General features: G+C 53.0%; 48 protein-coding genes, 8 tRNA genes and 1 other RNA gene (1 of these 57 only partly in view). 17 read left to right on the top strand and 40 right to left on the bottom strand.

Going from position 1 to position 54,476, the window contains the following annotated elements; genetic code table 11:
* From ftsA to M1136_08445, 20 genes are all read right to left on the bottom strand, one after another.
* Nucleotides 1-1,019: the 5' portion of a cell division protein FtsA gene (ftsA, locus tag M1136_08350; GenBank protein ID MCL5075643.1), read on the bottom strand. Its footprint begins 256 nt before the window's first position; 1,019 of the gene's 1,275 nt are visible here — the first part of the coding sequence; its start codon is at nucleotides 1,017-1,019; the stop codon falls past the left edge of the window.
* Between the two features lie 264 nt (nucleotides 1,020-1,283).
* On the bottom strand, nucleotides 1,284-1,637 hold the full coding sequence (locus M1136_08355) for a DUF1290 domain-containing protein (protein MCL5075644.1): 354 nt from the start codon (nucleotides 1,635-1,637) through the stop codon (nucleotides 1,284-1,286).
* A gap of 47 nt (nucleotides 1,638-1,684) precedes the next feature.
* Nucleotides 1,685-2,494, bottom strand: coding sequence for an FtsQ-type POTRA domain-containing protein (locus M1136_08360; protein ID MCL5075645.1), 810 nt, complete (start codon nucleotides 2,492-2,494; stop codon nucleotides 1,685-1,687).
* A 27-nt stretch (nucleotides 2,495-2,521) separates the two neighbouring features.
* Nucleotides 2,522-3,613, bottom strand: coding sequence for a D-alanine--D-alanine ligase (locus M1136_08365; GenBank protein ID MCL5075646.1), 1,092 nt, complete (start codon nucleotides 3,611-3,613; stop codon nucleotides 2,522-2,524).
* 27 nt (nucleotides 3,614-3,640) lie between these two features.
* A complete protein-coding gene (murB, locus tag M1136_08370; GenBank protein MCL5075647.1) occupies nucleotides 3,641-4,570 on the bottom strand; it encodes a UDP-N-acetylmuramate dehydrogenase in 930 nt (309 codons plus the stop codon).
* Between the two features lie 2 nt (nucleotides 4,571-4,572).
* The gene (gene murC / locus M1136_08375) at nucleotides 4,573-5,949 is read right to left on the bottom strand and encodes a UDP-N-acetylmuramate--L-alanine ligase (GenBank protein ID MCL5075648.1); all 1,377 of its coding nucleotides are present in this window, start codon (nucleotides 5,947-5,949) and stop codon (nucleotides 4,573-4,575) included.
* Nucleotides 5,942-7,108, bottom strand: coding sequence for a UDP-N-acetylglucosamine--N-acetylmuramyl-(pentapeptide) pyrophosphoryl-undecaprenol N-acetylglucosamine transferase (locus M1136_08380; GenBank protein ID MCL5075649.1), 1,167 nt, complete (start codon nucleotides 7,106-7,108; stop codon nucleotides 5,942-5,944). The genes murC and M1136_08380 overlap by 8 nt, the downstream gene beginning before the upstream one ends.
* 1 nt (nucleotide 7,109) lies before the next feature.
* Nucleotides 7,110-8,285, bottom strand: coding sequence for a putative lipid II flippase FtsW (gene ftsW / locus M1136_08385; protein ID MCL5075650.1), 1,176 nt, complete (start codon nucleotides 8,283-8,285; stop codon nucleotides 7,110-7,112).
* 24 nt (nucleotides 8,286-8,309) lie between these two features.
* Complete coding sequence (gene murD, locus M1136_08390; GenBank protein MCL5075651.1) at nucleotides 8,310-9,704, bottom strand: UDP-N-acetylmuramoyl-L-alanine--D-glutamate ligase; 1,395 nt, start codon at nucleotides 9,702-9,704, stop codon at nucleotides 8,310-8,312.
* 93 nt (nucleotides 9,705-9,797) lie between these two features.
* Complete coding sequence (mraY, locus tag M1136_08395; protein ID MCL5075652.1) at nucleotides 9,798-10,757, bottom strand: phospho-N-acetylmuramoyl-pentapeptide-transferase; 960 nt, start codon at nucleotides 10,755-10,757, stop codon at nucleotides 9,798-9,800.
* Complete coding sequence (locus M1136_08400; protein ID MCL5075653.1) at nucleotides 10,754-12,160, bottom strand: UDP-N-acetylmuramoyl-tripeptide--D-alanyl-D-alanine ligase; 1,407 nt, start codon at nucleotides 12,158-12,160, stop codon at nucleotides 10,754-10,756. Before M1136_08400 ends, mraY begins: the two co-directional genes overlap by 4 nt.
* Before the next feature lie 69 nt (nucleotides 12,161-12,229).
* Nucleotides 12,230-13,954: a penicillin-binding protein 2 gene (locus M1136_08405; GenBank protein MCL5075654.1), complete on the bottom strand. Its 1,725-nt coding sequence runs from the start codon at nucleotides 13,952-13,954 to the stop codon at nucleotides 12,230-12,232.
* Between the two features lie 4 nt (nucleotides 13,955-13,958).
* Nucleotides 13,959-14,288 carry a hypothetical protein gene (locus M1136_08410; GenBank protein ID MCL5075655.1) on the bottom strand — a complete coding sequence of 110 codons (330 nt, stop codon included), beginning with the start codon at nucleotides 14,286-14,288 and terminating at the stop codon, nucleotides 13,959-13,961.
* Nucleotides 14,289-14,322: 34 nt separating this feature from the next.
* The gene (rsmH, locus tag M1136_08415) at nucleotides 14,323-15,273 is read right to left on the bottom strand and encodes a 16S rRNA (cytosine(1402)-N(4))-methyltransferase RsmH (protein ID MCL5075656.1); all 951 of its coding nucleotides are present in this window, start codon (nucleotides 15,271-15,273) and stop codon (nucleotides 14,323-14,325) included.
* Between the two features lie 35 nt (nucleotides 15,274-15,308).
* Complete coding sequence (mraZ, locus tag M1136_08420) at nucleotides 15,309-15,740, bottom strand: division/cell wall cluster transcriptional repressor MraZ (protein ID MCL5075657.1); 432 nt, start codon at nucleotides 15,738-15,740, stop codon at nucleotides 15,309-15,311.
* A 407-nt stretch (nucleotides 15,741-16,147) separates the two neighbouring features.
* Nucleotides 16,148-16,948: an ABC transporter permease gene (locus M1136_08425; GenBank protein ID MCL5075658.1), complete on the bottom strand. Its 801-nt coding sequence runs from the start codon at nucleotides 16,946-16,948 to the stop codon at nucleotides 16,148-16,150.
* Nucleotides 16,935-17,831 carry an ABC transporter ATP-binding protein gene (locus M1136_08430; GenBank protein MCL5075659.1) on the bottom strand — a complete coding sequence of 299 codons (897 nt, stop codon included), beginning with the start codon at nucleotides 17,829-17,831 and terminating at the stop codon, nucleotides 16,935-16,937. The genes M1136_08425 and M1136_08430 overlap by 14 nt, the downstream gene beginning before the upstream one ends.
* A 276-nt stretch (nucleotides 17,832-18,107) precedes the next feature.
* An RNA gene (gene rnpB / locus M1136_08435) (RNase P RNA component class A) lies at nucleotides 18,108-18,490 on the bottom strand.
* 25 nt (nucleotides 18,491-18,515) lie between these two features.
* Nucleotides 18,516-18,923, bottom strand: coding sequence for a ribonuclease HI family protein (locus M1136_08440; protein ID MCL5075660.1), 408 nt, complete (start codon nucleotides 18,921-18,923; stop codon nucleotides 18,516-18,518).
* Nucleotides 18,920-19,627, bottom strand: coding sequence for a C4-type zinc ribbon domain-containing protein (locus M1136_08445; GenBank protein ID MCL5075661.1), 708 nt, complete (start codon nucleotides 19,625-19,627; stop codon nucleotides 18,920-18,922). Before M1136_08445 ends, M1136_08440 begins: the two co-directional genes overlap by 4 nt.
* Before the next feature lie 292 nt (nucleotides 19,628-19,919).
* On the opposite strand from M1136_08445, the gene rplI reads away from it, so the two are divergent.
* Genes rplI through M1136_08465 form a run of 4 tightly spaced genes read left to right on the top strand, consistent with a single transcriptional unit; the run spans nucleotide 19,920 to nucleotide 23,208 of the window.
* Nucleotides 19,920-20,375 (top strand): 50S ribosomal protein L9, encoded by a 456-nt coding sequence (gene rplI / locus M1136_08450; protein MCL5075662.1) that lies wholly within the window; start codon nucleotides 19,920-19,922, stop codon nucleotides 20,373-20,375.
* A gap of 25 nt (nucleotides 20,376-20,400) precedes the next feature.
* Nucleotides 20,401-21,744, top strand: a complete 1,344-nt coding sequence (dnaB, locus tag M1136_08455) for a replicative DNA helicase (protein MCL5075663.1) — start codon at nucleotides 20,401-20,403, stop codon at nucleotides 21,742-21,744.
* 41 nt (nucleotides 21,745-21,785) lie between these two features.
* Complete coding sequence (locus M1136_08460) at nucleotides 21,786-22,505, top strand: DnaD domain protein (GenBank protein ID MCL5075664.1); 720 nt, start codon at nucleotides 21,786-21,788, stop codon at nucleotides 22,503-22,505.
* Nucleotides 22,426-23,208 carry an ATP-binding protein gene (locus M1136_08465; protein ID MCL5075665.1) on the top strand — a complete coding sequence of 261 codons (783 nt, stop codon included), beginning with the start codon at nucleotides 22,426-22,428 and terminating at the stop codon, nucleotides 23,206-23,208. The genes M1136_08460 and M1136_08465 overlap by 80 nt, the downstream gene beginning before the upstream one ends.
* Nucleotides 23,209-23,220: 12 nt before the next feature.
* On the opposite strand, the gene M1136_08470 is transcribed toward M1136_08465, so the two are convergent.
* Complete coding sequence (locus M1136_08470; GenBank protein ID MCL5075666.1) at nucleotides 23,221-24,012, bottom strand: biotin--[acetyl-CoA-carboxylase] ligase; 792 nt, start codon at nucleotides 24,010-24,012, stop codon at nucleotides 23,221-23,223.
* Between the two features lie 143 nt (nucleotides 24,013-24,155).
* Nucleotides 24,156-24,231 (bottom strand) — tRNA-Ser (locus M1136_08475).
* A 223-nt stretch (nucleotides 24,232-24,454) separates the two neighbouring features.
* Here M1136_08475 and M1136_08480 point away from each other — a divergent pair.
* Nucleotides 24,455-26,872: a tetratricopeptide repeat protein gene (locus tag M1136_08480; GenBank protein ID MCL5075667.1), complete on the top strand. Its 2,418-nt coding sequence runs from the start codon at nucleotides 24,455-24,457 to the stop codon at nucleotides 26,870-26,872.
* A 227-nt stretch (nucleotides 26,873-27,099) separates the two neighbouring features.
* On the opposite strand, the gene M1136_08485 is transcribed toward M1136_08480, so the two are convergent.
* Nucleotides 27,100-27,176 (bottom strand) — tRNA-Arg (locus tag M1136_08485).
* A 181-nt stretch (nucleotides 27,177-27,357) separates the two neighbouring features.
* Here M1136_08485 and M1136_08490 point away from each other — a divergent pair.
* Complete coding sequence (locus M1136_08490; GenBank protein ID MCL5075668.1) at nucleotides 27,358-27,717, top strand: hypothetical protein; 360 nt, start codon at nucleotides 27,358-27,360, stop codon at nucleotides 27,715-27,717.
* A 58-nt stretch (nucleotides 27,718-27,775) separates the two neighbouring features.
* Here the strand turns inward: M1136_08490 and M1136_08495 are convergent, their stop codons facing one another.
* The 7 genes from M1136_08495 to M1136_08525 form a co-directional block, all read right to left on the bottom strand.
* Entirely contained in the window at nucleotides 27,776-28,231 is a 456-nt protein-coding gene (locus M1136_08495; protein ID MCL5075669.1) for an endonuclease, read from the bottom strand.
* A 135-nt stretch (nucleotides 28,232-28,366) separates the two neighbouring features.
* Nucleotides 28,367-28,443, bottom strand: a tRNA-Glu gene (locus M1136_08500).
* Nucleotides 28,444-28,635: 192 nt separating this feature from the next.
* Nucleotides 28,636-28,723, bottom strand: a tRNA-Tyr gene (locus M1136_08505).
* Between the two features lie 76 nt (nucleotides 28,724-28,799).
* A tRNA-Gly gene (locus M1136_08510) sits at nucleotides 28,800-28,876 on the bottom strand.
* A 3-nt stretch (nucleotides 28,877-28,879) separates the two neighbouring features.
* A tRNA-Leu gene (locus M1136_08515) sits at nucleotides 28,880-28,965 on the bottom strand.
* A gap of 7 nt (nucleotides 28,966-28,972) precedes the next feature.
* A tRNA-Val gene (locus M1136_08520) sits at nucleotides 28,973-29,046 on the bottom strand.
* A gap of 131 nt (nucleotides 29,047-29,177) precedes the next feature.
* Nucleotides 29,178-29,252: transfer RNA gene (locus tag M1136_08525), tRNA-Met, on the bottom strand.
* Between the two features lie 166 nt (nucleotides 29,253-29,418).
* On the opposite strand from M1136_08525, the gene M1136_08530 reads away from it, so the two are divergent.
* The gene (locus tag M1136_08530) at nucleotides 29,419-31,836 is read left to right on the top strand and encodes an AAA family ATPase (protein MCL5075670.1); all 2,418 of its coding nucleotides are present in this window, start codon (nucleotides 29,419-29,421) and stop codon (nucleotides 31,834-31,836) included.
* 4 nt (nucleotides 31,837-31,840) lie between these two features.
* Nucleotides 31,841-32,110: a hypothetical protein gene (locus tag M1136_08535; protein ID MCL5075671.1), complete on the top strand. Its 270-nt coding sequence runs from the start codon at nucleotides 31,841-31,843 to the stop codon at nucleotides 32,108-32,110.
* A 48-nt stretch (nucleotides 32,111-32,158) separates the two neighbouring features.
* On the opposite strand, the gene M1136_08540 is transcribed toward M1136_08535, so the two are convergent.
* The 9 genes from M1136_08540 to M1136_08580 form a co-directional block, all read right to left on the bottom strand.
* Nucleotides 32,159-33,163 carry a dihydrodipicolinate reductase gene (locus M1136_08540; protein ID MCL5075672.1) on the bottom strand — a complete coding sequence of 335 codons (1,005 nt, stop codon included), beginning with the start codon at nucleotides 33,161-33,163 and terminating at the stop codon, nucleotides 32,159-32,161.
* A 51-nt stretch (nucleotides 33,164-33,214) separates the two neighbouring features.
* A complete protein-coding gene (locus M1136_08545; protein MCL5075673.1) occupies nucleotides 33,215-34,588 on the bottom strand; it encodes an aspartate aminotransferase family protein in 1,374 nt (457 codons plus the stop codon).
* Nucleotides 34,589-35,506: a carbohydrate ABC transporter permease gene (locus M1136_08550; protein ID MCL5075674.1), complete on the bottom strand. Its 918-nt coding sequence runs from the start codon at nucleotides 35,504-35,506 to the stop codon at nucleotides 34,589-34,591.
* 498 nt (nucleotides 35,507-36,004) lie between these two features.
* The gene (locus M1136_08555) at nucleotides 36,005-37,324 is read right to left on the bottom strand and encodes a sugar ABC transporter substrate-binding protein (GenBank protein ID MCL5075675.1); all 1,320 of its coding nucleotides are present in this window, start codon (nucleotides 37,322-37,324) and stop codon (nucleotides 36,005-36,007) included.
* Nucleotides 37,325-37,505: 181 nt separating this feature from the next.
* Nucleotides 37,506-38,432, bottom strand: coding sequence for a sugar ABC transporter permease (locus M1136_08560; protein MCL5075676.1), 927 nt, complete (start codon nucleotides 38,430-38,432; stop codon nucleotides 37,506-37,508).
* A gap of 59 nt (nucleotides 38,433-38,491) precedes the next feature.
* Complete coding sequence (locus tag M1136_08565) at nucleotides 38,492-39,262, bottom strand: nucleoside phosphorylase (protein ID MCL5075677.1); 771 nt, start codon at nucleotides 39,260-39,262, stop codon at nucleotides 38,492-38,494.
* 8 nt (nucleotides 39,263-39,270) lie between these two features.
* Nucleotides 39,271-40,635, bottom strand: a complete 1,365-nt coding sequence (locus tag M1136_08570; GenBank protein ID MCL5075678.1) for an amidohydrolase — start codon at nucleotides 40,633-40,635, stop codon at nucleotides 39,271-39,273.
* A 3-nt stretch (nucleotides 40,636-40,638) separates the two neighbouring features.
* The gene (locus M1136_08575; GenBank protein ID MCL5075679.1) at nucleotides 40,639-41,976 is read right to left on the bottom strand and encodes an amidohydrolase; all 1,338 of its coding nucleotides are present in this window, start codon (nucleotides 41,974-41,976) and stop codon (nucleotides 40,639-40,641) included.
* Nucleotides 41,963-43,408, bottom strand: a complete 1,446-nt coding sequence (locus tag M1136_08580) for an aspartate aminotransferase family protein (protein ID MCL5075680.1) — start codon at nucleotides 43,406-43,408, stop codon at nucleotides 41,963-41,965. The genes M1136_08575 and M1136_08580 overlap by 14 nt, the downstream gene beginning before the upstream one ends.
* A 242-nt stretch (nucleotides 43,409-43,650) precedes the next feature.
* Between M1136_08580 and M1136_08585 the strand changes: the two genes are divergently transcribed.
* The 9 genes from M1136_08585 (at nucleotide 43,651) to M1136_08625 (ending at nucleotide 52,494) form a co-directional block, all read left to right on the top strand.
* Nucleotides 43,651-45,342, top strand: coding sequence for a PucR family transcriptional regulator ligand-binding domain-containing protein (locus M1136_08585; protein ID MCL5075681.1), 1,692 nt, complete (start codon nucleotides 43,651-43,653; stop codon nucleotides 45,340-45,342).
* Between the two features lie 112 nt (nucleotides 45,343-45,454).
* Nucleotides 45,455-46,216 (top strand): 3-oxoacyl-ACP reductase FabG, encoded by a 762-nt coding sequence (locus M1136_08590; GenBank protein ID MCL5075682.1) that lies wholly within the window; start codon nucleotides 45,455-45,457, stop codon nucleotides 46,214-46,216.
* Between the two features lie 29 nt (nucleotides 46,217-46,245).
* On the top strand, nucleotides 46,246-47,622 hold the full coding sequence (locus M1136_08595; protein MCL5075683.1) for an aminotransferase class III-fold pyridoxal phosphate-dependent enzyme: 1,377 nt from the start codon (nucleotides 46,246-46,248) through the stop codon (nucleotides 47,620-47,622).
* 26 nt (nucleotides 47,623-47,648) lie between these two features.
* Complete coding sequence (locus M1136_08600; protein ID MCL5075684.1) at nucleotides 47,649-48,803, top strand: iron-containing alcohol dehydrogenase; 1,155 nt, start codon at nucleotides 47,649-47,651, stop codon at nucleotides 48,801-48,803.
* Nucleotides 48,804-48,902: 99 nt separating this feature from the next.
* Nucleotides 48,903-49,634 carry a DNA repair protein RadC gene (radC, locus tag M1136_08605; GenBank protein ID MCL5075685.1) on the top strand — a complete coding sequence of 244 codons (732 nt, stop codon included), beginning with the start codon at nucleotides 48,903-48,905 and terminating at the stop codon, nucleotides 49,632-49,634.
* A 56-nt stretch (nucleotides 49,635-49,690) separates the two neighbouring features.
* Entirely contained in the window at nucleotides 49,691-51,229 is a 1,539-nt protein-coding gene (locus M1136_08610) for an FGGY family carbohydrate kinase (protein MCL5075686.1), read from the top strand.
* Between the two features lie 100 nt (nucleotides 51,230-51,329).
* On the top strand, nucleotides 51,330-51,578 hold the full coding sequence (locus M1136_08615) for a YtxH domain-containing protein (protein MCL5075687.1): 249 nt from the start codon (nucleotides 51,330-51,332) through the stop codon (nucleotides 51,576-51,578).
* Nucleotides 51,579-51,661: 83 nt separating this feature from the next.
* Nucleotides 51,662-52,201 carry an NTPase gene (locus M1136_08620; protein ID MCL5075688.1) on the top strand — a complete coding sequence of 180 codons (540 nt, stop codon included), beginning with the start codon at nucleotides 51,662-51,664 and terminating at the stop codon, nucleotides 52,199-52,201.
* A gap of 41 nt (nucleotides 52,202-52,242) precedes the next feature.
* Nucleotides 52,243-52,494 carry a thiamine-binding protein gene (locus M1136_08625; protein ID MCL5075689.1) on the top strand — a complete coding sequence of 84 codons (252 nt, stop codon included), beginning with the start codon at nucleotides 52,243-52,245 and terminating at the stop codon, nucleotides 52,492-52,494.
* Between the two features lie 5 nt (nucleotides 52,495-52,499).
* Here M1136_08625 and aspS read toward each other — a convergent pair whose 3' ends face one another.
* Nucleotides 52,500-54,263: an aspartate--tRNA ligase gene (aspS, locus tag M1136_08630; GenBank protein ID MCL5075690.1), complete on the bottom strand. Its 1,764-nt coding sequence runs from the start codon at nucleotides 54,261-54,263 to the stop codon at nucleotides 52,500-52,502.
* Between the last annotated feature and the right edge of the window lie 213 nt (nucleotides 54,264-54,476).

Below are 54,476 nucleotides of genomic sequence, written 5' to 3' on the forward strand. Positions count from 1 at the left end.
GCCAGCTCAGCAATTCCTGGAAGCTCGCTTGTCCCACCGGTCAGTACAAGCCCAGCAGGTAAAAGACCATCATAGCCGGAGCGCTTTATCTCTGCTTCAATGAGAGCGAAGATCTCCTGGAGACGCGCTTCGATAACTTCACAAAGGGCAGAACGGGGTACCTCTTCCTTTTGCGCACGGCCAAAGGTTGTAATTTCAATCCTATCATTTTCGTTAATATTAGTGCTAAGTGCATGCCCCCATTTGATTTTCAGATCATCGGCCATCGCCAAAGGGGTACGCAGTCCAACAGCGATGTCGTTGCTAATATGATTGCCTCCGACGGGTATGATAGCTGTGTGCCAGGCACTACCATCGATAAATATGGCTAACTCCGTCGTACCCCCACCGATATCAGCCATCACAACCCCCATCTCTCGTTCTTCGTCGGTTAAAACGGCCTCGCTGGAGGCCAGTGGCTCAAGGACAATCTCATCTATGTCGATCCCTAACTTGTGGACGCACTTAGTCAGATTCTGAATTGCTGTTACTGCGCCAGTCACAATATGGGTCTCTACATCGAGCCGATAGCCGATCATGCCAATCGGATTTTTGACTCCTTCCTGACCATCAACTATGAAATGCCGCGGAATAGTGTGGATGATCTCTCGATTACTGGGAACATTGATCACCCTTGCCGCCTCGATGGCCCTCTGCACGTCTTCCTGGGTAATGGATCGATCTGGGTGGGAGACGGCCACAACGCCACGGTTGTTCAAGGAGGCTATGTGTCCACCGGCGATCCCAACGTAGGCACTGACAATCTTATACCCAGACACTCGTTCCGCTTTCTCGACGGACATCCCAATAGACTCTACCGTCTCATCAATATTGACGACGACGCCTTTGCGGAGCCCCCGTGAGGGACAGATCCCAACGCCGATAACATGGATGCTGCCATCCGCGCCAACTTCGCCGATAAGGGTAGATACTTTAGTTGTACCAGCGTCGATTCCTACTATGGTCTTGCCCTTGGACACCGATATTTCCCCTTTTTACCGTATGTCGGTGACTCCGGTACCGACTCTATAAGACAAGGTTTTTCGGGCTCTGCTAAGATGCGCTCTATCTTAGGCCAAAAGATTGACGCTCTGGATGGTTCTCAAACTTATCCCTGGAGAATCATTCTGCGCATGCCAGTCACCACACTGGTGGCGCTCATTATACCATACCACTTCAACTCAACATCAGTTTCAACGAAGACGCTGTCGAACATCCTTAAAAACCAATCCAAAGCATGCTGTTTAACCTGCCTCTTGCCCAGAGCGACCACGGGTAAGCAACCTCCGTCGGATAACGGCCAGATTATTGAATAGCCTCGTACCGAAGGCGACAATTGCAGCAAAATACAGCTCTACCCCCAGGCGATCTCCAATGTAAGTGAGCAAAGCAGCTAGCAGAGTATTGGCCAGAAGGCCTGAGATGAAAACCCTGTTATCATATTGTCCTTCCAATCCAGCACGGGTGGCTCCTAAGGTTGAATCCAGCGCTGCCAGGATAGCGGTAGCTGTATAACGCGCGTAGTTCAGGGGAATTGATAGTGAGAAGACAAGCCCGATTATGATACCCATGAGCAGACCAATAAGCGGTAACCACATCTCTCCTCGCCTTCCTTATTAAAGTGATAGGATGAGTAGCGCTTCGATTAACGGAAATATGCCTGCCCTTTGAAGCGCAGATCGATGAACTGCATCTTCAAGTTGTCTTGTTTGGCTTTGTCCAGAATGGACTTTAGCAGCAACATTTTACTTTCAAGGTCCCCTTGCCTCCCAAAGCAAACCCTGATACCTGGCTCAATAGGAGCGATAATCCCCTGGGTGTGGGAATATTCAAAATATTTGGCCGTGACTCCGGATACAGTGGGCAATCTGTTGAACAGAATCTCAGCTGTGGCCAGGGCCTCACGATCCACCTGGTCTCCGATCTTTACCGGTTCGCCATCGACATCGACGATGCCGATGGGCAGACCGAGGGTAGCGGTAGTTCCAACAACGATGCCCTCCCTGGATACCACATATAAGTTTTGTCCAACTTTCCAGATATAGGCCGGTTGCCACTCTGTCACTTCGATGGTAACCTGATTGGGCAGGGCGCTGTGTATATTTACGCTCTTAAGCGTTCGCAGATTTCCTAGCAGTGCCTGCCCTATGGTCTTTTGGCTGATAAGAAAGATATTCTTGTCCCGGACGGCTGCTGCTTCGGCTACCTGTTCTACGGAGAGCATCTTGTTACCGATGATCTTCGCCTCCTGCACCTGGAAGCGAGGCGAGGTCAATAGAAAGTGACCCAGCCAAACAAGGAGAGCAAGTAAGAGAAAATAGAGCGATCTCTGGCGCAGCCAAACCAGCAACCTCTTTGTATAGTTTCTTCGCCGAAAACCAGCATCGCCTGGCAACAGCAGCCTTGTCTTTGGACGATTAAACCGGCTGTGCCTTTTAATCACCTGTTTCCGCACTGACAGAACCTCAATGAGAGTGGCCGCTCAGGTCATAAGCTGGCGTTTCTCAGTGTGTCGCTCGATGGCCAGTTCGATCAAGCGATCAATCAATTCCCTATAGTTGATACCGCTCGTCTCCCATAGCTTTGGATACATACTCACGGCCGTGAAGCCAGGGATCGTGTTTACCTCGTTAACATAGATTTTTGAGCCATCTTTGGTGATAAGGAAGTCGACCCGTGCCATACCAGTGCAATCAAGGGTCTTGAAAGCCTCGATAGCCAGGTATTGTACCTCCCGAATGATCCCTTCTGGCAAATCCGCTGGGATTATTAGTTGCGTACGCTCGTTAACGTACTTAGACTCGTAGTCGTAGAACTCACGTGCCGGTACAATTTCACCTGGTATCGAGGCGATAGGGTCATCATTTCCAAGCACGCTGCATTCTATCTCGCGACAATCAACGACGGCCTGCTCAATCAATATCTTGCGGTCGTAAGAGGCAGCCAAATCTATGGCTGGAACCAGCTCCTCCCGCTGATGAACCTTCGTTACTCCCACACTCGAGCCGAGATTCGTCGGTTTAACAAAACAGGGGTAACCGAGCGTTTTCTCGATACACTCGACAATCTTTGTTGGATTCTGTTGCCATTCCTTTCGTCTAACTACAATGAACTGGGCCACAGGAAGACCACGCTCTTTAAAAAGAGCCTTGGTGATGGCCTTATCCATAGCTACAGCGGAGGCTAAGACGCCAGCCCCAACATAGGGAACATCAGCCATCTCTAAGAACCCCTGGACAGTACCATCCTCACCATATGGGCCATGTAAAATAGGAAAAATCACATCTATCCTCTGATCAGTAGGGCCCGACTTCGCTGTCTCGAAAATGATCATTCCCCTTTGGGTTGGATCGGCCCGCAGGGCAGTATCTTCACCACTCGCTGTCACGCCGGCCAGGAGTGCTTTCAGCGGGTCACCGGAGATCAGCCAACGGCCTTCCTTGGTGATCCCAATAGGCACTACATCATATTTATTAGGATCAATAGCCTTTATTACAGAGGCAGCAGATAGCAGCGAGATCTCATGCTCGCTGGAGCGCCCTCCAAAAATGACACCTATCCTAAGCTTAGCCACCCTCAGACCCACCCCTTTCAAGCAGTCTTACCACTCTCCGACCAGCTCCACTTCCAGCTCAAGGATCACACCAAAGTGTTTATAGACTTGCTCACTGCATATATCGATCAAGGACATGACCTCTTGAGCTGTCGCCTTACCTAAGTTAACGATAAAATTTGCATGCTTGAGAGAAATCTGGGCATCGCCATAACGCTTACCCTTTAATCCTGCCCGCTCAATGAGGCGTGCGGCCGCTTGCCCGGGAGGATTCTTAAAGATGGAACCGGCGCTCGGCTCCATTGGTTGCATCAGCAATCTGGCCAGACGTTGTTGCCGAATCTTTTCGCACAGCATACGAGCATCTCCCGAATGCAGGATGAACTCAGCCGAAAGGATCACCTCCTGCTTAAATGGATCGATCCGAAAGCGGCTACTACGGTACTTGAGATGCAGATCCTCCACTGGCACTTGTGCTATGCAACCATCCGGTTCAAGCAAAGATACACGACGGAGTGCGTCTCCGACGCAACCATCGTAAGCGCCAGCATTATTCACAATGGCTCCACCCATCGTCCCAGGTATACCGGCTCCAAATTCCAGACCAGCTAGGCCTGCCCTAGCCGTCTGTTGGGTAACTGCTGCTAACGATGCGCCAGATTCAACCTGTAATACCACTCCTTCGCCATCATCGTTTATCTTCCGCTTGAAATGTCTGGCTCTATTACGAATTACCAGGCCACTGATACCTTTATCAGAGACGAGTAGATTGCTGCCACTACCTATGACCAGGTAAGGTAAACCTAGGTGTCGGGCAGCGGTAACGAGATGACCCAGCTCTGCGGCGCTTTCGGCTACAGTGTAGAACTCAGCCGGCCCGCCAATCCCAAAACTAGTATGCCGTCGCATCGGTTCGTTTATAGTTAGCCGATCTCGACAGATCAATCGTAATTTCTCAAGCACGGTACTTTGGCCCATCACTATCCTTCCCATTGGCGACGTAGATCGGTGAGGACTCGCTCTGCCACTTGGTAGATATCTCCGGCACCCATGGTCAAGATCACATCTCCGGCCTGTGCCTCGTGAGAGACGTAGCTCGCTGCCTCTTCCAGATCACCTATGTACCTCGCACCTCGGTGATTCATCGCTGCCACCAGATCAGGCGCGCCAATGCCCAGAGTATCTGCTTCGCGGCCTGGTGGCAGGTAAATATCGGTGACAATAACTACATCAGCCAACCCAAAGGAGGCAGCGAATTGATCCAAGAAGCACTTTGTACGATGGTAAGTGTGCGGCTGAAAAACGACCCACAGCCGACTGGAGTGATTCTCCCGAATTGCTTTCAGGGTGGCCACGATCTCGGAGGGGTGGTGAGCGTAGTCATCATAAATGGTAATTCCACCGACAGTGCCCTTCAATTCCAGGCGCCGCCGTGTACCTTTGAAGATAACCAGCGCCTTCTTTATCAGGGAGAGATCTACCTTAAGTAAAGAGGAAACAGTGATGGCTGCGAGAGCATTACTTACGTTATGCCGCCCGGGAAGGCGCAGGTCGATCTCTCCAATATTCTGGCCCCCTTTACATAGTACAAAGCTGTTGCCTCCAAGGGCATTTTGATGCACATCAGTCGCTCGCCAGCAAGCGTCCTCACTAAATCCATAGCTTACCACTTCAGCGTGGCACGACCCGGCAATGGTCTGCAAGATGGGATCATCCCAACAAAGAACACCATAGCCATCGGTAGGCACGAGAGCTAAGAAACGGCTAAAGGCGCTCTGCACAGCATTGTAATGGCCGTAAAAATCGAGATGATCCGCCTCCACGTTAGTTACGATAGCGATCCAGGGCGACAGCTGCCAGAAAGAGCCATCGAACTCGTCAGCCTCGGCTACTAGATAGGCACCGTGCCCCAGTTTGGCATTAAGGCCGATGATCTCACCGCCAACCAGGATCGTGGGGTCGAGCCCACCCTGTTCCAAGATTAAAGATATCATTGCACTAGTCGTCGTTTTACCATGGGTGCCGGCCACAGCGATGGTCTGTTGTCGCCTGGTCAGTTCACCAAGCGCCTCAGCCCGTTTAAGGATAGGGATGCCACGCCGCCGTGCTGCCTGCATCTCAGGATTCTTCTGCGGGATGGCTGATGAGACGATGACTAAGTTGGCTTCGCCGATGTTCTTGTCCGAGTGGCCATAGGCAATCCTGGCCCCAAGGGCGGCTAGCCTGGCTGTTATAGCAGAGGGATATAGATCAGAACCAGAGATGACATGTCCAGCCTGGAGCAAGACTTCGGCGATGGTGCTCATACCGGCCCCACCAATCCCCACGAAGTGTATCTGTCTCTTAACTTCAAACATGAGACCTCACCAATTCCTGCCCGGCTAAGTGACATAGCGTCTCGGCAATCCTGCGGGCTGCATCAGGGATGGCTAGATGACTGGCCCTATCGGCCAAGCTACAGCGCAGCGACTCGTCCTCCAATAATTGTTTTATAGCTGTGGGTAATGCTCCATCAGCCAATTCATAATCCTCTATTTTCAGAGCTGCACCACGGCTCACTAAGTAATCGGCATTTGCCTCCTGGTGGCCACCAGCGTATGGATAGGGTATCAAGATGCTGGCCAAGCCAAAAAGGGGGAAATATCCCAGACTAGATGCACCTGCCCTGGATACTACCAGATCAGCCGCAGTCAAGGCCGTCTCCAGCTCTTCATACAAATAGGGGTAGAGTCTATAACGCTTACGATCCTCCACTGATAGTCCGTTGCGCCTCTTCTCTAGCCAACCCCAATCCTGCTGGCCACTAATATGAATGATATAGCCGATAGCTAAAAGATCTGGTAAGGCGGCCGCGACGGCCTTGTTGATGCTTTGAGCCCCACGGCTTCCCCCCATAATGAGCATAACCCTCTCCGTTTCAGGAAGACTGAGCTGTTTCCTCGCTTCTAATTTACTGGCCGAGGGTGATCTCCTCTTGAGCGGATAACCGGTGACGATCACCTTATCTGTCGGCAAAAGTGAGCGTGAATCGTTCACAGTGACCGCGATCCTGGTGGCCAACCTGGCCAGGAACTTCACGGCCAAGCCAGGTTTAATATCGGGTAGATAGACAAGGATAGGCACACGCGCCAGCCAACCTGCCACTGCAACTGGCACACAAACATAACCACCGGTGGCCAGGATGACATCTGGCTGGAAGCTACGTATAATTCGTAATGATTGCCACAGGCCAACACCTGTTCTAATCAGATTCAAGAAGATGGCCAGGGGCGACCGTCCTCGTACCGCACCGGCCGTGATGCCCCGGAAGGGAAGGTTGAGGCGCGCTACGATATCCGCTTCCATCCCGGCCCTATTACCCAGATAGAGCAGTTTCACGCCCGCCCGCTCTTCAGCAGCCTGAACACCAGGTAATTCAACGTGCATCTCCGGCTCTGCTCCAAGCAACTCACTGATGACAGCCAGGGCCGGGTAAACGTGACCCCCCGTACCACCCCCAGTGATGATCAGACGCATTCTACTCCTCCACCGAGAGTGGTTCAGCGCCCCTATGGCGACTCTTCTGTGGCCGAAATACCGGTCTATGCTTTGAAATATTCAGTAGCAGGCCAACAGCGGCCATTGAGACAACAAGGGATGACCCACCAAAGCTTACAAAGGGCAGGGTGATGCCGGTAAATGGAATCGTTGATGTAACTACAGCGATATTAAGCAGGGCCTGAAATGTCAGCCAGCAGGTGATGCCTGAGGCGAGCAGTTTCCCGAAGGCGTCAGGAGCCTGCAATATTATCTTGTAGCCACGGTAAGCCAGCAGAACGAACAGCGCCAGAACGGTTAAGGTTCCAATCAGTCCTAACTCCTCGCCAATGATGGCGAAAATAGAATCAGTATGAGCACTGGGTAAATAATAAAACTTCTGGCGACTGGCTCCCAATCCGAGACCAAGAAGCCCCCCAGATCCCAGGGCGATATTCGTTTGAATAATATGCCAGCCAACACCGAGGGGATCACTCTGAGGATCTAGAAAGGCGACGATCCTCCTGAATCGATAGCCTGCCAAAGCGATAAGCGGAACTAAAGCAGCTGCTCCAAGGGCAAGTCCAGCTGCAAAGTAACGAAGGTCCGCACCCGCAATAAAAAACATGGCCAAACCGATGATGACGATAAGGAAAGAGGTGCCCAGATCCGGCTGTAACAATACCAATCCAGCCACCGTGCCAAGGGTCACGGCAAAGGGTAGCGAACTATAGGAAAAGTCAGCCATACGATCCCGGCGGCGCGATAGCCAGTCGGCAAAATACATGATGAGGATCAATTTGGCTAATTCGCTTGGTTGTACGGATAACGGTCCCAGCTTTAACCAACGTTGAGCACCGTAGGCCGCATGCCCTAACCGAGTAAGCAGAATAACAATCAGTAAAACGAGTATAATTCCAGTGAGAGGCACCGTGAAACGCCTCCACCAATGATAATCAATCTGCATCATAGCTAATAGCCCTACACTGCCGATGCCAGCCCATAGAAGCTGTCGGGTAAGAAACCAAGTGTCGCTATTGTAGAGGGGGCTATTGTGAGCGATCACGAAGCTGGCACTGTAAACCATATTTACGCTAATAACCAGCAACGCCGCGACGACACCTAAGAGGATATAATCCGGCTTACCAGTCCTTTGATCTTCTCGTCGTGCAATCATTGCTGCTATACCCATCTCTGGCAACTAGACTACCTTACTCTTCTCAAAGGCAAGGGCATTTACGATCTCTTTAAATCGGTGGCCACGCTCCTCGAAATCACGGAACATATCGTAACTGGTGCCTGCTGGTGAGAGCAGGACTATATCACCAGGCTCAGCCAAAGCTTTGGCCGTTTCAACGGCCTCTCGTAGGCTCGTGCAGATACGGATGCAGAACGAATTATTGTTCGCTGCTCTCGATACGGCCGTTGCCAGATCAGAAGCCAATTCCCCCAACAGGACCAGGGCCTTCACTTTCTTAACTATCAAATGGGCCAAGTCATCGAGGGGGAGATGTTTGCCCCTTCCCCCGCCAATCAAAATGATAGGCTGATTGAAGGCGTGAAGGGCAGCAATGGTTCGCTCCGGCGCGGTAGCGATGGAGTCATTGTAGTATTGCACTCCATCTATCTCCCAAACCAACTCCAAGCGATGCTCGACTCCATTGAAGCTGGTGACCGCTTTTCTGATGTTTTCCACACTAGCCCCTGCTGCCCAACCAATGGCCACCGCAGCCAACACATTTTCTACGTTATGCTCTCCAAGCAAGCGAATTTCACCCTTGTGACAAACAGTCTCCTCTTGTGCGTCATCTCGCACTATAATCCGGTTGCCATTCAGAACGGCTCCGTAGTCTACACCATAACGTCGACTGAAAAGCCAAACCTCTCCTTTACATTCAGGAACCAAATCGCTCGTTACGGGATCATCCAGGTTCAAAATGGCCTTATCATCACCCTTTTGGAAATTAATGATATTTTTTTTCGCTGCAATATAGTCCTCCATGCTGGGATGACGATCCAGATGATTGGGTGTAATATTCAGTATGGTTGCAACGTGGGGACTGACCGTCATCGCCTCGAGTTGAAAGCTGCTCAACTCCAGCACAACATATGCCTGCTGATCAATCTGTGAGGCCATTTCGATCAGTGGTTTCCCAATATTGCCACCGACAAAGGTCGTTTTTCCCTCGGTCTTTAATATCTCACCCACCAAAGCCGTCGTCGTAGTCTTGCCACTGCTGCCGGTTATACCGATGATGGGAGCTGGGCACAATTCAAAGAATAATTCGATCTCGCTGCTAATAGGAATGCCCCGTGCCCTAGCCACAGCCAGGCAAGGGAGCGTACGTGGTGCTCCAGGAGTGACAAAGATGAGGTCCGCAGCCAGGACATCTTCTTCTCGGTGCCCACCTAGAGAAAGTTTGACCGGTAGCTCTTCCAACATAGCGATCTCATCCTTTAGCTGCCCCTTTTCTTTCAAATCACTGATAGTGACGATCGCACCTCGCTGGATTAAAAACTTAGCCAGCGACACGTGAGTACGTCTTCCCAGTCCGATCAGGGTGATTCGCTTGCCGTTGAAGTCAGTCACCCTCATCTCATACCATCCTCATCGCTTGCTTCTTAATGGTGTCTCCCATTCTAACAAAAGCTCAAGATCGAAACACAGCTAAAAGGTACTATCCGAGTTTTATCTGATAAGGGCCAGACCGACCCCGATAGCCGCGGCGACAGCTCCCAGTAACCAGAAACGTTGAACAATCTGTGCTTCCCCCCAGCCACTTAATTCAAGATGATGATGAATAGGGCTCATCCTCAAAATACGCTTACCGCCAGTAGCCCTAAAATAAGCCACTTGCACGATCACTGAGACCAATTCGATGACAAAAAGGATTCCTATCACCGGCAGCAATAAGACCCAACCGGTCAACAGACTGACCATGGCCAACCCAGCCCCTAGAGCAAGGGAACCAGCATCACCCATAAATACCTGCGCCGGGTAGACATTAAACCAGAGGAATCCTAAAGTAGCCCCTATGACCGAGGCACAGAGGGCAGCCAGGGCAACTTGCCCTTGAAGTAGAGCAATGATCAAGTAGGCACTGTAAGCGATGGCCACCGTGCCACCAGCTAGCCCATCAAGCCCATCGATCTCATTGACACCACTGGCTGTGCCAAAGATGGCCAGCGCAGCCAGGGGAACATACCACCAGCCGAGCGTAAGCGTACCTAAACCAGGTAGGGATACACCCTGTTTCCCGAAAATGATATAAAGGACCACACTGACGACCAGGGCAATGACCATGTGCCAAAGGAACTTGTAGCGTACCGGTAAACCGAGCCCCTCGTAGCTGCGGAGGTTAGCGTAATCATCAATTGATCCTATAAGGCCGAAGGTTACCATAACTAATACGCTTAAGGCTACTTCCCAGTGGCGGATAAAGGTCATACTCAGGGCAGCAGAAGTGAGGATGATCAACCAACCACCCATAGTAGGGGTTCCTGCCTTAGTTATATGTGTGCTTGGGCCATCAAGGCGAATCTGTTTGCCAGCCTTGCGAGCACGCAGCAGCGCGATAAGGTGCGGACCCCAAGCGATAGCCAGAAGGAAAGAGGCCGGCAACATGACCAAAAGGAGGAGCGGTGTCATGGCGGCCCCCCATACTGCAGGTTGAGATGGTCATCTTTCCGCTTGAACTTCGTCACTATCTCCTCCATGCGCATGCCCCGTGAGCCTTTGACGAGTACATGGTCACCTGCCCTTAAATCTAAAGACACATCTTGGTTCGATCGGTAAAACTGGACCGTGGCCAGTCCTTGAGACTTCGCCTCCTCACCTATCCAACGGGCTCGGTCCCCCACGACGATCAGCATATCAGCGACCTGAGCAGCTCGTCGCCCAACTAGACGATGCCCCTCTTCCTCATAATCGCCAAGCTCCAACATATCCCCGAGGATGGCGATTTTGCGCCCCCCCGTCTCAGCCAGGAGACCCAAAGCGGCCAGCGTAGAAGCTGGACTAGCATTGTACGTATCATCGATGATCACTGAGCCATTTGTACCAGGGATGACCGTTAGACGAAGCGACACTGGCGTACTGGCAAGCGCTTGTAAAATTTCCGGCCAGGTTAAACCTTCGATACGAGCTACGGCGATAGCTGCTAAACAGGTGTAGACGTTATGCCTTCCTATTAATGAAGTAGTAATCGCTATCCTCTCTGAGCCAAACGCCAGCCTAAAGTCAATACCATCTAAACCTCGACTGTTTAAGCTGGTGGCCCTAAAGTCACAATCATCATTTAAGCCAAAAAGGAACGGCTTGGCTGATGTGTACCGGGCCATCTGACGAACTAAGGGATCGTCTCCATTCAAGATAGCGTAGCCGTCGGCTGGTAAGGCCGCTACCAGCTCAGCCTTAGCCTGAGCAACATGTTCAATTCTTCTCAGACGCTCCAAATGGGTAGGGCCCACGTTAGTGATGACCCCTATTCGTGGTCGTGCTAAGCGGCATAATAAGTCGATCTCTCCTACGGCGTACATGCCCATCTCCAACACTGCCTTCTTGTGTTCTGGACCAAGGCGCAATAGCGTGATCGGCAAGCCGATTTCATTGTTAAAGTTTTTCTCCGTTTTCAGGACAGTGAACCTTTGTTCAAGAACAGCCGCGATCATCTCTTTAGTTGTGGTCTTCCCCACACTACCGGTAACGGCTATGACCTCAACATCGTGCTTACTACGCCAATAGCCAGATAGACGCTGCAAGGCAGCTAGAGTATCATCTACGATAATGTAAGCAAATGTTCTGTCTGGATAGTCCGCTATCTGCCCCCTTATATCAATGAAGCGCTCGCTCAGGACCCCGGCCGCACCACGGTGATAGGCATCGATGATAAACTCATGTCCATCGCGTTCAGCGCGTAGAGCCACAAAGAGAGCACCAGGCGAAGCCAGGCGCGAATCATGGATGATGTCAGTGAAAGAGATGTTACTTCGCCACCCATAGGGGAGTGAGTACGAACCTACCCCTTCCAGAACATCTGATAGCTGAAGCACCGTACTATATCACCCTCTGTAAACCACATTATACATTCTATACACTATCAATAATATCTCGCCTCAGGTTCAGCGCTCAGCAGTCTGAGTTTGGGTAGGAGGTATCTTCATATATACAAAGAGCTGCTGACTTATAGACCGAAAAACAGGTGCGGCGACAGTTTCACCCCAAGGTGTATCCTTAGGTGCCACGACCTTTACGACGATGACGAAACGGGGATCATCGGCTGGCCCGAATCCTATAAAGGAGGCGATAGTCTCGTCTGGGTTATAGCCTCTGGCTCCGGGAACCTGGGCTGTGCCAGTTTTACCCCCTGTACGATAGCCAGGGACACGAGCGAGCCGTACCTGTCCTCCTTCGGTGACCTCGACGACTGAAACCAACATTTCCCTGAGGGCCTGCGCGGTTTCTGGGGAGATAACCTGTCTGACGACCGTGGGGTAATATTGACGGTGGCCACCAGGCCCGTTCACCTCCTTGACCACATAGGGCTTCATCAAGATGCCGCCGTTGACGACAGCACTCAGGGCGGTGGCCATTTGGAGGGGGGTAACAGATATACCTTGTCCGAAGGCGTTGGCGGCTAAGTCAAATGGGTGCCAATCCGGTTGAGTAGGAAATCTGACGATGCCCGGAGACTCTCCATCAAGCTCGATGCCAGTCGGCTGGCCTAACCCAAAAGCCTTTACATAATGATAGAATTTCTCCGCCCCTAACCGTGTGGCCACGTAGGCGGCCCCGATATTAGAGGAGCGTTGCAATACTTGGGTCATCGTTTCTGGACCCGGGGGACGATATGCTGCGTTACGCACGATACCCCCACCGTAGGCGAAGAAGCCCTGATTCATATAGGTGAAGTCAGGGGTAACGGCCTTAGCATCAAGAGCCGCAGCCATAGTGACGACCTTAAAGATAGAGCCAGGTTCGTAGACATCACTTATGGCCGGGTTTTTGTACAGTGGCACTTTAGAGGGTTGGTAAAGAGCGGGGTCATTCAGATCGACGGTTGGCTGATTGGCGACCGCCAGAATCGCTCCCGTTGTCGGATCCATAACCAAAATAGTTCCTCCGGCCGCCTGATGCTTTCGCACAGCTGCCTCTAATTCCCGCTCAGCCAGGTATTGAATATAGCGATCTATAGTCAAGGTGACATCCGCGCCATCGATGGGGGGCACATATTGGCCCATGCTCAGGTAGATTTCATCACCGCTGGTGTCCCTCTCAGCCAGGGATGAGCCTGGCTGACCGGCCAGATCCTTATTGAATCTGGCCTCGATACCTGACAGTCCTTGCCCATCAGCCCCGATGACTCCTATCAATTGAGCACACAGGCTTCCCTGGGGATAGACCCGCTTCTCCTCCATCTGCAAGATTAGCCCCCATACCCCTAATTTGTGCACCTTCTCAGCAACTTCGAAGGGTAGAAAGCGTTTAATCAGGACTGGGGATACCTGTTTAACAGCTAGCTTAGCTTTAATATTATCTGGCGTATCACCCAGGATTGGGGCGAGAAGACCGGCTACCATATCTGGATGGCTGATTTGTCCTGTATCAGCATATAACGATTCGAAGGAGACACTCTCAGCCAAAGCGCTGCTGCCGGAATCATAGATCGTACCGCGATGGGCGGGAATAGCCTTAGAGCGCCAGTGCTCTTTTGCCGCCAGGGAGCGATAGTAGTCATGCTGCACCAATTGAATGTAGAATAACCTGAAGACCAGAACGATGATGCAGCCGATGATGATGGCCATGAGGGTATAGAGACGCCAATGGCGATCCTCTAGCTCGGACAACTTACTACCTCATTGGTCTCAGCGGCACAAACAAAATCTCCTTGGGTGGCTGCATATGCAGTCTCAAACGGGCAGCTTGCTCAATGTGCTTAATCGATTGGAGCTCAGCAATTTGGAGGCGAAGCTGCTCGTTTTGGGCCAGCCACTGTTCCCTCTCTACTTCAAGCCGTTTAATATCGTAGCCGGTAGTGGCTATCCCGCTCGTTTGGGTAAGATAAAGCAGACCAATGAGTCCCCCCAGGACGAGGACGAGAACAAATAAAGATGGGCTAAGGAGACGGCCACGAGCGGATCTTCTAGCCATTGGTATGGAACGCAGGACAGTGGTAGTCATCGTTTACCTCCTCCCCTCCACAGGAAGGGAATCCTTACCACCCAACCGACTCGTGGCGAAGAGCGCGGGCGACACGCATCCTTGCGCTCCTGCTTCGTCTATTCCTGGCCACTTCGGCTGGCGACGGTCTGACCGGCTTTTTGGTCGATAGTTCCAAGCTAGGCTTCCATCCACAAACGCAGATAGGCGAACTGGGCGGGCAGACGCAGCCCTTTGCTTTATTCGCCAAAAACTGTTTAACGATCCTATCCTCCAAAGAGTGGAAGGAGATGATGACCAGTCTGCCCTCGGGGGACAAAAGATTAACTGCCTCCTCTAGGGCCACTCTTAGGTTATCCAACTCATGATTGACAGCGATGCGCAGTGCCTGAAACGTCTTCGTTGCTGGATGGATTCGCCCCTGTCTGCCTGGTAAGACGGTCTTAATGATATTGGCTAACTGCCGTGTCGTTCGTATTGGCTCTCGCTGCCGAGATTTGACAACGGCTTTGACAATCACCCTTGCTCTATGTTCCTCGCCAAAGCGGTAGAGCAGATCAGTCAGCTCATCCTCACCGAGCCGATTGACTATTTCAGCCGCTGTCACCCCTTGATTCTGGTCGAACCGCATATCTAAGGGAGCATCGACCTGAAAACTAAATCCACGTGCTGGATCACCGAGTTGAAACGATGAAACTCCTAGATCGAAGAGTATGCCATTGGCTGGCTTAAAACCGTACTTCTCCGCCACATCCTTCAAGCGGATGAAATCCTCCCTGACCAGGGTAACTCTTGATCCAAAAGAGTCTAACCGTTCCCTGGCAAGGACGATGGCCATCGGATCGATATCTAAGCCTAAAAGAGTGCCATCAGGGCTGGATAGCTCTAGAATGCCGGCCGCATGCCCGCCTGATCCTACTGTGCAATCGATGTAACGCCCACCGGCTCGAGGCTCCAGCGCTTGAAGCACCTCGTCATAGAGCACCGGGATGTGAACAAAAGCCATCGTCCCTTCTCAGATCCAAGGATCAACCTGGCCTGCTAGATTCCCAAGCTGGCCAGGTGCTCGGCGATGAACCCGCCCTCTTCCTCCACTTTGATTCTCATCGTTCGCCAATTCTCCTTGTCCCATATTTCCAGGCGGGTATTGACACCGAGGATGACCACCGTATTTGTTATCCCGGCGTATTCACGTAGGTAAGCGGGAAGCATGATCCGTCCTTGGCCATCGATCTGGAGGTCAGCTGCCCCCGAGAACATCATCCGGGCAAAGACGCGTGCCTCTGGATTGGTCAGGGGTAGACTTCCAATCTTCTCAGCCAGGGTCTCCCAATCCGACGCTGTATAGACGAACAAGCAGCGATCCAGACCGCGGGTGAGTACCAGACCACCAGCAAATTTGGCCCGAAACTTTGCCGGTATGGACAAGCGGCCTTTATCATCGACTGTGTGCTCGAACTCACCCATAAACATAGGCGAAGTCTTTGAAATGGGAGTCCGCCTCCTGTCAAGAAGATATCAAAGGGCGTTGAATATCTCCCCCAAACCCCCATAGGGGGTTCAAGGTAGTCCTTCCTGCGGAAGGACGGGCTTTTTGTATTCTGGGGCACATCCAAAAGACCCCTGCCAAAGGGGCTGCGCCCCGTTGTTCGATGGTCTCTATCACTGGGAGCAGGTGAGTCCGTGGAGCATTAAGGGATGAAGGGCGATGTAACCCACTTCATCCCATCTTAGCCCACTATATAACATTCTACACCAGGATAGCGCATTGTCAAGCACTTTTTTGGGGGAATTTTAAGGTGATTTTTGGGGAAACTGAAAAGGGGGCGATCCTTGTAGACAAAAGAGGTTCGCTTCGATATCTCAGCCAGCGCTGAACGTCAGATGGCGATGTCTCTACGATCGAAGGCCCACACTGAGACTAGAACGAGGAGGGTCGTCAGACCCAAAAGTAGTCCGAGGTGAGCCCAATTAAGCCCAACGGTCAAGATGCTGTAGCCATTATAGTAATAAAAGATTGACGCCCATCTGAATCGCTCGAGGAACTCAACCAAAACAGCCAGCGAGTTCAGAAAGTAGAACACTACAGTGAGCCCAGTGGCCATCAAAGCGGCGGACTTGCGGCTCGGGAGCAAACATGAGCCGAGGAGCGAGTAACCAGCGATGGTCAGGATGAGTGGTATAGCCCCCACAGTAGCGGCCAGGACTCGGTCGTAGCCAATATTTACTCTCACTATAGCCAATGAAATTACAAAGCCGACGATGATGAGCAAGGCGATAAGCGCCACCGCCACAACAAGGGCAGCGAACTTCTCCAACACCGTTCTCCAGCGAGGGATGGGGTTGGACAATAGCAAGTCCAGCGTGCCACGGTCCTCCTCACCGGCTATGAAGCTAGTGCCCTCAATAATAACGAATACTGCTCCCAGGAGTGGCAAAAGGAGATTGAAAAACTCTACACTTAAGAACCCTTCGATGCTGGTTAGATTGGGAAGCTCCCCGATAAAGGCCTTGGCTAGTGCTGGATAGCTTTGCACCAGGGCATCGAGCTCAGGAAAGCGACTAATGGAGGGGAAAAGCGTAACACACCAAGCCGCGAAGAGGGCTAACCCACATCCGTAGCTAAGGATAGATCCTCGTTCATCGCGCAAGGTCTTAATGAAAAGGCTAGTTAACTTCATTGTCCTCCTTGTAATAGGCCAGAAAGATGTCCTCCAGGGTGGCTTCGTGGTAGTACATGTTCACTACAGGGAAACGGGCAGCTGCCTTTATGACACCATCAATATTACCGTGCACGAAGAAACGCAGGTGTTTGTCTTCCTGGACCACATTCGTTACCTCAGGGAGAGCGAACTCCTGAGGCGGCACAGGATGGGCAAAGACAAGCTCCATCCGGCGCGGGGCTTTACGCTTCAGCTCCGCTACGCTTCCCATCACTACCAAGCGTCCCTCGCGAATCACAGCTACCCGGTCGCATATCCGCTCCACCTCTGGAAGGATATGGGAGGAGAAGAAGACGGTACGACCTTCGGCGCGCGTCTCTTCGAGGAGATTATAAAACTCCTGCTGGACCAATGGATCAAGACCTAGGGTTGGCTCATCCAAAATGAGCAGAGGGGGACGATGCATCAAGGCTTGAATGAGCCCCACCTTCTGCTTGGTACCGTGGGAGTAGTGTTTTATGGGCCGAGAGAGGTCCACATCCAGTCTTTGAGCCAGCTGCTGACGATAAGACTGGTCCCTCGTACCACGGAGGGAACCCAAGAATTCCAAAAGCTGCTCTCCGGTTAGATTCTGATAAAGGTTCAACTCGCCAGGCAAATTACCTACCCGACGCTTTATCTCTGTAGACTGCTTCCGGCTATCGAGTCCAAATATTTTGGCCTGACCCCTGGTGGGACGGATGAAATCGAGGAGCAAGCGGATGGTCGTGGTTTTACCAGCACCATTAGGACCAAGAAAGCCGAATATCTCTCCCTCTTTCACCTCTAACGTGAGGTCCTCTATTCCCCGTACATGGTTGTAATACTTGGTTAGGCCATTAGTTTGAATTATCGTGTCCATTTCATCCCTACGTCAGATGCTATTTATAATATATCAGCTTGCCTGAGGGGCGTCTAACACCTATTTTGATGAGACTGGAGGTTTGGATGGAAGCGTTGCTCTGGATCTTGCAGCTAGGGGGCATTTTATCCATCTGGATCACTGCTGTAGGTTCGCTGTTGGCATTGGTCTTCTTCGTAGGCTGGTTTCTCTGGCGTATGCTGGGGATCAAGCGCTTGTAAAGGCACATGAACAAATGGGTGCTCTCTATCTCGGAGAGCACCCATCTTATCTACTCGTCCGAGTGTACCTGTAAGCCGAGTTCTGTTCCCCAGCCCAATGGCTGGGGTGATGGTCATCTCTCTAGAACGTTGGTTACCCAACGCCTCCAGCGACCAACCCGAGGGCAAGGCGGGCCACCTTATCGCCCTCCTATTTGGTCTTGCTCCGGGTGGGGTTTACCAAGCCGATCCAGTCGCCTGGACCGCTGGTAGTCTCTTACACTACCATTTCACCCTTACCACTACCAGCTGACTCAAGGAGTCATCATCGTAGTGGCGGTTTGCTTTCTGTGGCACTTTCCGTAGGGTCGCCCCTTCTGGGTGTTACCCAGCACCCTGCCCTGTGGAGCTCGGACTTTCCTCAGGCTACGATATGCCCGCGACCATCCGGCACACTCGAACTAATATAATATTAGCCCAAAGGCTATCTTCTTGTCAAATTGCTGGATTGCTTAGCCAGAGAATCAGCCCGGGCATTTCGCTGGCGAGGTACGTGTGTGATGGTAACCACTTCAAAATGCTTCAAGAGCCCCTTAGCCTGTTTGTAAAACGAAAGAAGCACCGGATCACGCACCTTGTAAACGCCCTGCATCTGATTCACTACCAGCTGCGAATCCAGAAACAAATGAATCTCCCGCGCCTTCATCTTAAGGGCAGACTCAAGGGCCGCAATAAGGGCTCGATATTCAGCCTGATTATTAGTTGCCCGACCGATAGGGCGAGCTAAGCGCTTGAGCACATGCCCACGCTCATCTTGTATGACGACACCGATGCCCGCCGGACCGGGGTTGCTGCTGGCTGATCCATCGGCATAAATGAGAAGATTCTTCACCGTCCGGCCCACAGAATGCGACCGCACATGCTACAGAAGACGAGCTCCCTGCTGGTACGGGCCAACTGTACTTCGTTCATGGGAAGATGGATGCGACAACCTTGACAGGTGTTCTGTTCCACCTTGGCTACGGCCTTGCCTCGCTTGAGAACTTTCAGGCGTTCGTAGATTTCCAGACTGTGTCTGCTCACACCTGCAGCAAGGGAATCTCTCTCCGCCCGTAGCCCGGTCAACGCAGCGACCAGGGAGGACTGTTGTTCAGTCAACTGTTTCTGCTCCGATTCCCATTCTTGTTTAACATGAGCCAAACGCTCTTGTTTCTCCCTCAGCCGTTCTCGCGTCTCGTCAATGGACAACATAATCTCTAAGAGGCGGTCTTCGGCCTTTTGTAGGGACCCTTTCAGATGCTCCACCTCTTTTTGTAATCCGGCGAGCTCTTTAGGATTCTTGATTCTATCGCCGTAGAGATTCCTTTCCAGACCATTGATCTTGTCTTTCAGGTCTTCGACATCCCACTCACGTTCACGCAGCGTTATCTCCTCGGCATGAAATCGCTTTTGCTGCCCCTCCACAGCCTGGCGGGCTTCTCGCAGTGTGGCTGATTCGCCCAGTCGACTCTCCACGTCACGAAGCCGAGCTGACTTTTCCTCAATCTCCAGATCGACGGTCTGTAAGCGAAATAGTACCTGGGCTTCATTCGTCACTGGTGGTAAGGCTCCTATCCCTCATGGCACTTGAAATAGTATTGCCACCCCAATATTATCACGGAGAGGAGACAGGGTGCAAGAATCACCCGCCCAAGCTAAGAGAGTAACGAATATCGGGGAATGGTTAGCAGGAGCAGGGCATCTTGGCCGGAAGCGGCGAAGATGTTATACTAACTCCAGAAGGTTACTGACTCCTAAAATATCATTGCCGCCATATCATTGATTCTCATTGTCTGGTAACTCCAGCAGTAAATATATTCTAGGCTGATCAAAGAGGAAGGGATAAGGAATGAAGGTACTTCTAGTTCAAGATGTAGATAAGCTTGGCAAAGCGGGTGAAATAAAGGAAGTGCGTGACGGCTATGGCCGTAACTTTCTCCTGCCACGTCGCCTGGCTGTATTAGCCACAGAAGCGGAGCGGAAAAAAGTGGCCAGTCAACTGGATATAGAGGCCAAGCGTCAGGTTAAAGCAGCGAGACGATCTGAAGAATTAGCAGAAAGATTGTCCGAGATAACACTAGTTTTCAAGGTGAAGGTGGGCGAGCAACACCGCCTCTATGGCTCCGTCACCAGCGCTGATATCGCCGAGGCACTTGGCCGACAGATAGGGCAACCGATTAACAAGCGCAAAATAGTGCTAGAAGAGCCTATTCGACATCTAGGTGAATACGAGGTACCAGTACGCTTATCCAAGCAGTCGACTCCCAGGGTGCGCTTAAGCGTCGAGTCTGAAGACAAAGGATAGAATCGATAAGCACAGGAGGCAATCAATGAGCATAGTTGAGAAAAGCGTACCCCATAACATCGAGGCGGAGGAGGCGGTACTTGGATCGCTATTGATCGATAGCGATGCCATCGCCAAGGTTGCTCCGTTTCTTCGTCCAGAAGATTTCTATCGCGAAAGAAATGCTGTCATCTATGCTCTCCAGCTGGAGCTTTACGATCGACACGAGCCGGCCGACTTCGTCACCCTGTGCGATGAGTTGGAACGGCGAGGCAAATTAGAAGAGGTAGGCGGTGCATCCTACCTCACTTCGTTGATTAATGCCGTGCCGACAGCTGTGCACTGCGAACATTATGGGCGCATCGTTGAACGCTGTGCCATCATGCGGCGTCTAATCAGCGCTGCGGGCCAAATTGCGGGCATCGGTTATGAGGAGCCCAGCGATGCTGATTCAGCCCTCGACCGTGCCGAACAGATTCTCTTTGGCATCTCCCAGCGACGTTTGTCGCAAGAATTTGTTCCTCTCCACGTTGCTCTGAAAGAGTATTTCGACCAGATCGATTTCCTTCACCAACACAAGGGTGAGATCGTTGGGGTGCCCACTGGGTTTCATGATCTTGATCTACTGCTAGGCGGCTTACATGGCTCGGATCTCATCATCTTGGCCGGGCGGCCGTCCGTAGGGAAGACAGGGCTAGCCCTATCCATTGCCCGCAACGCAGCCGTCAAATACCATATCCCAGTGGCCGTCTTCAGCCTGGAGATGTCTATGGAGCAGCTGGTGCAGCGTCTCCTGTGCAGTGAGGCAAATGTGGACTCCCAACGGCTTCGTACTGGCTATATCGATGAGTTCGAATGGCATCGTATCAGTCAGGCCTTCGGTGTACTTTCGGAGGCACCTATTTTCATCGATGACACGGCCAGCATCAGCAGCCTGGAATTACGCACAAAGGCCAGGCGTTTGCGCGCTGAACACAATGTGCAACTGATCATCGTCGATTACCTTCAACTCATGCAGGGTCGCGGTTTAGAGAATCGTGTTCAGGAGGTGTCTGAAATATCTCGCAGTCTTAAGGGATTGGCCCGCGAACTTGATATGCCGATCATAGCCCTCTCCCAACTGTCCCGCGCTATTGAGTCTCGTCAGGATCACCGACCCCTTCTTAGCGATCTACGTGAGAGCGGGGCTATTGAGCAAGATGCTGATCTGGTCATCTTTGTTCACCGTGAGGAGATCTACAACCCCAATACGGACAAGAAGAACATCGCCGAGATCATCGTGTCCAAGCATCGTAATGGGCCGATCGGACAGGTACATCTTCGTTTCTTCCCATCACAGACCAGATTCGCCGATTTAGAGGTCTATCGTCATCCCGAAACCGAGGACTAAGAAGGTGACCATATAGTCGTCGTACTTATCGGAGAAACGCGGTGAAAGGGTTTGCTGGCTTTCCGGCTGGGGCGATGAAATTCACACCCCTGCCGAACCTTTTTTTCACGGCCTTATTGCCCCAAATCAATAATCTCAGCGAATTGAAAGTAACTCTCCATATATTCTGGGCACTTTATCAAAAGAAGGGTTTTCCGCGCTGTGTCACCCTGAGTGAACTGGTCAGAGATAACACTCTCCTCAGTGGGCTCCGCCTTGACGGCCGTCCCCCGGAAGAGGTCCTGCGAGATGGCTTGGAACTGGCCGTATTACGCGGCACCCTGTTGCATCTAGCGTCTGAGATAGGTGGTGTAGCGGAAGACCTGTATTTTCTGAATACGGCGCACGGTCGAGAGGTGATAAAGAAGCTCAGGAGTGGGGAGATCGACCTCGGCCAAATCGTTCTTGAGGAGGGGATCGGTTCTCCTTCCATAAGGGAGGAAAGACCCAATATATTCGTCCTCTATGAGCAAAACATCGGTTTACTCACACCATTGATTGCTGAAGAGCTCATGGAGGCAGAGAAGCAATATGCCCAATCTTGGATTGAGGATGCCTTCAAACAAGCTGTTGAATATAATAAGCGCAACTGGAGATACGTCCGTCGTATTTTAGAACGCTGGGCGCAAGAGGGGAGGGATGATGAAACAGGTGGGCGACGCTCTAAAAGGAATATCACTACCGAAGGGTACGGGCGCCACAAGTACAGGCAGAAAGGATAAGGCCGTAAGTACAGGCGAATGTCCCATCTGTGGGGGTGCTGGCTACCTGCGCGCCGATGTGCCACTTGGCGATCCCTTCTTTGGTCGCCTGGTGATGTGCGACTGCAAGATGAGTGAGTTGGAAGAGCAGCATCTACAAGAACTCCAGGCTCTTTCCAAACTGGAGCCATTCAAACATAAGACTTTCACCAACTTCGATTCGACCATTAAAGGGGTGGAGACAGCCTGTCGTGAGGCCAGGAGATACGCTCGTGAGCCACGAGGTTGGCTTCTATTAATGGGTGGTTATGGCTGCGGCAAGACTCATTTGGCTGCGGCGATAGCCAACGAGGCCATTAACCATCGCTTTGGAGTCCTTTTCACCGTCGTCCCTGACCTGCTGGACCATCTTCGCTCCACCTTCTCCCCCAATAGTGATAAACAGTATGATGAGCTATTTGAAGGGATACGCACTACCCCGTTGCTTATCCTGGATGATCTGGGGACAGAGAGTGGGACTCCCTGGGCTAGAGAGAAACTCTACCAAATCTTTAACCACCGCTATAACCACGAGCTGCCGACAGTTATCACTACCAACCGGGATCTGCGGGATATCGATGAGCGGATCACCTCTCGGATGTCTGATAGGGCTTTCTGTAAGATCATCTATATAGAGGCGAACGATTACCGGCTGAAGGAAAAGGGCAGCCGGCGGTATCGTTAGGGATTTCAGTTGTTAGGAAGATTCTTGCAGAGAGACATCTCCAACCATAATACGCATCAACTGCTCGTTTACTCTTAACAGCAGAGTACCATCAATAGCTACATCCTCAACATAACCGAACAGCGTCCCTTCCCCTTGCCTGACCGTAACCCATTTATGGAGCATCATCAGACGGGAGCACCATTCATCATATAGATCCTTCCAGCGTCCCTCCCTGAGAGCCAGATAGCGTCCTTCTATTTGAAAGAGCAGATCCTGGAGTAAAGCAACTCTTGACACCGGCCGTCCCAGGGCTTGAGCCAGGCTGATGGCCGTCGTGGCAATCTCCGGGTAGGCTCTCACCTCAAAGTTTACGTTGAGGCCAAGTCCGACGATGACTGCAGCTACCTTATCGTCCTCTAATTCGACCTCAGAGAGGATACCGCCCACCTTCTTTCCCTGGATCAGAAGGTCATTTGGCCACTTGAGGGAACAGGCAAGGCCGCTGACCATCTCTATGGCTGCGGCGGCACCAGACGAACAGAGCGCCGTGACCAGGAACAGCTCGGAGGGTAGAAGGGAGGGACATAGGAGAAGAGAAACCAACAAGCAGGTGCCAGCGGGAGCCAACCAGGGGCGTCCCAACCTTCCCCGCCCGCTTGTCTGCTCCTCGGCGATGACGACGAGTCCTTCCGGGGTTCCCTTTCTGGCGGCTTGTTTGGCAATATCATTGGTAGAGCCCACCGTTTGGGCGTAGATGATCTCCCGACCCAGCAGACTGGTGCGCAACCCGGCCCGTATGGCCTCGGCAGTCATCTTTTCCATGCCTATCCTCTTTATTAACTCCTACCAGCATTCGGTGAGCCACCAGGAGCCTGCAAACGTTTTAGAATTCAGGTAAAACATTATGCCCCACCCTACTGGTGGGGCTTCCGAAGTGGGTAACACCAGATAGTGTACACAGTAGCTGGTACCCCTGGGGCGACTCGAACGCCCGACACGCGGTTTAGGAAACCACCAAAGTGGCATTTGACCTATTCGGGCTCACAAGTACCACTTCCGCGGCTTTTGAGCTGCCCTTTGGCAGTCAAGCAACTTGACATTAACAGAAGTCGGCTTCTAATTCAAGAGAAATTCACTGCTGGATACATGTTGTCGGCAAGGGGATGGAAGCGGTAGAATAATGCCTAGTGAGATGCAGGATCGAGGCCGATCTCACCGGAGAGAAGAGCTTTCGATTGAGGCAAGGAGCACGTCGGGATCTAACGTGACAAAGAAGAGCAAGCGAAGAAAGGAAAGGCGTAAGAAGTCAGCAACGGGGCATCCTCGCGTGCCCCCTGTGCGCTCCCGCGAAGAGATAGACAGGCTGCGGGATCTGTGGAGTCAGGGCAAAGAGGCCCAGGCCCTCGAAGGGGGCAAGAGATTGCTCAAAACCAGCCCCAAAGATCCTCAAATCCACGTCGCCCTGGGCGAGTTCTACGCTAAATTCGGCCAACAAACCAAAGCCTTCAAGCATCTGGAGACAGCTGCACAGCTCCTACCCTTGAGCCCTGAAGTAGCTCTCCTGCAGGCTACCATTTACGAGGAGATGGGATTACACGCCCACGCCTTGCGCGCGGCACGATGCTATCTGTCTTTGAGACCCAGCGGTGAAGAGGCAGAGCAGGTAAGGCAAGTACTTTGGTTTATCGAGCCCTTAATAGCTAAGTGGGCAACAAGGTTCGATGTCTCTGTCAAGCGAATGAAACAAGGCAGCCTCCTCATGGAGGAGGGCCGGCTAGCTATCGCCAGCAACGATTTTGCCTACGGGCTTCGCTCTTCCCAAGCAGCCAGCCGCTTATTGCCAAAATGGGCCGTGCCTCGAAACAACGTTGCCCTGGCCCAGTTCTACTTGGGCAAGACCAAAGAGGCGATCACTACAGAAGAGGAAGTCCTCACCGACCTGGATCCGGACAATATCCACGCTCTTGCGAACCTCATACACTTTCACGTGGTGCTAGGCCAGATGGAGCAGGCGCAGGCGTACGGCGATAGGCTGAAAATTCTCACGCCAGCTTTCTTCGATGACCATTTGAAGATGGCAGAGGCTTTTGCTTCGCTCAAACGAGACCAGGCCGTATACAATGTTTTGAGTGAGGCCAAGCCTACGGATGCCGGAGCAGAAATCGAAAGGGAGTGGCTCCTGGGGGTTGCGGCGGCGAACCTCAGAAAGATAGGGCAAGCACAGTCTCATTTGGCACGGGCAGACGTGGGAAGCGATGTGTTTCGCAGCAAAGTGGCAGGCCTCATCCGTCACGGCCTCCCTGGTCCCGGTAGGCGCTACCCCTATTACAGCGCCACCCGGTACCTACCGCAGCACATTTCCCAACGCGGAATAAGCCAATTAGGTGACCATGAGAAGGGAAGCGAACAAAGCCTGCGCGATCTCGCGAAGAGACACCCGGCGCTTATCGACATCGCGGCGGAGTGCCTTTGGCTTCTGGACGACGAAGCGGCGAAGAGCGCTATAAACGATCTCAGGGATATCGGCGACGCGAAGGCCATAGATATTCTGCGATGCTTCGCTACCGGGCGGGTCGGCAGCGATGAGGCGCGGATGTATGCCGCGCTGGCCCTGTTTACCCTTGAGGCCGACCCATCCGGGGAACCCATAACGATAATTAAGGATGGCCGGCCCACCCCTATGCGCCTCCATCGGTTTACTATAATTACGTCGAAAGCGCCGTCTTACACTCCAGAAATCGAGCGGATCCTTGAGCAGGCGATCATTGCCCAGCGGGAAGGCCACAAAGACAGGGCCGAGCATCTTTACAAGGAGATTCTGGCCAACAACCCGAACGTCAAGGAGGCCTTGGGCAATCTTGGTGTCTTGTACCTTTCTCAAGGGGATAGGCAGCGGGGCGAGGAATACCTTAGGAAGGCCCTTAAGATCGATCCGCTGTACGTCACTGCCCGCACCAACTTGGCCTCCATCCGTTTATCGGAGGACAGGATGAAGGAAGCGAAAGATTTGCTCCAACCGTTGTCCGAAGTAACCGAATTCCATGTAGAGGAGATGATCCGCTACCTCGGTGTAATGGCCCGCCTGGCCTTAGCCGAGGAGCATGTTGATGAGGCTAAGGGATATCTTAAGATTATGCTAGAGCTTGACCCCGACAATGAATGGGCGCGAAATGCCTTCACAAAGGCAGGGTTAGCCGACAGGTTTCTTCAAGCCAGGAGGCGATATAAGGAAAGGAAACAAAAGCAGCAGATCTCTCCCAATGAGCCTCTCCTCTCCCTGTTGTCGAGGTACTCAAAGGATGCCCTCACCGGCATAGCTCGCGAGATATTCCTTAGGGCGATCAGCGGCCTAAAGAAGGATACTCTGATCTCCACCATCCGTGACCTTCTTCGCGATGCTGACGCCTTGGAAAAGGTTCTTCAAACCCTCAACGACGAAGATCAGGCCGCACTAGGCTTCGTGCTCCAGGCTGGAGGTGTAGTGCCTCTGGCAGAGTTTGCCAAGAGGTACGGAGACGACGCTGACGAATCGCCCTACTGGAACTGGCATGTTCCCAAAACCAGCCTCGGACGCCTCAAGGTTCGTGGCCTCCTGTTCGAGGGAACGTACAAGGGGCACGTGGTGCTAGTGATGCCGGATGAACTAAGGCTCGTTTGTCAGACGCTTATGAACTCCGCTTGATTGTTTTTCAAGGACAGCATAGCCTTCCTCGAAGAGTCAGGTGGTGAACCCCAACAGGACCATCACATAATGTTTGATGCTCTGGCTGAATTTAACCTCGGTTTGCTGTACGTTTGGCCTATGTTCGACCTCTTGGAGCAGCGGTTTCGGTCTCCCAAAAAGACCGCCGCTCCCCGATATCGCACAATATGTAGCATCTTGAAGCGGCCTGACCACTAAATATAGCATGGTACCCCTGGGGCGACTCGAACGCCCGACACGCGGTTTAGGAAACCGCTGCTCTATCCGCCTGAGCTACAGGGGCATATAGAATTCTCCTGGTTGCAGAATCAGTACAGGTGAACATATCCTTTTAACCTGTTGTGTTATAATTATATTTTAGGATGGGAGGTTCGTCAATCAGAATCGCCATCCCAAGTGTAGCTCACTATTTCTGCTAATCGTCACCTCGCTGGAAGAACTTAAGAGGCTGAAAGGGATAGCTCATGAAGGGTTTCTTAAGATGGTTGGCCTTGCTCCTTGCACCACTGTTTGCCGCCAGGCTCATTGACCTCATCTTGAGGACGCCTTGGGGGAAGAATCTGGCAGAGCAGACCGACAGTCGCTTTCTCACTACAGGAAAGGGTAGAGGGCTGATCGGGAAGTACACCAAGAAATTCATTAAGGTTTTAGCCCGCACGGTGGAGCGACGACGTCAGCGGGCCACAAAAGTGGGGATGGAACCCCTGGCCCAGGGCACTGGCTGGGTTGGCCTGTTAGCCGATGTGGCCGAGCTCATGTTGGCTACTGGTACTATGATCAAGGTGGTGACCGACTTCCTAAAAGAGAAGCGGCGCACTACTTAATTGGTTTCATAGCCCGTAAAGCAAGAACACGTAGTAGCGGAGGTCATCCGGGCTGAAATCACTCAGGAAATTCCGTCTCGATGAGCTCATAGCTTATGTTACCTCGAGAGATCGCTTCTTTAAGAAGACGTTCCTCTTTCGTTAGCCTTGGCCTTTTTGATGTTTTGACTTCTACAAAAACTACCTTAAGAGGGTGTTCAAGGCTGCCATCTCTTAACGCACTATACCCATCAAAAACGACCAGGTCTATAGGGGAACCAATGAAACGAGCATCAGATGGGTTATACTTGAAGATGGGCAGCAGCGGTGCAAACTGTTCGCCAACTTTGCCCCTTATAACAGCGCGGCTGTCTTCAACCGCTTGTTGCCGTATCCGGTCCATCCATTCTGCTTGCATAGCCTGGAATCTGGCCTCGTATTCTTTTTGTAGCGAGGACTTGAGCAAGGAGCTTGTGGCTAGAAATCCTATGACCAAGCCTACAAGAAGGGCAATAATAACCCAAATTATATCCATTATGCGTCCTCCCCCTTGTCCAAAGTTGCTCTCTTGGCTGGGCTCGAAGAATGATAATGCTCCCCCATGGAAGCTCGGGTTAGTGTGCTACAAAAACGAAGGGGCACGGCCTTGATACCGTGCCCTGAGGTCATTTGGTAGCGCATACCGGATTCGAACCGGTGATCTCCTCCTTGAGAGGGAGGTGTCCTAAGCCGCTAGACGAATGCGCCATGCCCTTCGCGCTGGCTGCACTATACCGCCTCTCCACTCTATTTCCCCAGTTGATGGCCGGTGGTTATGTAGGGGACCCACACCCAGCGATCGACGACAGGTCAGCATAGCCCCTAAGCGGGGGGAGACTATCATCCGTGATGCCCTGGTACTTGAGAGGCTCCAACTCTTACGACAAAATGGAGCGCTCTTGGTGGAGGGGGCAGGATTCGAACCTGCGTAGCCATCTCAGGCGACAGATTTACAGTCTGTTGGTATTAGCCACTCACCCACCCCTCCAATCAAGCCCAGGCTGAAGACACACCGCCCTTTGAGCCAAAAAGGGAGGCAACCGATCGAGGTCCCAGCCCAGGCTTGGAGCGGGAGAAGGGACTCGAACCCTCGACAACCTACTTGGAAGGCAGGCACTCTAACCATCTGAGTTACTCCCGCTTTTGGTGCCGAAGGAGAGATTTGAACTCTCACGGGCGTTTGCCCACTACGCCCTGAACGTAGCGCGTCTGCCTTTCCGCCACTTCGGCCCAACGGTGGGCGAGATAGGGCTCGAACCTACGACCTCACGGATGTGAACCGTGCGCTCCAACCAACTGAGCTACTCGCCCAAATATTCCTGTATTGAGGGCCTAGGAGAGAGACAATGAACCAGCACCGCTACGACCCAGCTAAAACAGGAGAATTCCTCTCTGGCCCTCCTTAATTCAAGTAGTAGGGACACGTTGCGCCGTGACCTTGCTGGTGGCAGCGGGTGGATTTGAACCGCCGACCAAGGGCTTATGAGTCCCCTGCTCTACCACTGAGCTACGCTGCCATATCTCTACAGCGAGATTATAACAAATGCCCCTTACCATGTCAAGGTTTCCAAAGCAGGCGACCGAGCAAGTCTCTTAGCAAGGGCTTCCATCCTCGTCTCGGCTCACTCGCCAAACAGCCAGCCATACGTTATAATAAATGAAACAAACGCTAAGGAGGCAGGTGTGGAAGAGGTTCCCATCGAGAAGCTGAGGAGGGTTTGCGATCCCCAATGCTTGGGGTTCCAAACAACCGCGGAGCTGGAATCTGCCCAGGACATCATCGGTCAAGAGAGGGCTGTGCGTTCTCTCCAGTTCGGACTAGGGATTCAGGAACAAGGCTTCAACATCTACGTCTCTGGTATCCCTGGCACAGGGAGAACTACGGCGGTCAGGTCCTTCCTGGAGAGATTGGCCAGGGATAAGGCGGTACCCCCTGATTGGTGTTACGTTAATAATTTCCGCGAGCCCTATCGCCCTAAGGCCCTCAGGCTCCCCTCGGGTTGGGGGAAACAACTGCAAAGAGATGTGCGCCGCTTGATAGAGGGGGCACGTATCACGATACCCAAAGCCTTCGAGGGAGAAGAATACGCCGCCAAGCGGGAGGAAATCGTGACCGCTTTCCAGCGACAGCGGGGGGAGCTTTTCACCAGGCTGGATGATGAGGCTCGTCAGGAGGGATTCGTTATCCAGAGCACCCCCATGGGGCTCCTTATCATTCCTGTCGTAAACGGTAAGCCCCTTAGCGACCAGGAATTCATGTCGTTAAGTGCAGAAGCCAAGGAAACGATAGCCAAAAAGCGAGAACGACTGGAAACGGAACTAAAGGCGGCGGTGAGGCAGGTGCGAGGTTGGGAGAAAGATTCTCAGGAGCAACTAAGGAAGCTAGACCAACAGGTCGTCCTTAATGCAGTAGGCCATCTGATCGCCGACCTGATTGAAAAGTATAAAGAGTTCCCAGAGGTTGTAACCTATCTACACGAGGTGCAGGAAGACATCGTCGAAAACTTCGCCCAGTTCAGACCAGAAGCAGAGCCCCAACCCTCCTCTCCCCTCCCCACCCCCTGGTTGAGAGAGCTGGCCTTCCGAAAATACGAGGTGAATGTCGTGGTGGATAACGCTGAGGCTCAGGGAGCACCTGTAGTTATCGCCTTGAATCCGACCTACACCAACCTCTTCGGACGGATAGAAAAGGAGGCTCAATTGGGGGCCCTGGTGACCGACTTCACTTTAATTAAGGGTGGTTCCCTGCACAAAGCCAATGGCGGCTATCTCGTCCTTCCTGTGGAGGATGTGTTGCGCAACATCTTCTCTTGGGATGCCTTAAAAAGAGCCCTCAGAAATAACGAGATCGTCGTCGAGGAGGTGGGGGAGCGCCTGGGCTTCGTCGTCACGAAGAGCCTGATACCAGAACCTATCCCCCTGGAGGCCAAGGTGATCCTCATCGGTAGTCCGTTGCTCTATCATCTCCTCTATACCTGGGACGAAGATTTCAATGAACTCTTCAAAGTCAGGGCTGATTTCGATAGCCGGATGGATTGGACAGAAAAGAATGTTAGAGATTATGCCACTTTCATCTGCACCTTGTGCCATAAAGAGAACCTGAAGCAAATGGAGAACTCGGCTGTGGCTAAGGTTGTGGAGTACGCCGCCCGCCTCGCCGAGGATCAGAAAAAACTCTCCACTAAGTTCGCCGAGACGGCCGACATCATACGCGAGGCCACTTTCTGGGCCACCCAAGATGGCTCCCCTTATGTGACCAGCGCTCACGTACAGCGGGCCATCGAGGAGAAGGTTTACCGTGCTAGCCTCATTCAAGAGCGAATTCAGGAGATGATCGAACGCGGTACGATCATGATCGACATCGCCGGGGAAGCGGTAGGACAGGTAAACGGATTGTCAGTTATCGATATGGGAGATTTCTCCTTTGGACGGCCGGTCAGGATCAGTACCAGTATTGGCTTGGGAAGGGAAGGAATCATCGATATTGAGCGAGAGGCAAAGCTCGGTGGACGTATCCATACTAAAGGTATGCTGATCCTGAGCGGCTACTTAGCCAATAAATATGCCCAGAACAAACCCTTAACCCTCGCCGCACGCGTTGTTTTCGAGCAGAGCTACGAAGAGGTGGAGGGAGATAGCGCCTCCAGCGCCGAGCTGTATGCTCTACTATCCCACCTGTCTGGGCTGCCCATTAAACAGGGATTAGCTATCACCGGTTCCGTCAACCAAAAAGGGGAGATTCAAGCTATCGGTGGTGTCAACCAGAAGATCGAAGGCTTCTTCGATGTCTGCCGAGCCAAAGGACTGTCCGGCGAACAAGGAGCCCTTATCCCCCAGAGCAATGTAAAGAACTTGATGCTCCGGGAGGATGTGGTGGAAGCGGCCAAAAAAGGCCAATTCCACATCTATCCTGTGCAGACCATCGACCAGGGGGTCTCCATCCTGACTGGAGTTGAGGCGGGACAGATGCAGGAGGATGGGAAATTCCCGGAGGGCACTGTCAATGCCCGGGTGGACCACCGCCTGCGCGAGATGGCCGAGGGCTTACGAGGCTACCTCAGGGAAGAAAAACCTGAGGCCAAGACGGCCCAGGAAGGATAGAATAATGACGAATTTAAAATTACAACGTCCTATCGAGTGGAAACGGACAACGACCCAATACGTGGCCATCCTTCAGACAGCTGAGCGTTTTGAGCCCGGTTCTATTCGGGAGATCGCCCGAGACGGGCCGGAAACGATCCTTGGTGGAATACTCCGTGGTACCAACAAGATGGACTGGTATGCCTTAGCCTACAGCCGTAGCGAGTTGGATTTCACTGAGGCCAAAGAGCTGGCCAAGCGCGCTTTAGAGAGACGTCGTGAGCAGACACCGTAGGAATAACCGTCGGTCAGGCCACCTATGTGCATCGTTTGCAGAGATCCCCTAGGCTGACCTCCTTGGCCAGGCATGGATAGGGGGTATATCCAACATGGTGAGGAGTCCGGCCGGGGCAGCGATGACTTGGGGTACAGCGTTCAATACCACGGCCGCCGTAGCTAAGTCACCATGTACACCACCCTTGATAGTCATATCCACGTCAGGTGCGCCCATGATAAAGATAGAGTCCTGAGGGCTTGTGGCCCCAAGGTACATCTGGAGCTCAAGTCTGATCCGCTCTTCCCCTTTAGTCAGTCCCTGTCCAATCTGTTTCACACCCAGCGCATGTCCCGGCGGCACCTCTATATACTGGCTGCGTACCACCTTTTCAGCGATTACCGGCTCTACAGTTTCCTTCACCTCATCCAGCGGCCAACCGAGGGCATCAGCTACCATCATCATCGACTCCCTGAGCCCAACGTGGCGTACTGCTCTTTCAGCCACCCTCCGCTGAAACTGGGCCACGCTCAGCCCTGCGCCGATCTTCTTCTGGAGGGGCAGGCGGCGCAGAGAGGCATCAACGATGCGCCTCACCCATATGCGCCGTACCTCGCGGCAGACGCCGCTCAGAAAAATAGGTAGAGCATCCATTAAGAAGCCCGGATTGATGCCGGTGCCCAGGATGGATACGCCGTTCTGCTTGGCCATCTGGCCAAGCTCCTCGGCTATGTCCGGATGTTGAGCCTTAGGATAGGCCATCTCTTCACAGGTGGAAATAACATTCATCCCTGCCTGTAACACTTGACGTAACTGAGGCAATGTTTGGTGCAGATAAGAGCCGGTTGAGTGGAAGACGATATCAGCCTTACTGGCCTTAAGCACAGCTTCCGCATCACCGGACACCTTGATGCCCAGGCGCCAATCCAGACCGGCCACATCACCAAGGTCACGTCCTGCCTTTTGGGGATCGATGTCGATAGCCCCAGTGAATTCGATACCCCGTTGCAAAGCAAGCTCGATGATAGCACTGCCAATAGGTCCCACACCGTATTGGATAGCTGTAGTAGCCATAAAGTGCTCCTCTTGTAGATATTTTTCGGGGGAAATTCAGGGGATCGCCGTCTATCCGCCCAGCAGCCCCTCTGCGGAGAGAGCATCTACGGTCATTTCAAGGGCCCTTACTGTCCTCTCTACGTCTTCCTGAGTGTGTGCCGCAGATAGCATTCCTCCACTGCCGAGCAAATCCACCCCTCCATCAAGTAATGACCGGCGCAAGGCGTGACTAAGAGGGGATGGAAGACCACGCAGGGCACTGGGGGAATGGCTGCACAGGCTTCGATCACATTTTCCCCGTTTGGGACACTGTCCAAGGAAGATGTGAAATACTGAGCTTTCGCCGTAAACACAACCCGGCGCCCCTCGCCGATCGATGATAGCGTTCATCTCCATCCGAAGCTGGGCCGCTAATCGGTCGGCCACCCGCTGTGGTTCGCCAGTAGAAGCAATCTGTAAAATGGCGATGCCAGCAGCCGCGGAGAGAGGATTGGCATTGAAGGTGCCATGATGGGGTGGACGGGCAAGGTTGTCCTGACCACCTCTCTCCATATCCAGCAAAGACATAATATCGACTCGCCCAGCCACGGCACCACCCGGTAGACCCCCGGCCAGGATCTTAGCCAAACAGGTGAGGTCAGGACGCAGGTTGTACAGCGCTTGAATGCCACCAGGCGACCAGCGAAAACCGGTAATTACCTCATCGAAGATGAGAACATTGCCAAATTTTTGGGTCAAAGTGGGCAGCCCCAGGAGAAAGTCTGTCTGGAGGGGTATCGTGCCCCAGCCTGCACCAGAGGGCTCGAGGATAACCGCCGCTATGTCCTTGTCTTCAGATAGGATACGCTCCAACCCGGCCAGATCGTTGGCTGGAGCAACGACGAGCAGATCAACAACACCATCAGGTATGCCCGCAATTGAGCGTCTATCGAAGGGAGGGCGTATGGCCGGCGCCAGATAGTCGTGCCAGCCGTGAAAATGTCCTTCGAACTTCAGCACCCTGGTTCTTTTTGTCCAGGCTCGTGCCAGGCGGATGGCCAGCATGGTGGCCTCGGTGCCTGAGGCCGTGAATCTGACACGCTCAGCGGAAGGGAAGAGCCGCTGTACGAGCTGCCCCCATTCTATCTCCAGCTCGTGGCATGCCCCCCAATGAGTTCCCTTGGCTGCTTGTTGAGTGATGGCTTCAACGATGGCCGGATGGCCGTGGCCGAGCAGGAGAGCACCATGTCCCATCGCATAGTCAACGTACTCTTTCCCATCCACATCGTATTTGCGCGAACCCATCGCTCTGTTGACATAAATCGGGAAAGGGCGGAGAAAACGATTGTCATGGGTAACGCCGCTGGGGAAGACCTTAAGGGCGGCAGCATATAACTGCCCAGAGTTGGGGTGAGTTAGGCTGTAGTGCTCAACCGCCGTTTCTGGGATGGGAGATGTATCCATCTAATACTTAAGTCCTCCTTCGGTTAAGCCTCTGATAATGTAGCGTTGGAAGATGGCCACCAGGATTAATATTGGTATCGTTCCGATTACCGCGGCGGCGAACATGCGCTCATATGCCGTCCATTCCTCACCGATGAAGTGGGCCATCCTCACGGGGAAGGTCTTAGTGGCTGTACTGGTCATCACCGAGGCGAAGAGGAACTCGTTCCAGGCCCCGATGAAGGCAAAGATACCAGTGCTGATGAATCCAGGAGCCGATAAGGGCAAAACGACATGTATGATAGCCCCCAGACGCGAACAGCCATCAACCCGGGCTGCATCCTCGATTTCGGCAGGGATGGACACGAAGAAGGCTCGCAGTAGCCAGATAACGTAGGGTAGATTGAAGGTTAAATAAGCAATGATCAGACCCTGGTAGGTATAGATCAGACCCAAATTGCGCATGGTTACATACATAGGGATCAAAATAGCCATACCCGGTAGCATCTGCGTAGCCAGGATGAGCACAAAAAGAGTGTTCTTGCGGGGCAACTGCAGGCGAGCGAAGGCGTAAGCAGCCAAGGAACCGAGGCACAAAGCGGCTAGGGTTGTGAAGGTGGCCACTATAGCGCTGTTCCGTAGCGAGGCGAGTAAAGTGGGATCGGCCAGTATCTCCTGGTAGTTTTTCAAATAAAGCATCGTCGGAAACCAGGTGGGTGGCCTGGAGAAAAGTTGGGCTCTGGTCTCGAAGCTGGAAAACAAGGTCCAGACGAAGGGGGCCACGACGTAGACGGCTAATAGCCACGCCCCGATCGTAAAGGCTACCTGTGCTAAAAATTTAGAGATAGCCTTTCTGCGCAGCGTCCATCTAGCCGGCAATTTAACTGTGATGGCCTCATCAGTCTGGGCCAATAAGTTCCTGCGTCGTGGTTCGTTCAATGTTTCCCTTTCGAAGATGGTTAAGGTCTTTCTTTATAGAGTGTCAAACATCTCCCCCCAAACCCCCCACGGGGGGTTCAAGGTAGCCCTTCCTGCGGAAAGACCAAAGGGGCTGCGCCTCCTTGGAACCCCTGGGGAAGATGCCCTCACCCCCTGACCCCCTCTCTCGTCCCCCCAGGGGGGACGAGAGAGGGGGAATAAAGAACTAGGGCGGGGCCCTAGAACCCTCCAAGGAGGAAATACCCTCCTTGACCACCCCTTATTCCTTGCGGGAGAGGGGGAATAAAGATTTAGGGGTACCCCAAACTCCAGCAGAAGGGCTTTGCCCCTCTGCCCCCCATCCAGCGGGAGAAAGGGAGATATGGGCTGTGTCCCCCCATGCCATCCCAGCAGTAGGGCTGTGCCCCCTTGGAACCCCCGCTGTTCGATAGTCTCTTCTCCAGGAGGGGCTGCTGTGATTCCCGCTGAAAAGCGGGATCACAGCAGCCATAATCCCGGTTATTTCTTGCCCAAGATCTTCAAGGTGGCCTTCTCCGCGTCGGCCAGCGCCTCCTTGGGCGACTTTTGCAGGCGCAGGGCAGCCACTATTTCGTTAGCCACGGCCGTGTTGATCTCACTTTGCTGCGGTACAGTGACGGCCATGCCCATCGGATACTTCATCTGCTCCGCAGCCATCAACGCGGCCGGATACTTGGCCTGCACCTCAGGATCCTTCAGCAGGTCTGGAATGGTCGGAATGCGCCCGATGCCGATGGCCATCTTCTTCTGTTGCTCGCGGCTACAGACGAACTTGGCCCATTCCCAACCCCACTCCTTCTTCGTCGAGGCGGCCGGGATGCCCACACCACCCTGCTCGCTGAAGCCAGCGCTGCGCAACTTGCTGCCAGGGGCGAGGGCCACATCCACCTTCCCAATCACCTTAGACTTGGCCGGATCAGCGGCCATCGTGAGCGTGGGCGGTGTGCTGATCATCATGGCCACACGGCCCTGGATGAAGATGTCCGTCATCGGGCCGGTGGTAGCCATCTCGAACGAGCTGGGGTCAACACTTCCATCCTTGATCATATCTACCATAAACTCCAGAGCCTTCAGTCCCTCTGGAGAATTAAAGGTGGGGGCATCATCCTTCATAAATTCCCCACCCTCAGCCCGCAGGCGTACAGTGAACATGTTGACGGAGAGGAACCCCCCATAAGTAGCGATCCAGCCATATTGCGGTGGCTTGGTCAACTTCTTGGCCATAGCCCTCACATCGTCCCAGGTCGTCGGCGGCTCCTTGAAGCCGGCCGCAGCCAGGAGCTCCTTATTGTAGTAGAACTGCCAGAGCCAAATGTAGCGGGGAACACCATAGATCTTACCCTTATAGCTCAGGTAATCGAAGGCTTTGGGGTAGTTTTCCGCCTTCATCTCCTTAGTGACCCACTTATCCAGCGGCTCCAACCAGCCCTTCGGGGCGAACTCCCCCACCCAGTCATCCCGCACGTGCACGGCATCATACTCGGCACCACCAGCCATAAACGAGGCCAGGAACTTATCATGCAGCTGGGGGAAGGGGACCGACTCATACTTCACCTTGATGCCTGTTTTCTTGGTGAACTCCTTAGCCTGGTTCACCCAGAAATCGTAAACATCATAGGGCCAGGTGATCTCTTTTACGAGGGGCGTTGGTGTCGCCGCGGGCGGACCTGGGGCACAGGCTGAGAGAAGGGCAGCTACACTGGGGATGGAGAGCCCTAAGGCCGTAGCTCGCACGATGAATTCCCGGCGACTGATCTTCCCTTGCGTGAACAACTTGGTCAGCCTATCAACTTCTTGCATCGCCTCTACTCCTCTCTTTCAGTTGGTTGAGCAAATCAACCATTTCAAAAACTACTCCCCTACAACACGCCGCGTCATCGTCTCTCCAATTGTTTGCCTAAATCTTTATCTCACCTCCTCTAATAGATGGCATTCAGAAATGCTCCTCAACCTCTGGTCCCCCCTCCTGCTTTGCAGTCGGCTATTCCTCAAAACCGCGTAACACGATGAAATATAGCCAGGTCAACGTCAGGATCACCATCGTGATGAGATAAGCCACAGCCGAGCCATAACCGAAGTTGAAAAACTGGAATGTCTGTTGATAAGCATAAACGTTCAGGACCATAGTAGCATCTAGTGGACCACCTTTGGTAAGCACCCAGATGAGATCAAAGGTCTTAAGGGCCCACATCGTCTCTATAACCATAAGGACGAGGATAACTGGCTTCAGCCAGGGTAAGGTTATGTGGCGAAAGCAGGCCCAGCCCCCGGCCCCATCAACCATGGCCGCATCCTCTAGCTCACGGGGAACAGTCTGTAGCGCGGCCAAAAGCATTAAGGCTGCAAAGGGGACGGCCTTCCAAACGTCAGCGAAAATTATCACGGCCATGGCCTCTCTAGGCTCAGCCAGCCAGACGTGATAGCGGTCGATCAAACGTAGGTTAGATAGGATGGCATTCAGGACGCCGAAGTTACCGTGGTAGATCCAGCCCCACACCAGGGCATTGACGACGTAAGAGAGGGCCCAGGGGATGAGAAAGAGAACCTTGAATATCCGTATCCCAAAAAGGGCTCGGTTCAGAACCAGGGCCAGCACCATAGCGATCAGCATTATGCTGGTAACGCGAAAGACGCTATAGATAAAGGTCTGGGAAAGAGTTTGCTGTAGTCGAGCATCCTCCAGGAAAGCCAGGTAGTTGCGTAAGCCTATGAATTCGTATCCTACCCGGCCACCCACTACGATTACATTCTGAAAGCTCAGGAAGAGGGCGTATCCTACCGACCAGCCGATCAATACCAGGAGCACCAGCAGGCTGGGAGCTAGGAACAATAAGGCTAGTCCCCTCTCTTTCAATAGAGACTCGAGGCTCCTCTCCCGCAACAGATCGGGAAGTGCTACGACCCTCATTCCTTCTCACCTCATGCTCGTGGAAACAATGCTCAAACCCTGTACAATGCTTGACTAGTTTATGACCCCTCTTCAGCTAAAATCTTCACCGCCTCAATGGCAATTTGTATCTCCCGCTCCTCAGCCTGGCGGAAGAGTGGCTCCGTTGCTGGTGTCTTTCTCTCCCGCCGGATGACATTCCCGTCGATGGCTACGATCGCACCCGCTCGCCAACGCCGTAGCGTAGCCACGACGAAAACGGCTGAACACTCCATCTCACCAGCCAGAACACCAGCCTGATGCAGTAGTTCCAGGTGACCCTCAGGCTTCTTGGCATAGAAGGCATCTCCAGATGAGCCCAAGCCTATGTGCACGGGATACCCCAACCTCCTGGCAGCGCGCACCAAGGCGTCCGTGACGGTGCGATCGGCCATAGCTGGGAATTCGGGCGGCAGGTATTGGCGAGAGGTGCCCTCGCCGCGGTAGGCGGCCGTGACAACCACTATATCGCCCGGGTTAACATTCTCCTGCATCCCTCCGGCGGAGCCTACCCTGATGAAGGTGTCAGCCCCTATCTTGCCTAATTCCTCAACAGCGATGGCCGCCGAGGGGGACCCAATGCCGGTAGAGCATACGGACATCTGCACCCCGTCAACTTCCCCAGTATAAACTACATACTCTCGATTCTCGGCCACCTTGCGCGCGTTTTGGAAATGTTCAGCGATCCGCCTGGCCCTGGTGAGGTCGCCAGGCACAAAGACATACCTGGCCACATCGCCTTTCCGACAGAGAATATGCGGCTGGACCTCCTCAAATTCAGAGCCCTCTAGGGGAACAGCGCCTTGCATCATCCTCTCCTTTAAGTGAATTGACTAACTATAGTATATAGCTGCGGTGCCCTTTCTACTACTTGTCGCCGAATCTCTTCCTCATCGACAGTCAGCATGCGTTGTTTTTCCATCACTAACTGGCCATTAACAATAACCGTTTCCACGTGCTTGCCCCGCAGGCACTTGACGATGGTGAAGATCGGATCATACATCGGCTGCGCGTCCAAATCGGCTGTATCCAGGATGATCACATCAGCCTTTTTGCCCGGCTCCAGGCTACCGATCTCCTTATCTAAGCCAACAGCGTGGGCGCCACCTATCGTGCTCATCGCCAGACAATCGTACGGCGAAGTGGCCTCACGGTCCAAATAGGGCGTGCCATAGTGGAGAACCTGCCCAATGTGGGAGATGTTCATCGCCTGAAAGAGATCAATACTGCCTCCCGAAGCACCGTCGGAGCCGATGCCCACCGCTATCCCCAAACGGCGCATCAAGGGCAGTTTGGTCATGCCCAACCCGGTGAAGTTGCCTGAGGGACAATGGGCCACCTTAACCCCATGTTCAGCGTAGAGCTCCACTTCCCGATCAGAGAGAAGGACCGAATGAGCAGCCAGGAGGCGAGGGCTCAAGGCACCGATCTTTTTCAAATACTCCGCCGGTCTCAGGTTATGCTTCTTGATGGCGTACTCAATCTCATAGGTTCCCTCAGCCAAGTGGGTTTGGATCATCGTATCATATCGTTCAGCCAACCTGGTAAAATCCTGGAAAAGTTCCGGGGTACAGACGATGATCTGACGGAGGGAGAAGCAACCCTTGACCAGGTCGTCACCTTTCCCAGGCCATCTTCTGACCAGGTCCACGTTTTTGGCCATAGCCTCCTCCGTGGAGAAGACCATATTACGAGGCAGCTCGGGGTCCGGCATATCCATCGTCGATTCGGCCAGGAGGCCACGAATGCCAACTTTTTCCATGGCCCGAGCCATCTTGTGTGGATGCCGTCCACCGTGCTCGGAGATGCAGGTCGTCCCCACCCTGATCATATTCGTGTAGGCCGCTATTCCGCTCAGATAAACATCATCCTCATTAAGACGAGACTCAAAGGGGATAAAATAGTTCTTCCAGATAGGAAAACGTACCTGACCGCGTCGCGCAATATCGGCAAGCATACTGCGCAGGAACTGCTGGCAGGTGTGATAATGGGCATCAATGAGACCAGGCATAACGATCTTAGCGGTCGCATCGATCTCCCTGTCGGCCTTATGCCGACTGACAATCTGGCTGCTTGGACCAACCTCAACGATGCGTGCCCCCTGGATGAAGATGGCCCCATCCTCGATAATCTGTTCACCAGCCATAGTGACGACAGTCCCATTACGGATTAGTATGGAAGGCATCTCCTACTCCTTACGACCAAGAATTTTCCTCATCTGCTTGCCGGCCGCCGCCATGATTGCCTCTTCATCTAGGTAAGTGAACTCGCGATCCTTCAGCACCAAGCGCCCATCGATGATTACATCGCTGACATCTCGAGGGGAAGCGACCATAACCAGGGTTTGCAACACGCTGCGTGTCGGATAGAAATGAGGCTGTCGCCAATTAAGAAGCACGATGTCGGCCTTCTTGCCTTTCTCCAGGCTGCCGATCTCCTCATCCCAAAGCAAGGCTCGTGCCCCATCAATAGTCACCATGCGGAAGAGGTCTGGAACGGGCAACGCCCGTGGATCAAAAATCGGCAATCCGTGGCGAGCTTGCATAGCACACTTCAGTATACGCATAGCCCCGAAAAGGTCAAGGTCAGCCGTATGCGCCCCATCGTTGCCTAACCCGATACACGTCCCTAAGGCCTTCATCAAGGGCGTCTTCGTGAAACCCTGATTAGTCAGGTTAGCTATGGGGCAGTGAATAACCTTGACCTGCCTCTCCGCTAACAGCTTCACTTCACGGTCAGCCAGTTGCACAGCGTGGGCAGCCAGCAGATTCGGGCCTAGAATCCCATGGGCATCGAGATATTCGGCCGGGCGCAGCCTGTAGTTGACCAAACAATGCTCAACCTCCCTGAGGTGCTCGGCCAGATGGATATGGATGCCCGTGTTATATTCTTTGGCTGCGGCCGCAACCAATTCCGCCAGTTCGGGAGAGGTAGTCATAGGGCTGGTCACCGAAAACCAGATACGTACACGCCCATCGGCTGAATCGTGGAACTGCCTGTAGAGGTCCTCAGTCTTACGCACGGCAATCGGCGCCGCATCCTTGAATATTTCAGGGATGAAATCGCCACAATCTCGCGTCATGCGCGTGATGGCCGCTCGCATCCCCGTTTCATGGACAGCCCGGATGACGGGCTCCATATCCCCGCTGCCAGAATCGGCGAAGGTGGTGATACCAGCCTTAATCATTTGCAGGCAGCAGAGCATGGCCGCCTGATAACGATCGTCTGCATCTAGCCGACTCTCATAGGGCACAAGGATACGTATCCAAACGATCGGGTACTCATCAACGATGCCACCACGTAAGAACTGTTGCACGGTATGAGTGTGCCCATCCACCATACCTGGCATGGCCAGCTTGTCTCGCGCTTCCAAAACGGCCTTGGGTTGATATCTCGTCTCGATATCAGACAGCTGACCAATATCCGCAATCTTATCCTTAGTGATGGCAATGGCCCCCTCATCCAAAACCGTCAGGTCTGGAAGGATGATCTGACAGCCCCTAATCAGCAGGTCACACTCTGACATGCTTCCCACCTCGATTATTGTATTCAGATTTACCCCATGAATGATGGACAATCAGACAGTCCTTCTTAAACTGGGCTAAAACGGGGCTCATCTCCTCCAACAATGAACTACGAACAGCCTCGATGGCCAGCTGTATTTGGGCCTCTGTCATAGGGGTTGAAATGTTAAGCATTCCACGTCGGGCGATGTATATGCCACGGTTCAGTAATGACAGGTGTAAGAGATGGATCAGGTCCTTATTCGCCATCGCCGCTGTTCGATAGTCACAGACCTCAAGCGGTGTAAAATGGATATTGAGCAGTGAACCGATGCCGGTTACCTGGGACTCGATCCCCAGGTCGCTGAAAACCTCTTGAATACCCTGGCGCAGCTTATGGCCAAGAGAGTTAAGCCTGGCGATGACCGGAGTGGTCAGTTTCTCCAGGGTTACAATTCCTGCGGTCATCGATATCGGATTACCGTTATAGGTGCCCGATTGATGGAGCGGTTCCGGGCTTTCAGGATCGTACATAGCCATGATGTCCTCGCGTCCACCGAAGGCTCCGATGGGGAAACCCCCACCGATCAGTTTACCGAAGACCGTAATATCCGGCTTTACGTTGTAATATTGTTGCGCGCCACCCGGCGTCAGTCTCATGGTCTGGACCTCATCAAAGATGAGTAAGAGGCCGTTCTCAGCCGTTACTTCTCTTATAAAGGTCAAGTAATCGTCTTGGGGAGGGATGACCCCGGCTGTCCCCAATACTGGCTCGATGATTATGGCCGCCAGGTCATCTTTGTTTCGCTCTATCGCCCGTGCTGCTGCCTGCTTATCATTGAAGGGCACAATTAATACCTCGCCAAGCACCCCTTCCGTTATACCCTTGCTCTCCGGGACCGGCTTAGGCTCAGTAGGAGGTCCGGCACGGCCCAAATCTGGTTGGATGCTTATATCAACGACATCATAGGCTCCGTGATACGCCCCTTCTACCTTGAGGACCTTGCTTTTCTTGGTGAAGGCTCGCGCCGCCCTGATGGCATTCATCACCGCCTCCGTACCAGAGTTACAGAAACGAATCTTCTCCACAGACGGTACGCGCTGACAGATGAGCTGGGCCAACCGCTGTTGACTTTCGCTGGGGGCCGCATATGCGCTGCCCTTCCGTAGCTGTGCGCTGACAGCCCGCACCACATCAGGATGGGCGTGGCCCAGAATCAGCGCCGTATAATTGTTCAGAAAGTCGATGAGTTTATGTCCATCAACATCCAGTAACTCATAGCCTCCGGCCTGAGCGATATAGGTTGGATAGGGTCTGAAATAGGTGACGCTGCGCGTGTCACCCCCAGGGAGATGCTGGCAGGCCCGCTGGTGCAGCTCTCTCGACCTGGGGGTGCGTTGTAAATAGGCTTCTTCGATAGCCCGTCTTGTCCAATCAAGAATTATGGGGTCCACAGCTCAAACCTCCATAGACAGCATACACAATAAAAAGATGATCTCCAAGTATCGTAATGTCTACATTTTAGGGACAGGAAATGTGCAAACTGCACATTATTCAGCCTCATACTCGCTTATTTTGAGCCTTATTTCGCCCCAAATTATTGACAATATGCCTTGGGAGAATTATACTGATGATTAAGGAGATTGAACGAAGTTCCTGCTTTTTGGTCATCGTGTCCTAACTAGGGAGTGAACTTATGTTCATTACAATCAGTGAAGCCCTGCAACTAACTTCTCTACAGCAGGCTGAGGTCGTCGCTGGCTGGTCCCGACTTGATAACAAAATAGCGTGGGTACACTGTTCAGACCTTCCTGATGTTGGGCAATGGCTGCGGGGTGGGGAGCTGGTCATCAGCACAGGATTGACTATACTCTCCAAAGATACGGCCAGGTCGCTTGTGCAAAGTGTCTCCGAGGCTGGCGGCGCTGGTTTGTTAATCGCCCGCGATCCTTGCCTCACCCCAGAGGTCATTGATGAGTTAATCGCCTCCGCCATTCGCTATTCCCTGCCTCTCTTGTTGATCCCAAAAGAGGTTCGTTTCGTTGATATCACGGAGGAGATCTCCAAGGCGATCATCCAGAGGGAATACGAGGAATCAAAACGCTCTAAGTATATTTATCGGCGCTTTGTAGAGGCTATGTTAGGTGGCAAGGGACTATCGGCCATCCTCCGCATGTTGGGGCTGGCCTTAAAGTGTCCGGTGCTGGCTCTGGACAAAGAGTTCAATCTCTTGGCCGAGTATTCTGAGAACATACCTGTAGATAGGATTTGGGCTGATGTTCTAAGGCAACAGAGGTTCTCCACCGACCTTCTTGCCAGCCTAGATGAGGCTGGACTTCTGAGCAAGATTCGTAAGAGTCGCAGTATCGCTGAGATAGGCCGCTATCCTTCTGCCGAAGACATCGCCCATACCGCCAAACCGATCCTACTCAAAGGAGAGGTTTATGGCTTTCTTCTTTTGGGACAGAGCTATGACAAGCTAAGCAACCAAGATCTAGTTCTGGTCGAAGAGGCTGCCAATGTTATTACCATAGAGTTGATTAAGGAGAGAGAAATCCACGAGATCGATAGTAGACTCAGCAACCAGCTCTTTGACGATGTTCTCAGTGGCAGCTATGTCTCAGCAGAGAGCATCAAGCGGAGAGCAAGTTTCCTCGGCTATGATTTCTCCCAACCCTATCAGATATTGACCATACAGATCGATGAGATTGAGAAGCTCCGTACCGATCATAGGGATAAAGGTGAGGCCTTCGTTAGTCATATTAAACGACGCTTCTTCGATGCGGTGAAAGAAACCCTGGCCACAGCCAGAGCAGCGGTGATGCTCACGCACCGTGATGACTACATTGTTATTTTTTATTCGCTGAGCCAAGGTGATAGCGGCTCAGCCCATACCTTGGCCGAACAGATCAGGCAAAACGCGACGCCAACCCTTGGGAATACCGGAGTATCGATCGGCCTCAGCAACCGACATACCGGTGTTGCTGAGATACAGACAGCCTATCGTGAGGCGGAGCAGACCTTACAGGTGGGTAGAATGGTCTGGGATACCAGTACAATCATCGAATACGAGCAGTTGGGCATCTATCAACTTTTTCTGCATAGGGATGGGAGGGAAGAGATCGACCGTTATTGGGATCGCTACATCGCTAAGATTGAAGAAGTTGACCGCAAACATAACAGCGATCTAATTCGAACGCTGGAAGAGCTCTTTCGCAGGAATGGCAACCGCAGCCGGACAGCCAGGGCGCTTTACATCCATAGGAATACCCTAGACCAGCGCCTAGCCAAGATAGAGAAGATATGCGGGCTAGATCTAGAGAACGCCGATGATAGGCTGAAGTTGCAACTGGGGCTCTGGCTTAAGCCATTGCGCACCCTACGCTAAAAAGCTATGAATCTACGCAAATCGACCATGTCCTACTTGCATAGGACACCACGCAAGTGGGTGTGGACGATGGGAGAGCTATTCAATGCTCTAGTAAGGGGTTAGTATGGTTATGAATCTAAGTGGCAAAGTGGCCATAGTAACAGGGGTATCCTCCTCAAGGGGAATAGGCCGCGCTGCTGCCCTGGCCCTGGCCACTGCCGGGGCCGATATGGTAGTCATCGCTGGACATAATATCGAGGGAGCCAGAGAGGTGGCCAGGGAGATTGAAACCTTGGGACGCCGCTCCCTGGCCCTTCGGGTTGATGTTACTGATGGGAGGCAGATTGTCCATGCTGTGGAAGAGACACTGGCTCACTTCGGGCGCATTGATATCCTCGTCAATAATGCCGGGGCGACCCAAAAGGTCGGCCTTCTGGAAATGACTGAGGACGATTGGGGACACATAATCGCCGTTAATCTCAAAGGCACCTTCCTTTTCACAAAAGCTGTGTTACCCGTGATGATCAAACAGCGAAGCGGTCGAATCATCAGCATCTCCTCCATATCGGCCAAAAGGGGAGGAGGATACTATGGCGGTGCCCACTACTGTGCGGCCAAGGCTGGGGTACTTGGTTTCGCCAAGGCTGTGGCCAGGGAGATGGCCCCCTATGGCATAACGAGCAACGTCATCTGCCCCGGCACTATAGATACCGACTTCATGGGGGGACCGCTGTTGCCGGAGAGAAAAGAGGCTATCCTGCGCGATTTACCCTTGGGACGACTCGGCCGACCAGAGGATATTGCTAACGCCATCCTTTTCCTCGCTTCAGATGAGGCCGAATGGATCACTGGCGAGGTTATGGATGTCAATGGGGGAGCTCACATTGACTGAGATACAAAAACTACTTTAGGGAGGTCCTTATGGGTGGTAAGCTCTTCCGCGCTGAGGTCGACGCCGCCTATCGAACCTTTGTCCACGGTGAAGGCATCTACGTGTTCGACGCTGAGGGAAAACGGTATTTGGATGCAGCTGCCGGTGTTGGGGTAGTATCACTGGGCTATGGGGTGAACGCAATATCCAAAGCTATTTACGAGCAATCCACCATGATTCCCTTCGTCCACGGCCTGCGTTTTAACAATACCGCCCTGCTCGAGCTAGCCGAGAAGGTGGCTGAGATCGCACCACCCAGCCTTTGCTGGTCCTTCTTTGTCTGTGGCGGATCTGAGGCAGTGGAGACGGCCATCAAGCTGAGCAGACAATACTATTTAGAGATCGGTAAACCGACGAAATACAAGGTTGTTGGTCGATGGCAGGGCTTTCATGGCAACACTATTTTGGCTCTATCTATAGGAGGGCACATGGGACGACGAAGTCGCCATACACCATTGCTGGCTGATCATCCGCACATCCCTCCGGCCTATTGTTATCGCTGCCCCTTCGATAAAAACTATCCAGGCTGTCAGATAGATTGCGCCTGGGCCCTCGAGGAAACGATTCAGAAAGAGGGAGCAGACAAAATCGCCGCCTTCATCGCCGAACCGATCGTCGGCGCTGCGGCTGGAGCAACGGTGCCCCCTGCGGAGTATTTTCCTATCATCAGGCGCATCTGTGATAAATATGACGTGCTCTTAATCGTTGACGAAGTGATCACCGGATTTGGTCGGACGGGCCGCAACTTTGGTTTCGAACATTGGGCCTTCTCGCCAGACATCATCATTGCTGGCAAGGGCATCAGTGGAGGCTATGCTCCCCTGGGAGCCGTAATCTTCGCCGACAAGATTGCTGAGGCCTTCAAAGCAGGATCAGGTCGGTTCGAACATAATTTTACATACGCCGGCAACCCGATCTCTTGCCGGGCCGGGGTGGCCGTACTGAACATTATCCAACGGGAGAACATAGTCCACGCTGCAAAGGAAAGCGGAGAATATCTTTTCTCCCTGCTTGAGAGAGTGAAGGATATGCCTTACGTGGGTGATGTGCGAGGCCGTGGGTTGCTGGCTGGCATAGAGCTGGTGTTTGATAAAGAGACCAAAGAGCCATTCCCACCGGAAGCGAAGGCCTATCGCCTTATCGATCAGCTTGCCCTGGAGCAGGGGTTGATCATCTACGCCGGGGATGGAACCATTGATGGCCTGCGTGGTGATCACTTTCTCCTGATGCCACCACTTGTCATAACCAAGCAAGAGATTGAGGAGATGATTGCCCTTCTAACAGAGACCTTGAAGCGCTTCGCAGCTGTGATGAGTAGCCGTACTGCTCCTATCTCAACGGTATTACACAGGTCATGCCCACAGTAGATTTAATTCTGTAAGGGAGATAATCGATGAGGAGACTATCATTCTTTAGAACACCCACGAGCGTTATTTACGGTATTGGCGCAGCCCAAAAGGCTGGCGAAGCTGTCCGTAATTTTGGTGTTGGCAAAGTGCTATTGGTGACAGATAAAGGGGTCAGCGAAGCAGGCCTAACAAATGGGGTCAAGTCCTCCTTAAGGACAGCCGGGATGAAATTCGCTATCTTTGATAAGGTCGAACCGAACCCCTCTATTGAAACAGTGGAGGCTGGACTGCTTGCTCTGAGGGAGTCGGCCGCTGAGATCATCGTTGGCGTGGGGGGTGGCAGCGTCATTGATACCAGTAAGGCTATCGCCATTCTAGCTACGAACGGTGGTAGGATAAGCGACTACGAGGGGGTCGACAAGGTTCCTCAGCCGGCACTGCCCGTGATCGGCCTCCCCACCACCGCTGGCACGGGGAGCGAGGTCACGATCAACGTGGTAGTCACTGACCGAGTCAGAAAATTTAAATTCACTATTGTCAGCCCTAATGCGGCGGCCCGCCTGGCCATCCTGGACCCTCTACTCACTGTCTCTATGTCCCCCAGGCTCACTGCGGCGGTAGGTATCGATACCCTTGCCCACGCCATTGAGTCCTACGTTTCTTTGGCATCTTATCCGGTCACAGAAAGTCTGGCCCTGGGGGCGATCAGACTCGTAGCCTGTAACCTCCCCACCGCCGTCGCCCACGGGGACGACCTTCAGGCAAGGGATAATATGCTGATGGCTTGCCTGATGGCCAGCCTCGCTTTCAGCAACACTCGTTTGGGCAACTGTCACGCGATGTCTCACCCCCTGGGAGGCTATTTTGATATTCCCCATGGCATAGCCAATGCCATCCTTCTGCCCCATGTAATGGAGTTCAACCTCACCAGTGTACCCCAAAAATTCATTGATATAGCCGTAGCTATGAGTGAAGAGGTCGCTGGCTTGCCGGTAGAAGAGGCAGCGTTCAAGGCTGTCTCGGCCGTCAAGCACCTCTGTGAGCAGATCGGCATACCAGGGACTCTCCGTGAGGTTGGCGTCCAGCCAGAAGCCATTCCGGCCATGGCCCAGGATGCGATGAAAAGCGGCAACATCCTGGTCAATCCACGTAAGACAGAACTGGGAGACATAGTTCGGCTATTTGAGAAGGCCCTTTGATACCTTTCACCCCGCAGCCGACCTGTGGTAGAATACGCCTTGCGGCAGAGAGGTAAGGGTAAGACACTTTCCTCTCTCAAATCTAGCACAAGAGGGAAGATCAGAACGAAAAAACGAAGAGTTCGTGAGGGGCAGAAAGGTCTCTATAGCCCAACGATCAAAGACCTGCCGTCGAACGAGCGTCCCAGGGAGCGGTTGCTTAACCACGGCCCCACTTCTCTATCTACCCCTGAACTGCTAGCCATCATCCTGAGCACTGGTCGGCACGGGGAGATGGTCACCGATATGGCCCGCAACCTGCTTCTGGAATTCGGTGGGCTTTGGGGGCTGGCCCGCGCTTCCATCGCTGATCTTTGTGCTCGCAAGGGGCTGAAGCAGGCTAAGGTCTCGCAGCTGAAGGCGGCGTTAGAGCTGGCTAGGCGCTTGCGTCAGGAAGAGCCAGAAGAGCGTCTTCAAATTAGATCGCCAGCCGACGTGGCCGATTTGCTCCTCCTGGAGATGGCCATCCTGGAACAGGAACAATTCCGCGTCATCCTCCTGGATACGAAGAATCGCCTCATCGCCGTCCGGCGAGTCTACGACGGTAGCCTTAACGCTTCCCTTATTCGTGTGGGAGAGGTCTTCAAGGAAGCCGTCCGCCAGAACGCCGCGGCCATCATCATCGTACATAACCATCCCAGCGGCGATCCTGCCCCATCTTCGGAAGATATCCAGGTTACGGCCCAGATCGTCGCCGCTGGTCGTCTTCTGGATATAGAAGTTCTAGATCACCTTATTATTGCCGGACAACACTGCCTCAGCTTGAAGGAAAAGGGGTTGGGTTTCGCCTAGCTATGGCCAGACAACAAGCAAATGGGAAGCAGACTTACAGAAGATAAGGGGAAGAGATGCCCGTATACCTTTTAGGTATAGACATTGGTGGAACCGGATGTAAGACGACTCTTTATACTAAAGCCGGGGAAGAGGTAGCCAGCGCCTATCGCGAGTATCAGATGGAGAGCCGCAGGGTGGGTTGGGCTGAGGAGGACCCAGATGAGTGGTGGAGGGCGACGGCCTTGACCATTCGTGATATCCTGAACAGACCAGATGTTGTCCCTCAAGATATAGCCGGCATTGGCGTAAGCTGCACCAATGCCCTGGTTGCTGTTGATGATCAGGGAACACCCCTTCGTCCGGCCATCATGCTCTGGGATCAAAGGGCAACTTCCCAGGTTGATTGGCTAACTCAGAATGTAGGGATCGAGCTGATTCTCGGTATAGCTGGCAACAATATCGGTCCGGGTACATTCTCCCTACCCTCTATTCTCTGGATCAAGGAGCATGAGCCGGAGATATTTGCTCGGACGAGTAAGTTCCTGGTGCCTACCGGATTTATCGTCCACAGGCTAACCGGACAATTCACCATCGATTTCTCACGGGCCTCAACCACCTTGCTCTTCGATATCAAGAACCTCTGCTGGTCCGAGCAGATTTGCCAGGCCACTGGGGTGCCGTTAGCTAAGCTTCCCTCACTGTATCCCTCTACAGACATCGTTGGAACAGTAACAAACGCAACGGCCCTTGATACTGGGTTGCTAGCTGGCACTCCGGTGATCGCTGGATGCATGGATACGGTGTCGGCCGCGCTGGCTATGGGGGCCATCGAGAGCAATCAATCGTTCATCATTATGGGGACAGCCGCACGACTGGCCGCTTGCCTCTCCAGGCCTACCTTTGATCACCATTTCCTGAACTGTGTCTATGCCCAACCTGGCCTGTGGTTAACCATCGCAGCAATCAACGGAGCCGGGACCTCATTACGCTGGTTCAGGGATACTTTTGGTCAGTTAGAGTGCGTCTTAGCCAGGGAGATCGGAGCTGACCCATACGATCTTCTGTGTCAAGAGGCTGCCCAGTCATCTTCCGGTGCCCACGGCGTCATCTATTTGCCTTATATCGCGGCCGAACGCTCACCCATCTGGGATCCCTATGCGAGGGGGGTCTTTCTGGGCCTGGCCCTGGCCCATAAACGCTCTGATATTATACGGGCCATACTGGAGGGCGTGGCCTACGCCGTGAAGCACAACCTGGAGATATTTGAAAGTGAGCTCGGGATAAGAGTACCCTTGCTCCGTATCGGTGGGGGAGGGGCACGCAGTGCCATATGGCGGGGCATCATTGGTGATGTAACGAACCGTCAAACCGTCTATTGTGCGGTCAAAGATCCTGAGACTCTAGGCGCAGCCGTGTTAGCTGGCGTAGGGGCTGGCCTCTACGAGAATCTTGAAGACGGCGTGAGACAGAGCGTACGGACAGCTGAAGAGACGTGGCCTAGCCAAGCAGCTCAGGCTATCTACGCAGAGGGTTTTGAGTTATATAAGGATATTTATAAGGCCCTTAAGCCGTATTTTAAGCTTCTAAGCGAGGCACAAGCCTCAAGGGGATAGTTTTTACCCTGGAATAGGGGCATCCCCCATTCGGTAGAAGAAGCCTTACCGATGGCCGGGTGCCCTTGACTATGATAGTTGTAGAAGGGAGGAGCTAAGTATGTTCAGTCAAGCCAGGACTACGATGGTCTTCTTAATTGGGGTTCTCATCGGATTGTTGACTGCGCCCAGCTCGGGACGGAGAATACGGCAAAATCTTATCCAGAAGGGGGCCATCTTGTTAGGGATGCCCCCCAGACCAGAGGAGCTCAGGGAGGCCATAAAAGATATAGAGCAAGAAATAAAGGTGCTGGAATTTGAAAAGGAGAGGCTAGAACGACTGCTTGAGAGGCCAATCGAAGAGCTCTAATCACTACAATGGGCCTCCGGGATGCTTTCAGGTCATCGTTAAGTTAAGACTTGCTCAACGATGACCTCTTTTAGGTAAGGGCAATGAAGAGCGCTTTTCTGATCACTGGAAAGCCTGGCGTCGGAAAAACCTCGGTCATAAAAAGGATGGTAAATGCCTTGGGATGGACAGCCGGTGGCTTCTACACCGAGGAGATACGGGTGAAGGGGAAACGAGAGGGATTTCACATCATCACTCTGAACGGAGAGACAGCTATCCTAGCTAGCATTCATATTCATAGCCCTTTTCGCGTCAGCCAGTACGGCGTTGACATGGCCAGCCTGGAGAATGTGGCTGTAGCCGCTCTCCGTCGGGCCAGGCGGGAAAATGAGGTGATAGTCATCGATGAAATTGGCAAGATGGAGCTATTCTCACCCAGCTTCAGGGAAGCTGTATTGGAGGCGCTAGAGAGTGGTAAACCGACATTAGGCACTATCACCCTTAGCCCACATCCCTGGGCCGATCGGATCAAGCAGCATCCTCGGGTGCAGTTGATTCACCTGACCGAAACGAATCGGCAGGAGGTAACCGAACAGTTAAAGCACTGGCTGCAAGAGTTTTTCGCTTCGAAGGATATATGTTGAGGACAGTAAGGCCATGTTCTGCTGATCCAGGGTGACGAGGAATGAGTGGGAAGACGACCAGTTGCCAGTTCTCGCTGTACCCATTAAGGAAAGAACATATCGGTGAGATCTTAGAAGAGGCTATCCAAGAGATAAGTAATCTGCCATTAACTTATCAAATGGGGGCAATGAGCACACACATAGCTGGGGATGAGGAACAAATCTTTCAGGCGCTGAAGCTAGCCTTCCATAGAGCTGCTGCTTATGGGGATACAGTGCTCGTAGCCATCGTGTCCAATGCCTGTGAGGGTTAGAACAGTTAAGGTTCGCTCGGGCGAAGGTGTAGCTCTCGTAACCTCTCCGGCGATATCGGTGACGGAGCACCGGTCATCAGCTCGACTGCGCTTTGCGTTTTGGGAAAAGCGATTACCTCCCGAATGTTCTCCTCGCCAGCCAATAACATAACGAGACGGTCGATCCCTGGGGCGATGCCTCCGTGGGGTGGGGTGCCATATTCAAAAGCCTCCAATAAATGACCAAACATGGCCTGAGAATCCGCATCAGACATACCAATCAGGCGGAAGATTTTCTCTTGAATAGCGCGGCGATGGATACGGATGCTCCCCCCACCTAACTCAACCCCATTGCAAACAATGTCGTATTGTTTGGCCCTTACCGCCGCGGGGTCGGCATCTAAGAGGGGCAAATCCTCGTCCATCGGGCTGGTGAACTGATGATGCTTAGCCTGGTAGTGTCCCTCCGTTTCATTCCATTCCAGCAACGGCGTCTCAATGATCCAGGCAAAGGCGAGGACATCGTCATCCATAAGATGGAGGCGACAGCCTATCTTCAAACGAAGGTTGCCTAGCGCCTCGGCCACGATTGAGGCGTGATCGGCGATGAAGAGTAAAAGGTCCCCTGTTTCGCCTTCCATGCGCTCAACGATTCTCTCTAACTGAGCCGCGCTGCAGTGCCGCGTGAGGGGAGATTTGATCCCGTCAGCGGTGATGGCCAGGGTGATCAGCCCCTTAGCCCCATAGGCGCTGGCCAGCCGCGCCAGCTCATCCATCTCCCGACGCGTCAAGTCTGCACCACGGGGGAAACGGATCCCCTTGACCTGTCCTCCTGCGGCGATGGCTGAAGCAAAGATAGAGAAATCTGTCTGGACTACGATATCAGATATATCCGTCAAATGGAGCCCAAAACGCAAGTCTGGTTTATCAGTACCATACCTTTCCATCGCCTCCTGGAAGGGTAGTCGGGGAAAAGGAACGCTCTGAAGGCGTTTATCGGTCAAGGCCGTCACTAATTCAATCAATAGGCTCTCTGTAAGCTGGAGGATGTGCTCCTGATCCGCGAATGACATCTCTATATCCAGTTGAGTGAACTCTGGTTGACGGTCGGCCCGCAAGTCTTCGTCGCGAAAGCAATGGGCGATCTGGTAGTACCGCTCGAATCCAGCCACCATCAGCAATTGCTTATACTGTTGAGGCGATTGAGGAAGGGCATAGAAATCGCCAGGATGGAGGCGACTTGGCACAAGATACTCCCGTGCTCCTCCAGGGGTCTCCTTCACTAAGATGGGCGTCTCGATCTCAATGAAACCACGCTCATCCAACCAATGGCGAATGAAGCGCACGACCTGATGGCGCAGGTGCATATTCTGCTGTAAGCGAGCGCGCCGCAAGTCCAGATAACGATATTTGAGACGCAGCGCCTCGTCCACCTCAACATTCCCGTTAATGTAAAATGGGGGTGTTTTGGCCAGGTTAAGGACTTCTGCCTCCTCAACGAGCACCTCGATCTCCCCTGTGGCCAGTTCTGGATTTTCTGTGCCCTCTGGCCGTTTGGCGACTGTACCGCGAATGGCCAGGACATACTCTGGTCTTACGGCATTGGCTATGCTGTGGCTACCCATCGAGATCGCTGGATTGAAGACTAATTGGGTCAATCCAAAGCGATCCCTGAGATCAATGAAGATAAGCCCACCGTGAGCCCGGCGCCGGTGCACCCAGCCAGCAAGAGTTACGACTTTGCCAACATCAGCTATGCGCAACTCTCCACAGGTATGACTTTTTTGCAACACGCAAGCCTCCATTACATGCACGGCCACCGCCTTTGGCGGTGGCCGTGCCATTCGGGCACATTATACTATCATTGAGAATATTTGTCATCGAACTGTACTCGTTCGCTACCTCCGTGACACCACCTCCTTTCTGCCGTGATGTTGGTTCCAGGCATCGAGGAACTCCTTGGGCGTGAGGTAGTCCAGGGCCTGGTGGGGCCGGATGGTGTT

Source organism: Chloroflexota bacterium (assembly GCA_023475225.1).
Lineage (GTDB): Bacteria > Chloroflexota > UBA6077 > FW602-bin22 > JAMCVK01 > JAMCVK01.

Excerpts from the sequence above, each read along its gene's own strand:
- M1136_08355 (MCL5075644.1), bottom strand. The coding sequence starts at position 1,637 with ATGTGGTTACCGCTTATTGGTCTGCTCATGGGTATCATAATCGGGCTT.
- murB (MCL5075647.1), bottom strand. The coding sequence starts at position 4,570 with ATGGGCCAAAGTACCGTGCTTGAGAAATTACGATTGATCTGTCGAGAT.
- murC (MCL5075648.1), bottom strand. The coding sequence starts at position 5,949 with ATGTTTGAAGTTAAGAGACAGATACACTTCGTGGGGATTGGTGGGGCC.
- M1136_08380 (MCL5075649.1), bottom strand. The coding sequence starts at position 7,108 with ATGCGTCTGATCATCACTGGGGGTGGTACGGGGGGTCACGTTTACCCG.
- ftsW (MCL5075650.1), bottom strand. The coding sequence starts at position 8,285 with ATGATTGCACGACGAGAAGATCAAAGGACTGGTAAGCCGGATTATATC.
- murD (MCL5075651.1), bottom strand. The coding sequence starts at position 9,704 with ATGAGGGTGACTGACTTCAACGGCAAGCGAATCACCCTGATCGGACTG.
- mraY (MCL5075652.1), bottom strand. The coding sequence starts at position 10,757 with ATGACACCGCTCCTCCTTTTGGTCATGTTGCCGGCCTCTTTCCTTCTG.
- M1136_08410 (MCL5075655.1), bottom strand. The coding sequence starts at position 14,288 with ATGACTACCACTGTCCTGCGTTCCATACCAATGGCTAGAAGATCCGCT.
- rsmH (MCL5075656.1), bottom strand. The coding sequence starts at position 15,273 with ATGGCTTTTGTTCACATCCCGGTGCTCTATGACGAGGTGCTTCAAGCG.
- mraZ (MCL5075657.1), bottom strand. The coding sequence starts at position 15,740 with ATGTTTATGGGTGAGTTCGAGCACACAGTCGATGATAAAGGCCGCTTG.
- M1136_08425 (MCL5075658.1), bottom strand. The coding sequence starts at position 16,948 with ATGAAGTTAACTAGCCTTTTCATTAAGACCTTGCGCGATGAACGAGGA.
- M1136_08430 (MCL5075659.1), bottom strand. The coding sequence starts at position 17,831 with ATGGACACGATAATTCAAACTAATGGCCTAACCAAGTATTACAACCAT.
- rplI (MCL5075662.1), top strand. The coding sequence starts at position 19,920 with ATGAAGGTACTTCTAGTTCAAGATGTAGATAAGCTTGGCAAAGCGGGT.
- dnaB (MCL5075663.1), top strand. The coding sequence starts at position 20,401 with ATGAGCATAGTTGAGAAAAGCGTACCCCATAACATCGAGGCGGAGGAG.
- M1136_08465 (MCL5075665.1), top strand. The coding sequence starts at position 22,426 with ATGAAACAGGTGGGCGACGCTCTAAAAGGAATATCACTACCGAAGGGT.
- M1136_08470 (MCL5075666.1), bottom strand. The coding sequence starts at position 24,012 with ATGGAAAAGATGACTGCCGAGGCCATACGGGCCGGGTTGCGCACCAGT.
- M1136_08490 (MCL5075668.1), top strand. The coding sequence starts at position 27,358 with ATGAAGGGTTTCTTAAGATGGTTGGCCTTGCTCCTTGCACCACTGTTT.
- M1136_08495 (MCL5075669.1), bottom strand. The coding sequence starts at position 28,231 with ATGGATATAATTTGGGTTATTATTGCCCTTCTTGTAGGCTTGGTCATA.
- M1136_08535 (MCL5075671.1), top strand. The coding sequence starts at position 31,841 with ATGACGAATTTAAAATTACAACGTCCTATCGAGTGGAAACGGACAACG.
- M1136_08540 (MCL5075672.1), bottom strand. The coding sequence starts at position 33,163 with ATGGCTACTACAGCTATCCAATACGGTGTGGGACCTATTGGCAGTGCT.
- M1136_08545 (MCL5075673.1), bottom strand. The coding sequence starts at position 34,588 with ATGGATACATCTCCCATCCCAGAAACGGCGGTTGAGCACTACAGCCTA.
- M1136_08555 (MCL5075675.1), bottom strand. The coding sequence starts at position 37,324 with ATGCAAGAAGTTGATAGGCTGACCAAGTTGTTCACGCAAGGGAAGATC.
- M1136_08560 (MCL5075676.1), bottom strand. The coding sequence starts at position 38,432 with ATGAGGGTCGTAGCACTTCCCGATCTGTTGCGGGAGAGGAGCCTCGAG.
- M1136_08565 (MCL5075677.1), bottom strand. The coding sequence starts at position 39,262 with ATGATGCAAGGCGCTGTTCCCCTAGAGGGCTCTGAATTTGAGGAGGTC.
- M1136_08570 (MCL5075678.1), bottom strand. The coding sequence starts at position 40,635 with ATGCCTTCCATACTAATCCGTAATGGGACTGTCGTCACTATGGCTGGT.
- M1136_08575 (MCL5075679.1), bottom strand. The coding sequence starts at position 41,976 with ATGTCAGAGTGTGACCTGCTGATTAGGGGCTGTCAGATCATCCTTCCA.
- M1136_08585 (MCL5075681.1), top strand. The coding sequence starts at position 43,651 with ATGTTCATTACAATCAGTGAAGCCCTGCAACTAACTTCTCTACAGCAG.
- M1136_08590 (MCL5075682.1), top strand. The coding sequence starts at position 45,455 with ATGAATCTAAGTGGCAAAGTGGCCATAGTAACAGGGGTATCCTCCTCA.
- M1136_08595 (MCL5075683.1), top strand. The coding sequence starts at position 46,246 with ATGGGTGGTAAGCTCTTCCGCGCTGAGGTCGACGCCGCCTATCGAACC.
- M1136_08600 (MCL5075684.1), top strand. The coding sequence starts at position 47,649 with ATGAGGAGACTATCATTCTTTAGAACACCCACGAGCGTTATTTACGGT.
- M1136_08610 (MCL5075686.1), top strand. The coding sequence starts at position 49,691 with ATGCCCGTATACCTTTTAGGTATAGACATTGGTGGAACCGGATGTAAG.
- M1136_08615 (MCL5075687.1), top strand. The coding sequence starts at position 51,330 with ATGTTCAGTCAAGCCAGGACTACGATGGTCTTCTTAATTGGGGTTCTC.
- M1136_08620 (MCL5075688.1), top strand. The coding sequence starts at position 51,662 with ATGAAGAGCGCTTTTCTGATCACTGGAAAGCCTGGCGTCGGAAAAACC.
- M1136_08625 (MCL5075689.1), top strand. The coding sequence starts at position 52,243 with ATGAGTGGGAAGACGACCAGTTGCCAGTTCTCGCTGTACCCATTAAGG.